Origin of the sequence: Cupriavidus agavae, assembly GCF_004217045.1 — a bacterium.
In the GTDB taxonomy this organism is placed as follows: Bacteria; Pseudomonadota; Gammaproteobacteria; order Burkholderiales; family Burkholderiaceae; genus Cupriavidus; species Cupriavidus agavae.
The window spans coordinates 1-56,401 of record NZ_SGXM01000002.1 but is presented as its reverse complement, the minus strand read 5'-3'; the positions used below and the strand labels follow the sequence as shown (position 1 = coordinate 56,401).

Below are 56,401 nucleotides of genomic sequence, written 5' to 3'. Positions count from 1 at the left end.
CTCGGCACGGGCCACGATGGTGCCCGAGATATTGCCGGGCGAAACCGGCTTCTCGGCCAATTCCGTCAGGACACGCACCCCGGCGCTCTCGAAGCGCCGCGCGGCACCGGCCAGCGCCTTGCGCCCCACCTCCATCAGGCCGCGCAGGATGTCCTGCGGATCGATGCACGCGGCGTCGAAGAAGAACTCGCTGTCGTCCACCACGAACAGGATCTTCACCTCCGACCCCAGTTCGCGCGCCAGCCCCACGGCCTGCGAGATCGCCAGTTCGGACGATGGACCCCCGTCTACCGCCACCAGAATGCGCTCGTACATGCTGCAACCTCCCTGCTCGATGTGGTTCGTGTGGAACACAGCATAGGCCCGGCCAGCCAGCGCCAATTGACATGAATCAACCGAATTGGCAATCGCAGAAACTTTATTTTTCAGTTACCGATTTGTCAGGAACGCGTCGCTTCATCGGATAGCATACGTGAGGGAGAAACTCTTTTCGACGCCATGCCGATGACTGTTGCACACCAAGCCAACGTTGCCCGAAAGACCTCCGGCACCCGTCCCGCGCGCCGTGCGGCAGGCGCATCCAAACCCGTGCTCGCCCTCGCGCTGCGCCGTCTGACCGGGACGCTGCTGCTGTGCGCCGCCGCCGGTGCCTGGGCCCAGGCCGGTGCGTCGATGCCCGTGGCGGCTTCGGCCCCGCCCGCGCCGCCGGCACCGCTGTGGCTGGTGGACGGGCGCCCCTCGCAGGCGGCGCAAGCCGCGGTGAAGACGCTGGCCGGCGCCAGTGCCGACGGCCTCGACCCTGCCGACTACAACGCCGCCGCGCTCCAGCGCACGCTGGCCCAGGCCATCGGCGGCCCCGCCCCGTCCGCCGAAGGCATGAAGACCTTCGACACCGCGCTGACCGCCGCGATGACGCGCTACCTCAGGGACCTGCACACCGGCCGGATCGACCCGCGCAAGGTCCAGTCGAACTTCGCCAGCCGCACGCCCACGCCGTTCGACGCCGAGGCCTATCTGCGCAACGCCATGGCCGCCAACCGGCTCGCCGAGGGCCTGCACGCGGCCGCGCCCACGTTCCCACTCTACGGCACGCTGCGCGAGGCGCTGGCGCGCTACCGCACATTGGCCGACCTGCCCTACTGGCAGACCGCGCTGCCGCCGCTGCCCGGCAGCAAACTTGTGGCGGGCCAGCCCTGGAAGGGGCTGCCGCAACTTGCCCAGCGCCTTGCAGCGCTCGGCGACCTGCCCGGGGGCACGCCGGTGCCGGCCCGCTACGAAGGCGCGCTGGTCGCGGCGGTCAAGGCATTCCAGGCCCGCCACGCGCTCGATGCCGATGGCGTGATTGGCGCCGGCACGCTCGCGCAGCTCAATGTGTCGCCCGCCGCGCGGGTCAAGCAGATCGAACTGACCATGGAACGCGCCCGCTGGACGCCACTGGCCGAGGGGCCGCGCATGATCGTGGTCAATGTTCCCGAATTCGTGCTGCGCGCCTATGAGTACCAACCCGAGAACGGCGGCAAGCTCGACATCAAGCTGGAAATGAAGGTGATCGTCGGCAAGGCGCTCGACACCCGCACGCCGCTGTTCGCCGGGGACATGCGCTACATCGAGTTCAGCCCGTACTGGAACGTGCCGTCATCGATCGCCAGGAAGGAAATCATCCCGAAGCTGCAGCGCGATCCGGCCTACCTGGGCCGCCAGGGTTTCGAGTTCGTCTCGGGCAACCAGGCCAGCGCATCGGTCAGCCAGGCCAACATCGACGCGGTGCTGAACGGCCAGGCGCGCATCCGCCAGCGTCCGGGCCCGCTCAATGCGCTGGGCGATATCAAGTTCGTGTTCCCGAACAACCAGGCCATCTACCTGCACCACACGCCGTCGCCGCAGTTGTTCAACCGGGGCCGGCGCGATTTCAGCCACGGCTGCATCCGCGTGGAGGAGCCTGTGCAACTGGCAAAGTTCGTCATGCAGGGGATGCCCGAATGGACCGAGCCGCGTATCCGTGAGGCAATGACGGCTGGCAAGTCGAAGACCGTCTCGCTGCAGCCGCCGATCCCGGTGGTGCTGGCGTACGGCACGGCCATCGCACGCGCCGACGGACGGGTATACTTCGTGCCTGATATTTACGGTCAGGACAAGCTGCTGGACCAGGCGCTGCGGCAACGCGCTGGCCCTCGCCCCGCCGACCGGCCTTCCTGAATGCCGCATCCGTTGTAAGAGTTTCCATGTCCGACACCAGCACCCTTCACCGTCGCCGTTTTTTGCATCGCGCCAGCGCCATCGCGCTGGGTGCAGGGCTCTCGGCGATGGCACCGCGTGCCGCCCTGGCAGCCATCGGCCCCGACGCCCGCTCGCTGTCCTTCGACCACACCCACACCGGCGAGCACCTGTCGCTGGTCTTCGCCCGCGGCGACGATGTCCTGCCGCAGGCCCAGCAATCGCTCAACCACTTCCTGCGTGACCATTACTCGGGCACGGTGGGCCAGATCGATCCGACGCTGTTCGGCGTGCTGTTCGCCCTGCGCCAGGAAGTGAAATCCGACCAGCCGTTCCAGGTGATTTCGGGCTATCGCTGCCCGGCCACCAACGACCGCCTGCGCCGCACCCGCGCCGGCGGCGTGGCCAGGCGCAGCCTGCACATGGACGGCATGGCCATCGACATCCGGCTGCCCGGCGTGGCACTGGCGGACCTGCGCGATGCGGCCGAGTCACTCCAGGCGGGCGGCGTCGGCTTCTACAAGTCTGACAACTTCATCCATATCGATACGGGTCGGGTGCGGCGCTGGGGGTGAGGCGCGGTCTATCGGGCTGATGTGCTGCCGCGCGCCGCGCGCCGTACCGCCTGAGGCGGCAGCCCGAAACCGCGCACAAAGGCTTCGCGCAGGTGCCGCCGGTCCCGGAAACCGGTCTCCTGCGCCACCACGTCGAGCGGATGCCGGCTCTGCTCGATCATCATGCGGGCGGCCTCCAGCCGGAGCCGTTCGATAGCCTTGGCTGGCGGCTGGCCAGTCTCGGCCGTAAAGACCCGGCTGAACTGGCGTGGACTCAGGTGCACGGCCGCCGCCAGATCCTCCACGCTCAGCGGCCCGCCCAGGTTCTTGCGCGCGTAGTCGAGCGCGCTCTGGATGCGGTCCGATTTCGGCGCCAGCGCCAGCAGCTCCGAATGCTGCGACTGTCCGCCCGCGCGGCGCTGCGGCATGACCAGCTTGTGCGCCACCGAGCGCGCCGTCTCGGCACCCAGATCCTTCTCCACCATCGCCAGCGCCAGGTCCAGCCCGGCCGTCATGCCCGCCGACGTCCACATCGGGCCGTCCACGATATGGATGCGGTCTTCCTCCACGCGAATCCCGGGGTGCAATCGCTGCATGGCCGGCGCGAAGGCCCAGTGCGTGGTGGCGCGCCGGCCGTCGAGCAGATCGGCCTCGGCCAGGACGAAGGCGCCGGTACAGATCGACGCCACCCGGCGTGCACGCGGCGCCGCATGGCGCACGAAGTCCAGGACCGGCGCCGGCGTTGGATTGGCGAGCGGGTCACCCACGCCACCCAGTACCCAAGTATCGATCGCCACGCGCGGGCTGGCGGCACGCGTCTCGACCGCCATGCCCAGCGATGAGCGCACCAGCCCGCCGCCTACCGAATAGCTGTCGATCCGGTACACGTCCTCGCCCACGGCCTTGTTGGTGTACTCGAAGACCGTCTGGGCCGCCAGCGCCATGACCTGGAAGCCGTCCATCAACAGAAATCCCACGCGGTGCATGCCGCCCCCCTTCCGTCACATTGAAACACCGATGTCCTGAAACATAACTATATACGTCATTTCGGTCATCGGCGCCGGGGCCTACCATGCCTGACATGGATGCGACGCATCCGAACCCCTCACCGCATGGAGCACACATCATGACGCAGCACACCAACGCGCAGCACCTGGGTACGGCACTGGTCACCGGTGCCTCGTCGGGCATCGGCGCCCTGTATGCCGAGCGCCTCGCCCGGCGCGGCCATGACCTGATTCTCGTGGCCCGCAACCGCGCCAAACTCGACACGCTGGCCGCCCGCCTCAGCGACGCCACCGGCCGCGCCGTCGAAGTACTGCCCGCCGACCTCAACGACCGCGCCTCGCTGGCCACCGTGGAGGCCAAGCTGCGCGACGATGCCAGCATCACGCTGCTGGTCAACAACGCCGGCGTCGGCACGCACACGCCGCTGCTAGACAGCGATGTGGAGCAGATGACACGCATGATCGAACTGAACGTCACCGCGCTGACGCGGCTGACCTATGCCGCCGTGCCGGGCTTCGTGGCACGCGGCACGGGCGCCATCATCAACATCGCGTCGATCGTCAGCATCGCGCCGGAAGTGCTCAACGGCGTCTACGGCGGCAGCAAGGCGTTCGTGCAGGCGTTCAGCCAGTCGCTGCACCACGAGCTGGCGGCCAAGGGCGTGCGCGTGCAGGCAGTGCTGCCCGGCGCCACCGCCACCGACTTCTGGGAAACCGGCGGGCTGGCCGTGGAACACCTGGACCCAGCCATCGTGATGCCGGCGGCCGATATGGTCGATGCGGCACTGGTGGGCTTCGACCGGGGCGAACTGATCACGATCCCGTCGCTGCACGCGGTGGAACACTGGCAGGCGTACGAGGCGGCCCGGCAGGCAATGGCCGGGGTGCTGTCCCGGAACACGCCGGCGCCGCGCTACCTCGGTCAGGGTGGCTGACAGACGCCGCCAGCTTCAGGAAGCTTCAGGAGTGGCAGACCAGCCCGTCCTGCAGCTGGCTGGCCTCGTATGCCACGTCGCCGGCGCGTTGGGCGCGGGCGCGGTCCAGCGCGCCGTGCCGGCGCCAGTCGGCCACGGCGCGGTCGAGCCACGCCGCTGACTGGCTGTCGGGCGAGGACAGGACGATCCGCGCCCCATCCGCGTCGGCCTCGATGGTTCCGGGCAGCGCACGATAGAAGCGCCACTCGGGGAGCGTGCCGAGACGGGCGATGACCGGTTCGTCGTCGGCCAGCGCCTGGCACTCGCCGGCCAGGAAGCCGCTGGCGGCACGGATCGACGACGCATAAACCTTCGGTACCGTGCCCGCCGCGCTCGCCAACCCGGCCGCGTAGGGGCTGCCCTGCGCCACGCACACTGGCTGCCCGCGCAGTTCTTCCGCGCGCCGATACCGGCTGCCGCGCAGCACCAGCAACGCCGCCCCGCCCGTGGCATAGGGCGACGGCACCGCCCTGGGCGCCGGGGATGCCGTGGCCCCGGCCACGACCAGATCCACGCCGCCGGCCGCCGCCTGCCATCGCGCCGACCCCGGCTCGCCGGGCAGCCCCACTACCCGCAGCCCCACGCCAAGCCGGTCCGCCAGGAACTGCGCCGCCGCCACGTCGAAATGGTCGGGCTCCGGCGCGCTCGGCGCCTTGGGCGGTGCCGGGCGCGCGTACTGCCGCACCCCCACCACGAGCGTGCCGCGCGCCTGCGCCGCCGCCAGCACCGGACCGGGCCCGGGCACGCGGGCCATGGCATAGGCGACGACCGATGCCAGCGCGCACGCGGCCAGCCACCCGCCCGCCAGCGCCGCATGGCGCGGTGACCACCGGCTAGGCATTGAGCGTCAGCCCCTTGCGCCAGCGCGTCAGGCGGCGCTCGATCCGCGCCAGCACGTAGTTCAGCGCCAGCCCCAGCAACGCCAGCAGCAGGATGCCCGCGTACATCGTGGGGATCTGGAACACCTCCTGCGAGTTCAGCGTCAGAAACCCGAGGCCCGAATGGGCGCCGATCATCTCGGCGGCCACCAGCGCCGTGATGCAGTACGTGCCGGCCAGCCGCACGCCCGTGAAGATCGACGGCGAGGCCGCCGGCAGCACCACCTTGCGGAACACGAACAGCCGGTTGGCGCCCATCGACCGGGCCGAATCGATCAGCAGCCGGTCCACCTGCTTGACGCCGCTGATCGTGCTCAGCAGCACCGGCCAGAACGACGCCCAGAAGATGATGGCCACCTTCGAGGTTTCGCCGATACCCAGGAACAGGATGAAGACCGGGAACAGCGCAAACGCCGAGGTCTGCCGGAACAGTTGCAGGATCGGATCGACGATGGCCTCGAAGCGCGTGAACCAGCCCATCAGCAGGCCCAGCACCACGCCCAGCCCGATGGCCGACAGCAGTCCGAACAGCGAACGCTGCAGGCTGGCGAACAGATGCCTGAACAGCGTGCCGCTGCTGACCAGATCCCAGATCGTCACGATGATCTGCGACGGCGGGCTCAGGTAGGCATCGCTGACGATGCCCAGGCGCGGCACCAGCTCCCACAGCAGCAGGAAGCCCACGATGCCGAGCAGGCCAAGCGCGCGGTCCCCAAGGCCGGACCAGGCCGACTGGTGGCGGCTCATGGCGCCACCCTGGCGATGTCACGCCCCGCCGGCTCGCCATGCAGTCGCTCGCCCGGATTGGCCGTGGCACCCAGCGGACGCGGCACGGCGGCCGGGTTGGCAAACTGCACCTCGTCCTTGAGGATGTCCCACGCCTGCTGGCGCAGCCGCACGAACGCCTCGCTGTTGCGCACTTCGGGGGCGCGCGGACGCGGCAGCCGCACGTCGATGATCTGCTTGATCGTGCCCGGCCGGCGCGTCATCACGGCGATGCGGTCCGACAGGAAGATCGCCTCGTCCAGGCTGTGCGTGATGAAGACGATGGTCTTGCGGCGCTGCTCCCAGATGCGCAGCAGCTCGCCCTGGAGGATTTCGCGCGTCTGGGCGTCGAGCGCGGCGAACGGCTCGTCCATCAGCAGCACCTCGGGCTGATACGCCAGCGAGCGGGCAATCGCCACGCGCTGCTTCATCCCGCCCGAGATCTCGTGCGGATACCGCTGGCCGAAGCCGTGCAGCCCCACCAGCTCCAGGTACTCCTGCGCGATCTCGCGCCGCCGGGCTTTCGCCACGCCGCGGATTTCCAGCCCGACCTCGATGTTTTCGAGCACCGTGCGCCACGGAAACAGCGCGTAGCCCTGGAACACCACGCCCTGCGCGGGGTGGATACCGCGCAACGGCTCGCCGTCGATGGCGATACTGCCGCCCGTGCGCTCGGTCAGCCCGGCCAGGATGCTCAGGAACGTCGACTTGCCGCAGCCGGACGGCCCCAGGATGGACAGGAACTCGCCCTCGCGGATATCGAGGTCGAACTCGCGCAGTACGGATACCGTATCGGCCCGCCCCGCCTCATTGCGCACCGCGTAGTCCATCGTCACGCCGCGCGCCGCGATCTTGTGGCTCATGCGCGGCTCGCCTGGGCAAACGGGTTGAACTCGTTCGTATAGATGTCGCGCGCGGCGACCTTCCCTTTGGCCAGCTTGCCCTCGGCTTCGAGCACATCGATGTAGTACTGGATCGGCGGCTCCGTCACCACGAGGTTGTCCACGTAGGCGTAGCGGTCCACGTAGTCCAGTTGCAGGTTGATCCGTTTGGACACCAGCTTGCGCGCTTCCTCGGGGTTCTGGTTGACCCAGTTGGCAGCCTTGGCCAGCGCGGTCACCACGTCGCGCACGTTCTCGGGATGCTGGCGCAGGAACTTGCCATGCACGCTGTACGGCTGCATGCCACCCAGCCCGCCGTCGAGGTCGAAATCGCTCCACAGGCGCGTCAGCTTCTCGGCATGGTCGGCGCGGCCCGAGAACGGCGCGTGGATGATCGCCAGGTCGGTGTTGCCCGTGGCCAGCGTCTGCTCGGCCTGGTCGTCCGGGATCACCACGAAGTTGATCTTGCTGACGTCCACGCCCTTCTGGCGCAGGAACGTCTTGGTCACGAACTCGGCGCACGCCCCGAAGCTGTTGATCCCGACCGTCTTGCCTTCCAGATCCTTCGCCCCCCGGATGCCCGAGTCCTTGCGCACGAAATACTTCATGTGCGGCGCGTCCTGCAGCGTCTTGTTGCCGGCCGCCACCACCTTCAGGTCTGCCCCGCTGGCCACCGCCGAAATCACCAGCGGCACCATCCGCGAGCCAAAATCGATCTCGCCCGTACCCGTCAGCGGAATGATCTGCGGCGCCGCCACCTTGCCGATGTAGCTCGGGCGGGTATTGGTACCCTCGAAATAGCCAAGCTGGTCAGCCAGATAGACCAGATCGAAGGTGGGATTGTCCGGATACTTGAAACTGACCTTGTCCCCCGCCTTGCCAATCACCGCCGGCGCCGCCGGCCCCTTGGCCGCAGCCGCCTCGTCACCGCGCGAGCAGGCGGCCAGCAACGGCCCCACACTGCCGGCCGCCGCCAGCCCGGCAATCCGCCGCAACGCGCCACGACGCCCGGGCGCAAGGGTTTCCCGGCGCAGCGCCGGCGTAAGGTCAGTCAGGGCCATGGTCAACAGTCTTCTGGTTGTGTGATGGATGCAATGCCAGCCCGCAGTATTACGAACGGCCGCATGAGGCAACAACGAAGACTTTTGACTATCGATATTGGGTGGATGGTGGGCCCTGTCCGCGCGCTTTCTTTGCGCGATCGCAAAGCAGGGGCGTTGTTCAGGGTTATCCGATGGGCATGCAGAGGGTTACTGCCTAGGGTTGAGGATTTTAGGTTGCGGCTGGTCGAACGCCGCTTTTACAACAAGGGCTATCAAGGTGGCGCGTCCGCTAACTGGTAAGACAATGGTGGTGGCACTGGTGAGCGTCGCCGCGCTTGCGCTGCTTGGTGCATGGGCCGCCGGACTTACGATCGACATCAGGGGACGGACAACGCTTGTTGCCGTCCCGCTGTATCCGACACCCCTGGACACCCTGAATGCTCACGGCGCTCCTTCAGCGGTAGTGAAGGCTGGCACGGGGTGCCGGCTCCTGCAGGTGGAGGCAGGGGGGACCGTGGCATTCCGGGTCAGATGCGCGGAGCTGGAAGGCTGGACCGACGAAGCGCAGTCTTTCTCGCGGCCGTTGCGAGTTGGGTTTTTCGGTTGAGGCGAACGCGGTTCGACGTGGCGTTATCCCTGCTCCTTTTCTCCCGCCCTCTCCAGCATCGCCTCCCCGATCTCCCGGTTGCCCAGCGCCACCAGCGCCTCGCCCGGTCCGCGGATATCGCGGGCCTCCTTGTGCTGGCCGAGTTTCGACTTGCCTTCGAGCCGGGTGATCTCGATTTCGATGCCGACGATGGACTGCAGCAGCGTGTCGAGGAAGTCGGCGGGGGCGTCCGACATGCGCCACGGGCGCGGTTGGGTGGCTTCGTGGGTGCGGGTGAGCCGGGCCACCACGCCGCGCACGTAGCGCTCGTCGTCGTGGATCGTGATCCGGCCGTGTGCATGCACCACCTGGTAGTTCCACGTCGGCACCTGCTTGTGCGCCTCGTGCTTGCTCGGGTACCAGTTGGGCGAAATATAGGCGTCGCCCGCGCGGAAGATGACCAGCACTTCGGCGCCGTTGGCCACGTCCTGCCAGACCGGATTGGCGCGCGCCACGTGGGCCTTGAGCAGGCCGTGGGGGCCATGCCCGGCTTCCAGTTCGAACGGGATATGGTTGGCGTCGAGGCCGGCTTTCCCACGGGTGACCAGCGTGCCGAACGGATGGCTGGCGATCAGGGCGTGCATGGCCTCGGGCGAGGCCATCTCGAAATGGGCGGGGATGTACATGGCGTGAGCGGCTTGTCGATTCTGGGGACAAGCCATTGTCGAGCCGAACTGGCTGGGCGGAAAGAGCCAGTTTGCGGCAGATTCACCAGATCACTTTCCCGCCGGATTGCCATGGCGCGTCCGTCCAGCACGTCCGATCTGCCAAGTGCCGGGCCCGGTCATCGCCTATCGTGAAGAACGCCCTAGCGATGGAGTCTCGCCATGCCAAGCCGCCGTCACCTGATCTGCGCCCTGCCCGCCGCGTGGCTGACCCTGGTGTTCAGGCCAGCCAGCGCGCAGACCGCCGCGCTAACGACGGCATTGCGGCGTCCGGACACCGTGCTGATGCTCCGGCACGCCCGCGCACCGGGCGTCGGCGACCCCGGCAACTTCAAGGCCGGTGACTGCGCCACGCAGCGCAACCTCGATGCGCAGGGCCGCAGCCAGGCGAAACTGCTGGGCCAGCGCCTGAAAGCAGCCGGCTTCCGGCCCACGCTCGTGGCCAGCAGCGCCTGGTGCCGCTGCCAGGACACCGCCCGCCTGATGGACCTTGGCCCCGTGCGCACCGAACCGCTGCTGAACTCGTTCTTCAACACGGATCGCGCGACGAAAGACGCCCAGACCGACAAGCTGTCGCGCTACATCGATGGCCTCGACCCGCGCGGCGGGCCCTACCTGCTCGTGACCCATCAGGTGGTCATCACGGCGCTGACCGGCCTTGGCGCGGAGAGCGCCGGCGGAGCCTTGATCGAACTGCCAGCCCGGGGCGGTACCCGGCGCGTGACGGAGTTTCCGGCGCTCGAATCCGGCGGTTGAGCGCCGATCCACTCAGGTCGACCCCCGCTCCACCACCCGGAACCCCACGTCCACCACCGGCGCGCTGACCGCCTCGCCCCGGCAGCGCGCCAGTACCAGATCCGCCGCCAGCCGGCCGATCCCGGCCCCGTCGATCTGCACGGTGGTCAGCGCGGGCGCCATGTCGGCCGCGAAGTCCGCGTCGCCGAAGCCGCAGATGGCAAGGTCCTGCGGCACGCGCAGGCCGCGCGCGCGGGCCTCTTCCATGACGCCCTGCGCCAGTTGGTCCGAGCTGCAGAACACGGCCTCGATGCCCGGGTCCAGCGCCAGCAGGTCGCGCAGCGCCTGCCGGCCCAGCCCCAGGCTGCTTGGCGACGGCACGCGCACCGTGGGCACCTCGTGCCCGAGCGTCGACAGGAACCCTTCGCGGCGCACCGCCGCCCGGTGATCGTCGCCGGTGGCGATGCCGAAACGCCGCCACCCCTTGCCCAGAAAGTACCCGGCCACTGCGCTGCCCACCTTGAGGTGCGAGAAGCCCACGGCCATGTCCACGGGCCGGTCGCTGAGATCCCAGGTTTCCACCACGGGAATGCCGGAGCGCCGCAGCCGGTCGCGCGACGCCTGCGCGTGGACCAGCCCCGTCACCACGATCCCGTCCGGGCGGCGGCTGATCATCGTGCCCAGCAGGGCCTCTTCCCGCGCGTGGTCGTAGCCGGTCTGGCCGAGGATCAGCTGGTAGCCGGCCGCGTCGAGCGCATCGGTCAGTGCCTTGACCGTGGGGATGAACTGCGCCACGGCGATGTTGGGCACCAGCGCCGCCACGGTCAGGCTGCGGCGCGACTTGAGCCCGCCCGCCAGCAGGTTCGGGATGTAGCCGGTGGTCTCCACGGCCTGCTGGACGCGGGCGATGGTCTTGGCCGACACCAGGCCGGGATTGCTGAGCGCGCGCGACGCGGTGATCAGCGAGACCCCGGCCTCGCGGGCCACATCGTGCAGCGTGACGGACTTGCCGCCGGAAGGTTCTGACATGTTGCGGGTAAACGATGAGGCCAAGTGCTGCGATAGCAGTTGACCGACCAAAATGACAACGTTAGCATTCTTCGCACCTGCTGTCTCGCCGGCTTGCACCCGGGGCGGCAGAGCACGGCGCGTTGCCGTGGCTTGTGCGCTGCAGCAGCCTCGGGGAGGCTGCAAGGGGCCGCATTATAGCAACGCCATTCCGGCCGGTCTCCGGCCATTTTTGACAACGATGTCATACGATGTCAGAAGTCTTCGGCATCGCCAAACGGAAGTATCGAATCCAATGACCCAGACGCCTGCCGCCGACGCCATCACCGCCATCCGCCTCTCGTCCTGCTACTTGCCGCTGGCCACGCCGATCAGCGACGCCAAGGTGCTGACCGGCCGCCAGAAGCCGATGACCGAGGTGGCGATCCTGTTCGCCGAGATCCGTACCGCGAACGGGCACGAAGGGCTGGGTTTCAGCTATTCCAAGCGCGCCGGCGGCCCCGGCCAGTTCGCCCACGCCCGCGAGATCGCCCCGACGCTGATCGGCGAGGACCCGAGCGATATTGCCAAGCTCTGGGACAAGCTCTGCTGGGCCGGCGCCTCGGTGGGCCGCAGCGGCCTGTCGACGCAGGCCATCGGCGCATTCGACGTGGCGCTGTGGGATCTCAAGGCCAAGCGCGCCGGTTTGTCCCTGTCCAAACTGCTGGGTTCGCACCGCGATTCCGTGCGCTGCTACAACACCTCGGGCGGCTTCCTGCACACGCCGCTCGATCAACTGCTGGTCAACGCCGCCGCCTCGGTGGAGCGCGGCATCGGCGGCATCAAGCTCAAGGTGGGCCAGCCGGACGGCAAGATCGATATCCAGCGCGTGTCCGCCGTGCGCGAGAAGCTTGGTGACGCCGTGCCGCTGATGGTCGATGCCAACCAGCAATGGGACCGCCCCACCGCGCAGCGCATGTGCCGCACCTTCGAGGCCTTCAACCTGGTCTGGATCGAGGAACCGCTCGACGCCTACGACCACGAGGGCCACGCCGCGCTGGCCCAGCAGTTCGACACCCCGATCGCCACCGGCGAGATGCTGACCAGCGCCGCCGAGCACTGGGACCTGATCCGCCACCGCGCCGCCGACTACCTGATGCCCGACGCGCCGCGCGTGGGCGGCATCACGCCGTTCCTGAAGGTCTGCGCGCTGGCCGACCATGCCGGACTGATGATCGCCCCCCATTTCGCCATGGAACTGCACGTCCATCTGGCCGCCGCCTACCCGCGCGAGCCCTGGGTCGAGCATTTCGACTGGCTCGAACCGTTGTTCAACGAACGCCTGGAGATCGGCAATGGCCGCATCAAGGTGCCCACCCGCCCCGGCCTGGGGCTGACCGTCAGCGAACAGGCGCGCGCCTGGACGCGCGAGCAGGCCGATTTCAACGCATAAGCCAACATCACAAGAGGAGACAACCCATGAAGAAACTTCTGGCAACGCTGCTGCTGGGCGCCACGATGGCCGGCGCCCATGCGGCCTGGCCCGACAAGCCGGTCACGATGATCGTGCCGTTCCCGCCGGGCGGCTCCACCGACAACGTGGCCCGCATCCTGAGCGCGAAGTTCCAGCAGACGTTTGGCGGCAGCTTCGTGGTGGACAACCGCCCGGGCGCGGCTGGCATGATCGGCGCGGCGGCGGCCAAGCGTGCGCCGGCCGACGGCTACACGCTGTTCGTCTCGTCGCTGGGCCCGTTCGTGATTGGCCCGCACCTGACCAAGACCGCCGGCTACGATCCGACCAAGGATTTCGACTACATCAGCGTGGCCGTGCAGGCGCCCAACGTGCTGGCCGTGCCCGTCGCGTCGCCGCACAAGTCGCTGCAGGATGTGATCAACTTCGAGAAGGCCAATCCGGGCAAGATGACGTTCGCCTCGGCCGGCAACGGCACCAGCGACCACCTGACCGCCGAACTGTTCTGGCAGCAGACCAGCACCACCGGCACCCACGTGCCCTACAAGGGCGGCGCCCCGGCGCTGAATGACCTGCTCGGCGGCCAGGTGGATGCCACCTTCATGAACATCAACACCGCCGTGCCGCACCTGAAGGCCGGCAAGCTGCGCGCGCTGGCCATCACCAGCAGCAAGCGCTCGCCGATCCTGCCGGACGTGCCGACCATGGAGGAACTGGGCTACAAGGGGGTGACGGTGTACTCGTGGCAAGCCATTGCCGCGCCCAAGGGGCTGCCGGCCGATATCAAGGCCAAGCTGCACAACGCCACCGTGGCCGCGATGAACGATCCGGCCGTCAAGCCCAAGCTGCTCGAACTGGGCTTCGAAGTGGTGGCCAATACGCCGGAGCAGTTCACGGCGTTCCAGGCCTCGGAGTTCGCACGCTGGAAGAAGGTGATCCAGACCGGCAACATCACGGCCGACTAAGCCGCGCTGGCCTGCGGCCAATGCAAGAAGCCCTCTCCCGGCCGGGAGAGGGCTTCTTTGCTTAGCGCAGCCGTCAGCGCTGCGCCGGCGGGAAGATCTGCGCCCAGTCCTTCTGCATGCTGATCACGGTCCAGCCTCGCGCGTTGGCAACGTCCAGCGCCTTGTCGAGCGTGCCGATCTTCGACTTGCGGTCGTAGGCCACCTCGCGCTGGGCGTCGTCGTGATGCACGAGCACGGCCATGCGCGGCCCGGCACCGGCCATCGTGTACTGGAGCATTTCCAGATCGCCATCGGAGTTGCCTACCGCCAGGATCGGCCGCCTGCCGATGTGCCGATAAATGCCCACGGGTTTGCCCGGGCCGTCATTGTTGAATTCGAGCCGGGGGCCGCGCACCAGTGTCATCTGGCCGTCGCGCAGCGCGTAGGTGATGCCGTAGGTCGAGCCCACCACCTGCTCTGGCGGAATGCCGTACACGCGCTCCGACCATGGCCGCATGAATTCGAGCGTGCCGCCGGACACGATGAAGGTCTTGAAGCCCTTCTCGCGCAGGTAGCGCATCAGCTCCAGCTGCGGCTGGTAGACCAGTTCGGTATAGGGACGTTTCAGCGTGGGATGGCGCGCCTGGTCCAGCCATGTGCGGATGATCTTGTCGTAGGCATCCACCGTCATGCCGCCGCTGACCTGCGCGATCAGCGCCATCAGCCGCTTCTCCTCGCGCAGCGCGCCGGGGATGTCGTTGGCCATCAGTGCCTTGAAGGCCGGATCGTTCTTCCACTCGGGATGCTGCGGCGCGGCAGCCTTCACCTGGTCGAGCAGGAAGAAGAACTGGAAGTACATCGGCTGCTCGCTCCAGAGCGTGCCGTCGTTGTCGAACACGGCGATGCGCTCGGCGGGCGGCACGAAGTCCGGCGAGCCGGGCTTCGACACCCGCTCGACAAAGCTCACGATGGCCTGCCGCGCCTTGCCGTCGCGCCACGAGGGCAAGGCGGCGCTGGCCTGCGCCGGCTGGTTCGCGCCGGCCGCAACACCGGGCGCCTGGGCATCTGCGTGGTGGGTGCCCGACGCGCAACCGCCCAGCGCCACGGCCAGCGACATGGCCGCTGCCGCCACGGCAACGCGCAGCCGGGCCGGTGCCTCTTCCCTTCGCGCCTCTTCCCTTCGGGCTGATTCCCTTCGTGCTGACAAAGCCATTCTCTCGACTCCAATCGTTGGAAACCGGGCACAAAGTATGGCCGCCGCGCCAGCGCCAGGGGAATGCAATGTTTTCGCGGGCGATCTGCACGATTTCGTGCGGGCCCGCCCTCAGTGCAGCGCGGGGTCCGCGTAGGCCGCCGTGGTGTCGATCGACGCATGGCCCAGTTGCCGCTGGACGGCCTGGCGGCTCATGCCGCGCGCCAGCGCATGCGCGCCGGCCGTGTGGCGCAGCCAGTGCGCGCTGGCGCGGGCCAGATGGGCGGCGCCGGCGGCATCGTCGGCAGCCAGTGCCAGGCCGGCCCGGGCGAAGCAGCGCTTCCAGATGGCCGAGATCTGCGCCACCGACAGCGTGCCGTCGCCCGTGGCGTCCCGCACGCGCCCGATCAGCGGCGTGGCGGGCGGCAGGCGCTCGATGTCGCGCCCCAGACCGCGCGCTTCCATATGGTCGCGCAGCGCGTCGACCACCGTTTCGGGCAAGGCCATCGAGCGCGGCCGCGCGCCTGGCACGTCGAGCACCCAGCCGCCGACCGGCCGCAGATCGCCCAACGTCGCGCGGACCTGTTCCGAAACCCGCAGCCCCGTGGCATGGAGTAGCCGGAACATGAACCGCAGGCGCACCGTACGGGGGTCTTCGGGCGGCAGCGTGGCCACGAAAGACTTCAGGTACTGCCACTGCGCGGCGCTGAAACTACGCGCGGCGTCGATGCGGGGCGCGGCGGCAGGCGCCGGCTGCGTGGCGGCATGGAACGGGTTGGCCGGTATCCGGCCGGTCGCCACAAGCCATCCGCATAGCATTCTGACGATTTTGGCCGCATGCCGAATACTTGATGCCGAGAGCGGCCCCTCGAATGGCCGCCACTCGGGCTGGTCGCGCGGGGTGCCGCGCTTGCCCACCCATTGCGCGGCCGGTTGCGGATCGGCGAGGAAATGCAGGTACGCGACGCCGTCCTCGGCGCCCAGGTCGGCCAGCGTCCTGCCTCGCGCATGCACGACCCACAGCAGGAAGCGCTCGGCCTGCGAGCGATAGGCGCGCCACGTATGGCTGGTCTCGGGGGCATGGCCGTTCAGCCATTCGGCGATGGCTGCCGCGTCGGCCGCTGCCGGGCCGTGGGCAAGCGCTTCGAGCGGCGCCACCGGCTCGTGCCCGGTCCCCGCCGTGTCGAAAGACTGGCCGCGCAGCCACGCCTCGATGGCCCGGGCCGTGGCGGCGCCAATGCCGTGCGCGCCCCGGAACCATTGGCGCGGCGCGGTGGCGATGGCCGCCTGCAGCACGCCCAGTGTTGGCCACCCGGCGGCGTCGAGCTTGCCGGCCACGGCCGGACTGAACCATCCCGCCACGGCATCACCGGGCTGGGGGCGCGCCAGCAGCAGCGGCTGGAGCGCGTCGAGCGCGCGCAGCAGCTTGCGCTGGCGAGCCTGGCGCGCGGCCGCCGTCTCCTGCGGCCGCCCGTGGATCAGTGCCAGCCAGGCCGGTGCGGTCAGCAAGGCCGCCTCGCCATCGTGCCGGGGCCGCGTGGCCAGCCGGCCGACGCCGCGTGCCAGTTCATCCTCGATCCAGACCAGCGTCGACCTGGCCTGGCGCAGGTCGAGGCCCGGCCCCAGATAGCGGCCCGAGAGCCGGCCCGGATCGAGACCTTGCAGGTAGCCGCGATAGAACGCGAAATGATGGGGACCGAGTTGGCGCGCCGGTGCAACAGGCGGGCGCTGGCGCCGGCGGAGGGGCGTCCCGGCGCGGGATACAGCTTCAGACAAGGCGGGACGGCAGCGAGGCGCGGAAAAACGAAAGGCGCGATGATACCCGACGCCGGCCCCCCGCCCTGCCCGTTACCGGGCCGGTGGCTTGTGGGCCTTGTCGAGTTCGTGGCCCCACGCGCTGATGGGTTTCAGGTCGCGGGCATCGTATTCCAGTTCGGCGATGGCGCCGGAGGGCAGCAGCAATTCGACCTCGTAAGTCCAGCGGCCGTGGTCACGGTCGAGCTTGACCTCGATCACGTCGCCGTTGTACTGGCGGTTGACGGCATCGAGCACCTTCGACAGCGGCACGATGTCGCCCGACCGCAGCGCCGCGCGGGCGCTGTAGCCATCCGTATCGGCCTGTGCCGGGCCGGCCAGCGTGACGAAGCCGAGCACGGCGGCAACCGACACCGTGCGGCCAAGCGCGGCAAGCTGTTTGTCCAGACGGGGAGAGAGGGAACGTTTCATGGCAGGTCATCCTTTCGGCAGTGAATGAGACACTGCGCCGATGATGGCACTGCGGCAAACCACGCCCTTGCGTCAGATCATCCCGCCTGCTCAGAACACCAGCGTAGCCGTGGCCATCACGGTCGCGGTGCTGTCCAGACGCTTGGTGCTCGTGACCGTCGGCACCCACCGCAGGCTGAACGACAGCGGCGCCTTGCCGCCGAGCTTGGTGTCGTAGGTGACGATGGGGCCCATGGCGAAGTCGTGGCCCCGGAAGCCGTTCAGCCGGTCGGCGGTCGGGCCGGTGTCGTCGCCCAGTTGCTGGACGGTACCCATCACCAGCCCGGCGCCCCACTTGCCGAACTTCTTCACCCCCATGAGATCGAGCGTGAACAGCGGTGCGTTCTGGTAGTCGGTAGCGGTGTTGCGGGTATAGAACTGGAACGCCGCCACGGCGTTGAATTCGAGGCCGTATTGCGGCATCAGGTGCGTGAAGGCCACCTGCGGCACGAAGGTCCACGTGTTCAGGCCGGGATTGGACAGCGCGTTCTTGTCGTAGTGGCCGGTTGGTGCCCAGACGTTGAAGCTCAGCGCCATGTGGCTGGTCTGGGAAAAATGGTAGCCCGCGATGATCGGGCTGAAGTAGAGATCATAGAGATTCGAGGCGCGGTCCGAGGTGCCCCGCGACGTCACAGACCCCGATGGGCCGCTCAGCGTGGCGCTGCTATGCGCCGTGGTCCAGATATAGGGCAGCGTGAAGCTGGACGCGAAGTTCCAGGCGCCGGGGCCGGTGTCCCAGACCTTCATCAGCGTGGCCAGCGTCAGGGCCAGCCTGGCATCGATGCCGGCCGTGACCCGGCCGCCCACCGGCACTTCGCGCGAGCCGTTGACCGAGCCGTCCAGGTAGAGCTGCTGCAGGTTGGCAATCCAGACCGGCTGGTTGGGCACCAGGCCGGCGTTCGGCGATACGCTCGTGCCCGACACCGGCCGCCCCAGCGCCCCTTCGGTGGCGTACACCGCCGATGGCAGACACAGTCCGCCGGCAACCAGCGCGCCGGCGAGGGCGGTACTCGCGCGTTTCATGCTTTGTCTCCTGAGGGGGTCCGGGCCGTCGCACGCCCTGGATGATGCGGATGGTGCATCCTCGCAGATTGGGCGGCGATTGGAATTCAGTTTTCTTCGCATGTGAATTAAAAGATTTCCAGAACCGCCCCCGGTCCCTCATGGCCTCTGCGCGCGCCGAATCAGACCGCGCCGCGTGTCTCCACGTACAGCGCGTAGACCGAATGGCTGCTGGCCATGTAGAGGCGGTTGCGCTTGGGGCCGCCGAAACACAGGTTCGGGCAACGCTCGGGCAGATGGATATGGCCGATCGCCTTGCCCTGCGGGTTGAAGACGCGCACGCCGTCGAGCCTGGCCGGATCGACGCCGGCCGCACCGTTGCTGCCCCAGCCAGCCCAGATATTGCCGTCCACGTCGACCTTGAAGCCGTCCAGCGCCCCGGGCCCGTTGGCGTCGAGCAGCCGCGTCTTGTTGCCAAGCCGGCCATCGGCGCCCACGTCGTAGGCCCACATCAGCCGGTTGGGCTGGGCGCGCGCCTCGATCACGTAGAGCTTCTTCTCGTCGGGCGAGAAGGCCAGCCCGTTCGGACCGTTCAGGTCGGCAATCACCTGCGTGACGCTGTTGTCGTTCGGATCGATCCGGTAGACCGCGTGCGGGAGTTCGGACGCGGCCTTGTCGCCCTCCCAGTCGCCCGAGATGCCGAATGGCGGATCGGTAAACCAGAGCGAGCCATCGGATTTGCAGACGATGTCGTTCGGCGAGTTGAAACGCTTGCCCTGGTAGCGTTCGGCCAGCACCGTGATCGACCCGTCGTATTCCGTGCGCGTGACGCGGCGCGTCAGGTGCTCGCAACTGACCAGGCGGCCCTGGCGGTCGCGGCAGTGCCCGTTGGCGAAGTTGGCCGGCGCGCGGAACACGCTCCACTGGTTCGACGTCTCATCGAACCTGATGATGCGGTTATTGGGGATGTCCGAGAACAGCAGGTAGCGCCCATCGGCAAAGTAGACCGGCCCTTCTACCCAGCGGAAGCCGGTGGCAACCTGCTCCACGGTCGAGCTGAACAGGCGGTACTTTGCGAAACTCGGATCGAGGATCTCGACGGCCGGGTCCGGGTAGCGCTGGGCCGGCTTGAACTCGAAACTCTGCGCCAGCGCGGCGCCGCTGGCGGCCAGCGCACCGAGCGCCGCGCCGGTCTTGAGCAGGCGCCGGCGGCCGGCGTCAATGCCGGGGATGCCGGGGATGCCGGGGATGCCGGGAATACCGGGAATGCCGTTGAATTCGTTCATCGTGTCTCCTCATGTTGAAGGGTCTTCGCCCCAGGATCTGCATCGCGCAGTTGTAGGACATCCTATGAGGAATGCGCAGGCTTGGCAAGCACTTGTATGACGACTTGGCCGGTGCCTGTGGCGCACGCGTCATGACCCCTTCAGCAGCGCGGATTTGGGCGGGTGCTATCGTCTGGCTTTGCGCGTCCGGCACAGGACGCCAACCGCTTTCTCAACTTCTGAAGCCCGCCCGACCACCCATGGCAAGCGCTCTCCTCCTCGAAAACATCCATGCCAGCGGCCAGCAACTGCTGGGCCGCCACCAGATCGACATTGCCACGCAGCCCAAGGCCCTGACCGGCGACCCGCTGCTGGCCGCCGTGCGCGACCATGAACTGCTCGGCATCCGCTCGGCCACGCACCTGACCGCCGAGACGTTCGCCAACGCGCAACGCCTGCTGACGGTGGGATGCTTCTGCATCGGCACGTCGCAGGTCGATCTTGGCGCGGCTGCCCACGCCGGGATTCCCGTCTTCAACGCCCCGTTCTCGAATACCCGCTCGGTTGCCGAACTGGTGATCGGCCAGGCCATCATGCTGATGCGCCGCGTGCCCGAGAAAAGCCGTGCCGCCCACGAGGGCGCCTGGCAGAAGACCGCCAAGGGCTCGTACGAAATCCGCGGCAAGACCATGGCCGTGATCGGCTACGGCAATATCGGGGCCCAGGTCGGCATCCTGGCCGAAGCCATGGGCATGCGCGTGGTGTTCTACGACATCCGCCCCCGTCTCTCGATCGGCGGCGCCGTGCCGATGCACTCGCTCGAAGACGCAGTGGCCAACGCCGACATCGTGACGCTGCACGTGCCCGCCACGCCGCAGACCAAGAACCTGATGAACGCCAAGGCGCTGGCCGGCATGCGTCGCGGCGGCATTCTGATCAACGCCTCGCGCGGCACCGTGGTCGATATCGACGCCCTGGCCAGACTGCTTGACGACGGCCACCTGGCCGGCGCCGCCATTGATGTCTTCCCCGAGGAACCGCGCAGCAACACCGACCCGTTTGTCTCGCCGCTGCAAGGCAAGCCAAACGTGATCCTGACGCCGCACGTGGGCGGCAGCACCGAGGAAGCCCAGGAGAACATCGGCGTGGAAGTGGCAACCAAACTCGCCAACTTCCTCGAAACCGGCGCCACCATCGGCGCCGTCAACCTGCCCCAGATCCAGCCCAACCCGCTCGACTCCCCGGCCCGCGTGCTCAACATCCATTACAACCGCCCCGGCACGCTGTCGCACTTCAACCAGGCGCTGGCCGAAATCGGCGCGAATATCGAGGCGCAGCAATTGCAGACCGAGGGCGATATTGGCTATGCCATCACCGACATCAGCCTCGTCCCGCCGGCGGGCTGGGCCGAAAAGCTGATGCAGCACGACGCCTTCATCCGGTCGCGGGTGATTGTTAACGGGTGAGTCCAGGTTTGCGAGGCGGGGCGCCGCGCGGCGTTCCGCCTTGACGCGCTGCCTGGCGCGATCCATGTAGCCGCGGGAGCAATTTGAAGATATGGCTATATGGCCGGATACGGACATGCGACATACTCGGCCCTCCAAGCGCCCGGGGAAGCAGGCCGAAACGGATATCAGCGGCTATTTGGCGAGTACTGTTCCCTCATTCCACTCGGGAGTATTTGAATGACGTGAATGGGGTTGCGCCATGCTTCTGCATTGGAAAGGGTTGTCGAAAGAACGAGTGGTTTTGTATGCCGCATTCGTCCTCTTGCAGATGAATGCATTTCCCGCGATGGCTTCCTGGTGCACTGCCCTCAGACCCGTCGCGGTCATGAATGTGGACCTCGGGACAGTCTCCGAAGGGACGGCAAACCCCGTTCCAGTGGGCACCGTGATTTATTCCGTGGAAGGCAGGTGGGATGCCCACGGCGGTCACAATGCAGGCTGGTGCAAAAGCTCTCAATCTGCAAATGACCGCGTGCAAACGCGCGTGAATTTCACGATGCCGGGTGCGCCGGTTACGGGTTTTGAGAATGTCTATCCCACAAATCTTGTGGGCGTGGGGGTGCGGATTTCGATATGGGCGAATCGAAGCTACTATGGCACGCCTACCGTGCCCACGTATATCCCCTTGACACTGAACGCCAATCTGCAAAACGACTGGGTCAGCGGCGGCCCGGCTTACGGTACGGGGTTTTTGCTGATCAGAGTCGAGGTTATCAAGACGGCGACAAACTGGCAGGCTGGCCCACTTCAGTTTGCCGGTGGCAACCTGAACGTATCGGCAGCAGATGGTGCGAGCAACACATCGACCTACACGCAGGTCAACATCCGGGGAACGATGAGTACGCGCTCTTGTTCCGTCAGCCTCGGGTCTCGGGACCTGCAAGTGGATATGGGGGAAATTCGATATCCTGCGGGGTTTAGCTCCCGCGAGGCGGGTGGATATGGACCGACAACGCGATTCCAGCTATCCACCAACTGCGTTTCGAGCCCCAGAACATCCATCCAGTTCGATCCCGTGACCGCCGCGTCCGGCTATCCGAATATTCTCGGCATTCCTGTCGGCCGGTCGAACACCCGCGGCATTGGCGTGCAACTGCTTGACGCCACAGGGACCCCGATACCGCTTGCTAACCCGGTCTTCCTGGTCAACCCGGCACATGACGGACTGAACACTTTTATCTTTGGCGCGCGCTATTTTCTCACCAACGATTTCAGTATGGTTCGACCGGGGCGTGCAAATGCGCTGGCCACCTATACGATGATCTACGAATAGGCATGCCGGTGTCCCGGACACCGGGAAACCGGGCGAAGCGCGGGGTGAGAGCGCGTTACGTATTACGCAACGGTTCCGGCCTCCCGCGGTTGTCATCTCTCTCCCATGCCCGGGCGGTTTTGTGTCACCATCGGCGCGTGATCCCGATCCGCCCCGTATGCAAGATCCCCCAGCAGACGAATCGCTCCTCGATATCGCCGACCGCTCCCTCCAGAGCGTGTTCCTGGTGGATGCCACCGGGAGGATCCAATACGTCAACCGCCATTGCGCGGCCACCCTTGGCTATGCCGCATCCGACCTCACAGGCACGCGGATCCTTGATCTCGTGGCGCCGGACGACCGGGAAAGAACGCTGCGCGAAGCGCGTCAGGTGCTTGCGGGCAATCGCCGGGAAGGATTCGAGAATCGCTACCAGCATCGCAGTGGCGCAAACGTCCACTTCCGCTGGTCGGCGCGCTGGCTCGAAACCAACCAACTGCGCCTCGGGATAGCCCGCGACGTCACTGCGTCGCGGAAGACCCCGGGTAGCTTCCTGCTGCCCCAGGCGGTGGTTGCCGCGCTGGCTGCCCCGGAGTGCGAGGTGTTGTTCCAGCTGCTGACTTCCGCCTCCGAAAGGCAGATCGCCACCCGGACTGGCATGACGCTCGCCGAGGTGCGCACGCATGTCGGCAGCATCTATCGCAGGCTCGGGGTATCAGGACGCCTGGGACTGTTCAGCCTTTGCCTGGGCAGCTCCGAGTGGATGGGTAGCGGCAGCCGGTAAGGAGCGATGCCCTGTCAGTGGTCCAATGCCGGGACTTTGCTACCGGACGGTGACGGTACAAGACGAATTATTGTGCTGTCCGCTTCGTCGTTGATCAAATATCAGAACCCCATCCGTGTCGCGAGAAAGCTCCTCTGGCCTTAGTTTCTGAGTCTCCGTTGATTTGGTTGCGGTTCCGTAAAGCTCCACCTTGCCGGCTGAATTCCAGATTTGCAAATCCATCCGGCCAGTTGCAAATGTCATCGGGGTCGACCACCAATGCTCCTTCTGAAGATTGACGGTTTCCGCCGATAACGAGGCCGTTATCAGTACGTTATTGGGCCGAGAAGCTGACGCGAGGGCATTTTCTATATTTTCGGATTTTTGATTTGCCGTGGGGCTTTGAGAGGAATAGTCAAGATCAGGGGAAAAAATATCGCGGATTGCCAGGCCGTTGGCCATTGCGATCAACGCGTCGGGTTTGCTGATCGCCGCATATGCGGCACTCCCATCCTGTAGTACCTGCTTGCTTGCCACCACATAAGAAGGTGGATTTTTGTTGTCGGAGTATGGAGCAAGTGCAGCAGAGAGATCATCAAGCTTCGCCCTGAGCTCGCTGACTGCAGCCTTGACTCTTTTGATTTGTGCCAGTCTTACCTTGTTGTCTCGTAGCGTGTCAATTGAGAGAATCTCGAAATTGCACTCGGATTGGAGGATGGCTTCTTTTGGAACTACTGCCGGCGTCGTTGAAATTCCGTAATCAGAGCGGAACATCTTTGCGATTTGCACCGAGAACGAGATCACAGCTTGTGCCGTAGCAATGGCGCCAAGTGCAGCAAGCGGGAAGGCGAATGGATGAAGATCTCCATCCGCGGTCTCCCGTGGCTTTTTCGGGGTTAGCGTCGAAATTGACTTTTTGACGCTATCTATGAGGCTGGTAACGTAACTGTCCAGCAATGCCGCTTTGTCGGCCGCATCAAGTGGACTCTCTATTGTCGACACCCACTGCGTCTGCGATCCGGCGTCATGACGATAACGCCGAAAAGGCTCGCTGTTGCAGAGACAGGCTGCGGCGTCAGCCGCAGCCGCCCAGGATGCTTTTTGGGTTGCAAGCAGCGGAGGAAAGGAAACATTACTAACTGTTCCCGCCCTGGACAGATCGGAAGACAGCTTTTGCGTGTCGGAAATGATTTTCAACTGGTCGTAGCGGTTTTGCAGATCCAGGTTTTCCAGTTGAAGTCGCGCCTTTTCCTGCGCCAGATCGGCAGCGGTGTCCGCGAGCGCGGCCTGAGAGGCAACCAGGATGGCTAGTGCGACAACTGAGCGAGTGCTCAACGCCTTGGTATCGACGCGCTTCATTTTTCGCTCCCCTCTTTGTTCTTCACCTTTTTCACTTCTGAATGATTCTGGGATACAGAATTGATTCGGAAACTACCCCTGAAGAAGGGCGATCAGCTGGACTTTCGGCGCTTCCTTCCTTTGCGGCGTAACACGAGCGCAAAACCCGCAGCCAGCCCGGGACGACAGATGACGAGAATCCACGTCATGATCGTGCGCGCCACCGTCCCATGCACCCCCCTCATACCCCCAATGAAATCCCCCAATAAGCCGCCGTTGGCTACCCGATATCGGTCAAAACCCCATATCCCCGCCGTCTTCCACTTGTCATACTGCGCAGACAACCTCGCAGACCGGGCCCCGACAGTCCGGCAGACACAACAGGAGACTACGCATGCAACGACGGAAAATTCTTGGCCTTGCCCTGGCCGCTTCGGGCCTCACCCTCGCTCCCGCCGTGTTCACGGCCGCCCACGCCGCTGACGAATTTCCCACCCGGCCAATCCGCCTGATCGTCCCGTATGGCGCCGGCGGCGTGACCGACCAGGTGGCGCGCGCGCTGGCTGATGCGGCCGGGCGCGAACTGGGGCAGACCATCGTGGTGGAGAACAAGCCGGGGGTGAGCGGCACGCTGGGCGCCACGCAGATGGTCACGACCGAGCCCGATGGCTATACGCTGAGCATGGCGCCGGTGGTGATCTTCCGGCTGCCGCACGTGCAGAAGATGCGTTACGACCCGCTCAAGGACCTGACGTACGTGTCGATGATCGCGGACTACAACTTCGCGGTGGCGGTCAAGAAGGACGCCAAGTGGCAGACGATGCAGGAGCTGATTGCCGACGCCAAGGCTGACAAGAAGGGCATCAGCTACGGCACGACCGGCATCTACGGCAGCCAGCACCTGACGATCTCGGAGCTGGCGCGCGTGTCGCAGTCGAACTGGACCCACGTGCCCTACAAGGGCGACGCCGAGGCCATCACCGCGCTGCTGAGCGGGTCGTCAGACGTGGCCGTGCTGTCGAACACGCTGCTGCCCTATGTCCAGAACGGCCAGATGCGGGTGCTGGCGACGCTGTCCGAGAAGCGCGCGGCCGATTTCCCGAACGCGCCGACGCTCAAGGAAGTGGGCTATCCGGTCTGGTCGAACTCGCCGTTCGGGATCGTGGGGCCGGCCAACATGAAGCCGGCCGTGGTCAAGCGGCTCGACGACGCCTTCCGCAACGCGCTCAAGGACCCGAAATTCCTGAACGTGACGCGGCAGTTCGGCATGGACACCAACTACATGACGTCCGAGCAGTACGCGGCCTACGCCCAGAAGGCGTTCAAGTCCGAAGGCGAAATCATCGCGCGGCTGGCGGCGGCGATGAAGAACCAGTAACGCTATTTTTTTGGTGTTTCGACGATGGCGCCGGGGCAGGCGCCCTCGCCCACATGGGCGCCCGGCCCCTGCCCTGCCATCACGTCCTGCGGATTGCGCAGCGGACACGCCTTCAGCGACAGGCAGCCGCACCCGATGCAGCCGTCGAGCTGGTCGCGCAGCATGGTCAGCGCGCGGATGCGGGCATCGAGGTCGGTGCGCCACGAGGCCGACAGCCGCCGCCAGTCGGCGACCGTAGGCGCCTTGCCGGCCGGCAGCCGCGCGAAGGCGTCGGCAATCACGGCCAGCGGCACGCCCATGCGCTGGGCGATGCGCAGCACGGCCAGCCGGCGCAGGATGCCGCGCGGATAGCGGCGCTGGTTGCCGGCGCTGCGCGTGCTTGAAATCAATCCCTTTGATTCATAGAAATGGAGCGCCGACGCGGCCACGCCGCTGCGCTCCACCACCTCGCCGATGGTCAGGGGATCGCGGGCGCGCATCGGCCGGATGGGGGCAGGCTTGGTGGGGCGGCTCATGGCGGGATGATGTAGCGCAAGGAAAGCCCTTGCACCGCGCATGGTATCGCAACAAGACTTGACCTCAACCAAACTTGAGGTTTGACACTGGCGTCCTTCTTCCGATCGAAGTTCACCAAGGACCCTGCCATGTTGCTTGAGTCGCCGCGCGCGCCCTACCTGCAGTTCATGAATCCGCCCGATCTCTATGACCCCCGGCTCAACGGCTATTCGCACGTGTCGCTGGTCACGCGCCCGGCGAAGTTCATCTTCGCGGCCGGTCAGGGCGGCGAAGACATGTGCGGCGGCCTGCTGGCCGATTTCTCCTCACAGGTGAACCGGGCGCTGGCCAACCTGCGCGTGGCGCTGCAGGCCGGCGGCGCTGACATCCCCGACGTGGCCAAGATCACGGTGCTGATCGTCGACCATTCGATGGAACGGCTGGCAATCTTCACGCGGGCCTGGCAGGCACTGCTGGGCGACTGGCCGGCGCCGCCCTGCACGCTGATCCCGGTGCCACGGCTCGCGCTCGACGGCATGCTGTTCGAGATCGAGGCCGTGGCCGTGCTGCCCGACTGACGGCCGGGCGGCCGGGCGGCCGGGCGGCCGGGCGGCCGGGCAGACTCAGGGACGCTTGGCCGGGGCGGTCTTGGGCGCGGAGGCCGGATAGTCGTAGGTCTGGGCCGCCGAGGCGCCCTGGTTGACCGCCGGCTTGCTCTCGCGCCGCTGGCGGCTGCCGTCCTTGTAGACGCCAGTGGCCGGGGCGCCCGGCGCGACGTCCGATGCCGGGGTGCCCGGCGCACGGTTGTCCACCTTGGGTGTCGGGCCAGCCTGGGCCCACGCGGCCGCGCCGGCCAGCATCGACACCACGACAAAGGCGCTGCGGATGATCGGTTGTCGCATGGTTTTCTCCTCTCTGTCTGTCCTTCTGTCAGCGGAAACGGCGGTCAGGACCGGTTGTCGACCGGCGGTGCGTCGGGGTCGCGGTTGCCGGGATCGAGCAGGTCCTGGCTGCCGATGCCGGGCACGACCTCGCCGCGCTCCACGTCGCCGCGCGGTGTTTCCTGGCGTGCCGGACGGTCCACGTCCGAGGTATCGCGGCGCTCCGGCTGGCCGCTCCCTTCGTTGCGGGCCAGCGGCGACTCCGCACGCGGGTCGGGGCTGGCCTCGGCGCGATCCGGGTCCGACGGCTTGGCGTCGTTGGCGTCATGCGCGCGCCGGCGGTCTCGGTTGCGACGGCGGCGGGTTCCGGCGTAGGCGAATGGCATGGCATCTCCTTTCTCTTCAGACTTATGGTCGGACCTGGATATCGTTCTGCACGTCGTTGACGCCGAAGATGTCGTCGGCGATGTCCTCGATGCGGCGCTTCTGCTCACGGTTGCGCACGGTACCGGCCAGCGTGACGATGCCGCCGGTGACCGACACCTCCACCTCGCGCACGTCGAGGCTGCGGTACAGCGAGAGCCGCTCGCAGAGATCCTCCCGGATGCGGGTATCGGAGCGCTGGTAGCCCTTCGGACCCTTGCGTCTTTCGGCTTCCCGGCTGTGGCCGGTACCCTCGCCCAGATGCCGCGCCATGGCTGATCCGCCCGCCCCGCCATAGCCGCGGTTGAGGCTGGAGCGTTCCTCGGCCCCGGTGAAATGTTCGTAGGCGCGTCGCTCGGGATCGCCGGGGCCGGCCTGCCGCTCGTCGTCTTCGAGCCATTCGGTGGCGGCGGCGCGCTGCCAGGTCTGGTAGCTCTGCCAGGGCGGCGGCTCGAAGTCGGCCACGCCATATTCGCCCCGGTAATGCGTGCGCATGTCGGGCCGCTGGCTGCCCCGGCCATCGCCCGGTTCGTCCCAGGGCGGCCGGCCCTGGCCCAGTTCGTCGTCCTGGCTGCCGCGCTGCGAGGTCCACTCGCTGCCGCTGCCGCTGCCGCTGACGCGGTAGCCACCGGTGTAGCGACGGGGCAGCTCTTCGTACCCGCCATAGCCTGCGCCGCTCGAAACGGGACTTTCTTCACGACGGTCCCGGCTGTCTCGACTTCGAAAACGTGGGTCATCGTTTCGCATGGGTCTCTCCATGAGTCCGTGGAAGCTTCGCCCTCGGCCGCTGCAAGTTCCGTACCGCGCACCGCCACGCGTGGCAAGCGACACAGGAGACCGCCATGGTGTGAACTCCGGGATACCGATTTACACGGCGATATAAAAAGGTGCATCCGGCCGCCGCGCCGCTCCGGCAGCCCGCCAAGCGACCTGTAGTCAACGTCCTACATGCGTTTCAGGCATCGCCCCCGTGAGGCGCACGGAGGCTGCGCATATCGTGGAGACACCAATCACCCATTCCGGAGACGTACGATGAAACGCCTACTTGCCACGACCGCCATCGCCCTCGGTGCCGCGCTCACGCTGCCCGTGATGGCCCAGCAGACCCCGACCTCGCCGCAGTCGGCCACGCCGGGCACCCCGCCGACCCCTGAAGGCCCGAAGAACGCCAAGAGCGGCAGCATGTCCGGCTCGGCGGTGACGAACGACACCACGCATTCGGGCGCCACGGGCAGCGGCACGATGAACAAGGACAAGACCACGGGCGCGCGCCACAAGAAGCCGCGTGAGCAGGGTGCCGCCGCCACCGCGTCGCCGACCGCACCGTCGGGCCCGAAGGGCGACTCGCCGGATCCGGCGCCGGGCACCACCAAGTAACCGAAGCCCCCTGGCGGAGCTTCCCCCTCCAGCCGCGAATCCGTCTTTCCCTGGGGCCTTCCGGCCCTTGAGATTCGCGACGGCGCGCCGTACCCGGCCCTTGTGGCCGTGTGCGGCGCGTTTTTTGCGTGTGTTTTGCGTGTCTGGTCCGCAGCGGCACCAGCGAAGCGCGGCAAATTAACCACGCGCGCATATCGCTGCCTCGGATCGGCAATCTGCGTCGCCTAAAGTTAGGGTATGAACCGGAGGTGGAAATGAATGCGGAAAGGGATGCGGACATGGATGCGGAGCGGGATGCGCTGAATTCCACCCTCGCCAGGCTCAGCCTGCACGCCACGCAGTGCGCTGAAGCGCTGGTCGCCGTGGCCGCCGCCGCATCGGACCCGCAGATCCGCGCCGTGCTGGCGCACCGGGCCAACCTGCAGCGCTGCGCGGCCGCCGAACTGGCCGCGCGGGCGGGACCGCTCGATGGCACCACGCCCGCCGCTGGTCAGGCGCGGCGTCGCGACACGTTGCCGCCACCGGCCGAATCGGGCGAGTTGCCACTGCTGCGCTACGCGGCCCAGCACGCGGCGCGAGCCGCTGCCGCCTACGGCGAGGTGCTGCGCCAGCCGATGCGCGAGCCCGAACTGCGGCTGCTGCTGGCCCATTACTACCGGGGTGCCACGGAACTGCAGCGCCTGCTGGAACAGCGCGCCATGGAGTTCACGCCCTCGCGCATTGCCGGCATGGCGGCTCGGCGTCCGGCCCGGCCGATGCACTGACCAACTGCCGGGCCTACGCCTGGCGCTGGGCCGTCAACGCTTCCTGGGGCTTGTAGGGCCGGATCACGAGCGCCACGTAATCCTCGTCTTTTGGCGAAATTACGACGTAGACGAGCCCCGACATCACCAGCGCCACCTCGCCGATCTGCGAGGCCACGCGCGCCGCGATGAAGTATTGGAGCAGATGCGGGTCCACGTCGGCGTCGATGGCCTTGGCCACAGTAAAGATCGTCAGCAGGCATTGCTCGGCCGAGCGGCACACCACCACCACCTCGTCGAGCGCGTGTCCCGTGGGCGCGGCGCGGACCAGCACGGAGACCCCGGCACCCGGATGCGCGCGGTGCCAGCCCCCCTTGGCGCCGAACACCGGCAGGGCCAGCGTGGCGCCGCCCTCCTGGGCCACCGCGTTGAATTGCTGTGCGAATTCGCCGGGGCTGATGCCCAGCAGTTTTTTCTCGACCGGCGTGGAAGATACGGCCACCGATGACGCCAGGCTCAGGGTGACCAGAATGCTTGTCAGGTTCATCGCTTCCTCCCTCCGCACGATGCAGCCATGCCTCAGCAATTGCCGTTCCAGCCTCGCGCGGGCGCGGATACGGCCGTTGTGCCACGATGGTCCCCACCACCACTATAGGCGTGGCGCCCGGCCAGCGCAGGCTCCGGCGCCCACTGGCATGCAACTTGCCGCTCCGGTACCAACGCACCTCGCCACGAAAGGAGCCACCATGAGCAAGACCACCCGCACCACCCCGCCCGAAACCCCCGACGACACCGGCGCCAGCGATCCGCGCAGCATCCCGAGCACGCTCGACCCGAACCTCGACACCGAGAATCTCGACCTCGAACTCGACGATGACCTGAGCGACGTCGAACGCGAAGGCCGCGGCGGCACCGAAGACGTACTGCCGGAGGAAGAAATTTCCGAGGAAGTGCAGCGCGCGGCCGAGGAACTGCCGGCCGACACGCCGGTGGACCGCGCCGACCAGACCGACAAGCGCATGGAAAATCCGCCGAACGGCAGCGACCTGTAGATCACGGACCGCCCACCCCAAAAGACAACGCCCCGGAACATGCCGGGGCGTTGTCGTTTTCGACACAGGTGCCGCGCGATCTGGCGTTATTCCGATGCCAGCACGCCGTACGGACGCACCTGGATCTGGTTGATCACGTCGGTCACGCCATACGTGTCGTCCGCGATGTCCTCCACCGCATACTTGGTGCGCCGATTGTCAACGCTACCGGTCAACGTGACCACGCTGCCGCTGACCGACACGGTGACCTCGCTGACGTCGATGGCGGGCGCGTGCGCCAGCCGCTCGCAGACCTCCTCCTGCAACCGCGCATCGGAACGCTGGTAGTTCTTGGGCCCCGTGGGGCGGGCATAGCCATAGGCGCCGCGCGCCGGCGAATCTTTCTCGTGCACATGCGGGCGTTGCCGGAAGTTGCGGCCTGCCTCCACGCCGTAATCCTCATAGCCCGTACCCGAGCGAGCGCCGCGCGGGTCGCTGCGCAGGTACTCGCCGCCGCCCTGGCTGCCGAAGCGGCCACCGTTGCCGCGCCAGCCCTGATCGGCCGCTGATGTGCCCTCCTGCGCCGCGCGCAGTCCGGCCTGATAGCCATCTTCGTAACCGTTGCTGTAGGCGCTGACGTAACCCTGGCTGTGCGGCGAGCTTTCATCGAGTCGCTCTTCCTGCACGGACCGGCCCGGGTAGTAGACCGTGTTGCCCCCGGGGGCGCGCCTTCCGTAACCTTCCTCGAAGCCTCCGTAGCGCTGGTCCGGGCGGCGGCGGCGACCGTAGTCGTCTGATCGATTCATTGTCTTGCCTCCATCAACAGGGGCACGGCGGCCCCGACAAGACACGAGCGGCAAGTTTCATACCGATGCAAGAAGGCAGTCGATAACGGGCACTTCGCAGACGATGCCGTGCAGTTTCTACAAACCGTGCGCGCAGGTCTTGCGAGTGACGCCGGCTCCACCCATGAACGACACCGCCTCACGGCGACTTGCGCGCCCCCTGCATCGCGGCACTGTCCTCGCTCTGGGCAGTGACCAGGCGCAGGCCGCTCGCCACGGCAGCCGCGGCGGCAAAGCCGGCGCCCAGGCCAAGCGCCAGCGTCGGGCCGTGCTCGCCGGCCAGGCCGAAGCACAGTGCCACCAGCGCCGCGCCGGTGGCCTGGCCCAGCAGCCGTGCCGTGGCCACCACGCCACTGGCGCCGCCGGCCCGCTCGCGCGGCGCGCTGGCCATCAGCGCCTTGAGGTTTGGCGACTGGAAGAAGCCGAAGCCCGCGCCGCAGATCGCCATGCGGATGCCGATGTTCAGCGCGCTCGCGTCAGCCGGCATCATCGCCAGAGACGCCATGCCCACGGCCATGATCGCCAGCCCCACCCCGCCCAGCAGGCCGGGCGGATAGCGGTCGGACAGCCGACCCGCGAGCGGTGCCATCAGCGCCACCACGGCCGACCACGGCGTGAGCAGGAAGCCGGTCTCGATGGGGTCGCGCCCCAGCACATGCTCGAAATAGAACGGCAGCGAAACGAACGCCAGCCCCTGCGCCGCGAACGAGCACACGGCGGTGGCCGTGGACAGCGCGAACATGGGCCGCTTGAGCAGATCCACCGGCAGCATCGGTGCCGGATGGCCGCGCTCGCGCCGCAGCAGCAGCGTGAAGGCAATTGCAAACACGATCACGGCGCCAATCACGTACTCGGCCGGCTCACGCTGCACGCCCTCGCCCAGCGCGAAAATCAGCGCGGCAAAGGTGATGGCGTTGAGCACTGCCGCTACAGGATCGAACGGATGGGGGCTGCGCCTGGTCTGCGGCAGCGACGGCCAGGCAATGACCAGCGCCAGCAGGCCGATCGGCAGGTTGACCGCAAACAGCCACGGCCAGGGCCCGAAAGACAGGATCACCGACGCCACGGTGGGGCCCACGGCAAACGACACCCCGACGATCAGCGCATTGAGCCCCACCCCGCGCCCGAGCCGGTGAATCGGAAAAATCGCACTGATCAACGCCGTGTTCACACTCATGATGGCCGCCGCGCCCACGCCCTGCACCAGCCGCGCCACGGCCAGCGAGGGCAGCGACCACGCCATGGCGCAGATCACCGACGACACGATGAAGACCACCACCCCACCCAGATAGATGCGCCGATGCCCGACGATGCCGCCCAGCGCCGCGAACGGCAGCAACGTGGCCACCATGGCCAGTTGGTAGGCATTGATGATCCAGACCGAGGCGGCCGGGGTGCTGTTCAGGTCGGCGGCAATGTTTGGCAGCGCCGTGTTGGCAATGGCGGTGTCCAGCGTGGCCAGCGACACGGCAATCATGATGGCCGCCATCGCGCGCTTCTCGCGCGGCGTCATCGGCGCATCAGGGCCTTCGGGCGTGCTGGCGGGAACGGGGGCGGGCGTGGAACTGCTGGACGGCGGCGTGGCGGGGGTCTGCACGGTGTTCGATCCGGGGGCGGACGCGGCCCCGACAGGCCGGCACCGGCCCAGATCGTTGCAACGTCAATTAATCGTCAGATCGAGACAATACGACAAAACGCCGGAGCGCGCTGGCGCCCCGGCGAACCCGTGCGGCGTCAGTACCGCATCTGCACGTCGTCCACGCGCATGGTGCGCAGGTTGTACAGGCAGGTATAGCGGAACGCCATGGCCTGCTCGCTGGCATCGGGCTCGAACACGCCCTCGCCTGCCACCGAGGTCTGGTTGGCCGTCTGCTGCATGATGCGCTCGCGGTCCGGCATCATCATCACGCTGCCGGGCTGCGGATAGCGCGTCTTCACGGCATTGGCCACCACCTTCTCGCAGGCATTGCCGGCCGCTTCAAGTTGCGCGCGGCTCACGCCCGACTGCGGCGTGGAAAGGGTCGTGCCGGGCATGGTGGCCGGCGGCGGCGGCGGCACGCGCTGCGGTTGCGGCGGCGGCATCGGGGTACTGGCGCAGCCAGCGAGTACGGCGGCCAACAAGGCCAGCGCGGACGTACGGAAAGGGAGGAAACGTGGCATCGGGTCGTATCCGGAGTCGGTGGGAACCGTCGGAGGACGGGGGCGCGATCCCATCGACTCTATGCCAGAAATGCCTTTGGAGCAACCTGGCTGGCCGGCCCGCTGGGGCTCCGGAACGCAAAAAAGGCGCCGCAACCGCCAGGCTGCGACGCCATCAATGCCTGCGCGCGGAGTGGAGCACCGCGCCGGCCCCTCGCTTGTCGTTCTCCCCCCTGCTTTGTCAGAAAATGTGCCGCATACCCAGCGAGATACCGAGCTGGCCCTTTGCATCGGGCGTCTTGTAGTACACCTGCGATGTCGCCGGCAGGTAGCCCACCGACTGGCCGTTCGGCAGATAGGCGATGTTGTCCCAGTTCAGCGACGCGTTGCGCGCGTAATTGACCGCGAAGAACACATCGGTGCGCTTGGACAGGTTGTAGTCCGCCAGCGCCAGGAACTGCTGCGGATTCTTCGGGTTGGTGGTCACGCCAGCAATGCGCGCCGCCTTGATGTCGTCGTAGTACCACGCCAGCGACAGGCGCAGCGCGGCCGTGGCATCCCAGTTCACGCCGAGCCAGTACATGTCGTCGCGGTGCGGCAGCAGCGTGGGCGTGCCGGTGGCGGGCGCCACCGAATTGCCCCAGCGGTAGCCGGCCACCAGCTTGACCGGGCCCACGCGGTAGCTCGCGCCGGCCATCGCACGCATGTCGCGCCCGTAGTCGTTCGATCCCGAGGTGCCGGCGGCCTGCGCCGTGTTCAGCGTCTTGACCTCGTCGTAGGCGGCCGCCAGCCCCAGCGGGCCGCTGTTGTACGCCACGCCCACGCCGTAGGCCGAGCCCGCCGCGAAGGTGCCGGTCCGCTCGCCGAAGGACCAGTGCGCCATCGTCGTCACGGGGCCGAAGGTGCCCTGGTACTGCACCATGTTGTTCTCGCGGAAGTTCGGCCCGGCAATACCGACCACGGGCTCGAACTCGGGGGCGTACGCCACCGGCGTGAAGCTGCCCATCGTCAGGAACGCCGAGGTGTACTGGCGGCCGAACGTCAGCCTGCCGTAGCGGTGCTGCACGCCCACGAACGCCTGGCGGCCGAACAGCAGGCCGCCATTGCCCATCTTGCCGTCATCGGTGTTGAACTGGTTTTCGAGCGTGAAGATGGCCTTGAGCCCACCGCCCAGGTCTTCCACGCCGCGCAGGCCGAAACGCGACTGCGCGATGCCCGCCGAGGTCATCAGCGTGGCCGACCCGCTGCCCGGAGCCAGCACCCCGTTGCTGGTGTTCTGCACGTTGTTCACGTACTGGATGCTCGTGGTGACAACCCCGTAGAGCGTCACGGACGATTGCGCCCACGCGGCCGGCACAAGCAATGCGCCGGCAATGGCGGCGAACAGCGTCTTCTTCATGTGTTGGTTTCCGTGTTCTGGTGTGATGGCCCACGGCGCCAGCTGTCTCTCCTCCACCAGCGCCTGACATGCCGGAATTAATCTCTCGTATTAATTCGGCACGAAACGAAGGCTAACGGCATCCGCCAGTTCAGATAGTTAGGATTTTCCCCGAGATACACCGGAATTGGAGGTAATACGACATCGCCCCGATGTCTGACATCGGATTTTTCCGTATCCTTGCGAGGCTTTGCATTTTCGACAACGACAGGCTCACAGACAGGCTCACGAAGCCGGCCCCCAGACGCCCATGAAGCTCAAGCAAGCACGCGCCCTGATTGCGGATGCGCCACAGCCGTCGGCCCCAGCCAGGCCCCGCCGGGCCACCCCCGCCGCGCGGCCCGCGTCGCCGGCCGATGCCGCCGCCCCCGCCCCCGATGCCGGCGAAGCCCTGACCGACACCGCCCAGCGCATCCTCGAAATAGCCGAACGGCTATTTGCCGAGCAGGGTGTCGAGCAGGTGCCGCTGCGCCAGATCGTGGTGGAAAGCGGCCAGCGCAACCGCTCGGCGCTGCACTATCACTTTGGCTCGCGCGAGGCGCTGGTCAGCCACCTGCTGAACCGGCGGCTGCACGAGGTGAACCGCGTGCGCCATCGCTACCTCGACGAACTCGAAGCCAGCGGCCGCCCCATCGACATCCACGCCGTGGTGCAGGCCACCGTCTATCCATTGGTCGAAGTCGTCCTGCAGACCAGCTGGGGCACCAACTACCTGCAGGTGCTGGCGCAGACCACGTTCAGCCCGGCGCTGCTCAACAAGGGACTCGTCGACAAGACTGCCATGAGCGCGCTCTACCGCGTGCGCGACCATATCCACGCCCTGCTCCCCGGCATGCCGCGCGACGTGCTGCGACTGCGGATGATCTGGTTCATGGACACCGTGGTCTACTCGCTGGCCCACTGGGTACGGGAGCGCGGCAAGCGCAACCGCGCCGCGCCGCCGGTGGAGGAACTGGTCGATTTCTGTGCGGCAGCGCTGGAGGGGCCGCGGAAGCCCGGATGACCGCTGGTTTGCTCCCCTCTCCCGCCACGCGGGAGACGGGCCGGGAGTGAGGGCGGGCGGTACGAATTGCCGACCATCTCGCATGGCAACCGCCCGCCCTCACCCTAACCCTCTCCCGCAAGCCGGAGAGCGGACTGGTCCGTGGTCACCGCCGCCGTCCGCGCCAACACCGGCACCAGCGCCGCCCCCGTATGGCTTGCCGCGATCCGCGACAGTGCCTCCGGGTCGGCCGCGCCAACGATCGTGCCGCCCTGGGAGCCGCCTTCCGGTCCCAGGTCGATGATCCAGTCCGCCTCGGCGATCACGTCGAGGTCGTGTTCGATCACCACCACGCTATGGCCGCCGTCCGTCAGCCGGTGCAGCACGCGGATCAGCCGCGCCACGTCGGCCATGTGCAGGCCGACGGTCGGCTCGTCGAGCACGTAGAGCGTATGCGGCGCCTTCTGGCCCCGGCGCGTGATGTCGTCGCGCACCTTCGACAGTTCGGTCACCAGCTTGATCCGCTGCGCCTCGCCGCCCGACAGCGTCGGCGACGGCTGCCCCAGCGTCAGGTAGCCCAGTCCCACGTCCTTCATCAACTGCAGCGGATGGCCGATCTGCGTGATGGCCGAGAAGAACTCCACGGCCTCGTCGATCTCCATCGTCAGCACGTCGCCGATGTTCTTGCCGCGCCATGTCACTGCCAGCGTTTCCGGGTTGAAGCGCTGGCCATGGCAGACGTCGCACGGCACCTTCACATCGGGCAGGAAGCTCATGCCGATGGTCCGCACGCCCTGCCCTTCGCAGGCCGGGCAGCGGCCATCGCTGGTATTGAACGAGAACCGCGACGCCGTATAGCCGCGCGCCTTGGCCTCCAGCGTATCGGCAAACAGCTTGCGGATCGCGTCCCAGACGCCGATATAGGTCGCCGGGCACGAGCGCGGCGTCTTGCCGATCGGCGTCTGGTCCACTTCCAGCACGCGGTCGATGGTCTCCCAGCCCGTGATCCCCTCGCAGCCGTGCCAGGCGTGTTCCACGCTCAGCGCCCTGGTCGCGGTGGGCTTGCCGGCCTTCTCGGCGGCCGCCCGCGCCCGGCGCGTGGCCGGCGACGACATCACCGAGCGGCCCACCGCGTCGAGCAGGTTGGCCATCAGCACATCACGCGCCAGCGTCGACTTGCCCGACCCCGACACCCCGGTGATCGCCACCAGCCGCGCCAGCGGAATCCGTGCCGTGACATGGCGCAGGTTGTGCAGGTGCGCGCCCTGCACCGTCAGCCACTGTTCCGGCTCGGCCGCCTTGCCGGCCCGCGCCGGCCGTACCGGGCGGCGTTCCTGCAACGGATGGACGATCGGATTGGCCAGGAAGCGGCCGGTCGTCGAATCCGCCGCCGCGGCCAGCGTATCGACGCCGCCCTCGGCCACCAGCCGCCCCCCGCGCTTGCCCGCCCCGGGGCCGATGTCGATGATGTGGTCGGCGCGCCGGATCGTGTCCTCGTCGTGCTCCACCACCACCAGCGTGTTGCCCTTGTCGCCGAGCTTGCGCAGCGCGTCGAGCAGAATCTGGTTGTCGCGCGGATGCAGGCCGATGGTCGGCTCGTCCAGTACGTAGCAGACGCCCTGCAGGTTGCTGCCAAGCTGCGCGGCCAGCCGGATACGCTGTGCCTCGCCCCCCGACAGGCTCGGCGCGGCACGATCCAGGCTCAGGTAGCCCAGCCCCACCTCCTCCAGGAATTGCAGGCGGCTGGCGATCTCGGTCACCACGTCGCGGGCAATGTCGGCCTCGCGGCCAGCCAGCGTCAGGCCGTCCACCCACCGCCGCGTGTCCGATACGGTCCACTGGGCCACATCGGAAATCGCGTGCGCATCGAACGTGACGGCCCGCGCCGCCGGATTCAGCCGCGTGCCATGGCAGTCCGGGCACGGCGTATCGCCCACGCCCTCGGGCTCCTGTTCCTCGGAAGGCAGGCTCTGTTCGCGGCCCCGGTCGTCGCCGCCCAGCACCGTGTCGTCATAGACCGCGCGCTGTTCGCCGGTCAGCGCCAGCCCCGTGCCCACGCAGGTGCCGCACCAGCCGTGCTTGCTGTTGTACGAGAACATGCGCGGGTCGAGTTCCGGGTAGCTCGTGCCGCACACCGGGCAGGCGCGCTTGGTGGAAAACACCACTGTCTCGCACTCATGCGTCTCGCCGCACTGCATCGCGTCGCGCAGCCCATCGAGCGGCGCCAGCAGGTGCATCACGCCCTTGCCGGCTTCGAGCGTCTGGTCGAGCAGCGCACGCAGCGCCGCCTCGTTATCTGGAGAAACTACGATGTCGCCCACCGGCAATTCGATCGTGTGCTCGCGGAAACGGTCCAGGCGCGGCCACGGATCGACCAGCAGGAACTCGCCATCCACGCGCAGATGAGTATTGCCGCGCGCCTTGGCCCATTTCGCCAGATCGGTGTAGACGCCCTTGCGGTTCACCACCAGCGGCGCGAGCAATCCCACGTGCTGGCCGCGATAGTCGCGCAGCAACTGCGCGGCAATCGACGCCGGGCTCTGCGAGGTCACCGGCGCGCCGTCGTGGACGCAATGCTGGATACCAAGCTTGACGTAGAGCAGGCGCAGGAAATGCCAGACCTCGGAGGTCGTCGCCACGGTACTCTTGCGTCCGCCGCGCGACAGCCGCTGCTCGATCGCCACGGTCGGCGGAATGCCGTACACGGCGTCCACTTCGGGCCGCCCCGCCGGCTGCACGATCGACCGGGCATAGGCGTTCAGCGATTCCAGATAACGGCGCTGCCCCTCGTGGAACAGGATGTCGAACGCCAGCGTCGACTTGCCCGAGCCTGACACCCCCGTGATCACGTTGAACTTGCCGTGCGGAATATCGACGTTGAGCGCCTTCAGGTTGTGTTCGTGGGCATTGACGATGCGCACCACGCCTTCGCCCTCGACCGCCCGGCGCGCCCGCGCCGCCTGGATGGCGGTCTGCAGCGGCTTGCCCTCGGCGTCGGCCGCCTGCTCCGCGGCCAGCGTGCCGTCCCCGAGCGCCTTGTCGTAGGCGATCAACGCGTGGCCGGTATACGAGTTCGCGCAGCCCTTGACGTCTTCGGGCGTGCCCTCGCACAGCAGTTCGCCGCCCCCATCGCCGCCTTCCGGCCCGAGGTCGATGATCCAGTCCGAGGCCCGGATCACATCGAGGTTGTGCTCGATCACGATCAGCGAATGCCCGCCGTCGAGCAGCTTGCCGAACGCGCGCATGAGCTTGGCGATGTCATCGAAATGCAGGCCGGTAGTCGGCTCGTCGAACATGAACAGCCGCTTGGGCAGCACCACCGCCTTGCGGTTCTTCACCGGCTGCGCCGCCGCCGTCTCGGCCAGGAAGCCGGCCAGCTTCAGGCGCTGCGCCTCGCCACCCGACAGCGTCGGCACGGGCTGGCCCAGTTTCACGTATTCCAGACCCACATCGGCGATCGGGGCCAGCACGCGCAGCACCGGACCATCGCCCTCGAACAGCGCCGTGGCCTCGCTGACCGTCAGTTCCAGCACATCGGCCACGCTGAGCTGGCGCGGGGCCTGGCCGCGTGCGGCCCGCTCGATCCTGACCTCCAGCACTTCGGCGCGATACCGGGTGCCGTCGCAGTCGGGGCAGCGCAGGTAGACGTCCGACAGGAACTGCATTTCCACGTGCTCGAACCCCGAGCCGCCGCAGGTGGGGCAGCGCCCGTCGCCAGAGTTGAAGCTGAAGGTCCCCGCCGTATAGCCGCGTTGCAGTGCCAGCGGCGCCTTGGCGAACAGCTTGCGGATCTCGTCGAAGGCCCCGACATAGCTGGCCGGATTCGACCGCGCGGTCTTGCCGATCGGCGACTGGTCCACGAAGACCACGTCATCCACCTGCTCGGCGCCGATCAGGTCGCGGAACGCGCCCGGCGATTCGGTCGCCTTGCCAAAATGGCGCGCCAGCGCCGGATAGAGCACATCCTGCAGCAGCGTGGACTTGCCCGAACCGGACACGCCTGTCACGCAGACCAGCCGGTTCAGGGGGATGCCGACCGTCACGTCCTTGAGGTTATGCTCGCTCGCGCCTTCCAGCGTCAGGCGCGGCGTGGCCGCGTCCACCGGCCGGGATTGCCAGTCGGACGCGTCGGTCACGCGGCGGCGCCCGCCAAGGTAGTCGCCGGTCAGCGTGCGTTCCTTGCGGATCGCGTCCGGCGAGCCGTCGAAAATGATCTCCCCGCCACGCTCGCCCGGCCCCGGGCCCATGTCGATCAGGCGGTCTGCCGCCAGCATCACCGACGGATCGTGTTCCACCACCACCAGCGTATTGCCGGCATCGCGCAGCCGGTGCATCGCCTCGACGATCCGGTTCAGGTCGCGCGGATGCAACCCGATGCTGGGCTCGTCCAGCACGAACAGCGTGTTGACCAGCGACGTGCCGAGCGCGGTGGTGAGGTTGATCCGCTGCACCTCGCCACCGGACAGCGTGCGGCTCTGGCGGTCCAGGGTCAGGTAGCCCAGACCCACGTCGCACAAATACTTCAGTCTCGTGCGCACTTCGGCCAGCAGCAGCTTGAGCGCGTCATCGAGCAGCGCGCTCGACAGCGTCAGGTCGTCGAAGAAGCGGCGGATGCGCGCAATCGGCATCAGCATCAGGTCGTGGACGGTCAGGCCCGGCAGGGCTTCGAGCTGGCTGCGGTCCCAGTCCACGCCACGCGGCAGGAAGCGGGCGGCCGGTGCCAGCACCGTATCGGCGTTGTCCTTGCTGCCCAGGCGCCACAGCAGCGCCTCTGTCTTCAGCCGCGCGCCGCCACAGGTTTCGCACGGCGTGTAGCTGCGGTACTTCGACAGCAGCACGCGGATGTGCATCTTGTATGCCTTGGACTCCAGATAGCTGAAGAACCGCATCACGCCGTACCACTGCTTGTTCCACTGGCCGGTCCAGTCCGGCGAGCCGTGGATCACCCAGTGCTGCTCAGCCTCGCTGAGCTGGTTCCACGCCAGATCGCGTGGAATGCCGGCCTTGGCCGCGTAGCGCATCAGGTCGTCCTGGCACTCTTTCCACGCCGGCGTCTGCATCGGCTTGATCGCGCCATCGCGCAGCGACTTGCGGCCATCGGGAATCACCAGCCCGAGGTCGACGCCGATCACGCGTCCGAAACCCCGGCATGTCTCGCACGCGCCGTAGGCCGAGTTGAACGAGAACAGCGCCGGCTGCGGATCGGCGTAGCGGATATCGCTTTCCGGGCTGTGCAGGCCGGTCGAGAACTTCCAGACCGGGCCGTCGCCCTCGTCCGTCACCACCTGCACGCTGACGCGGCCGCTGCCACGCTTGAGTGACGCTTCGATCGCTTCCAGCGCCCGTGCTTTCTCGACGTTGCCGACGCGGAACCGGTCTGCCACCACGTCGAGCACCTTTCGCCGGCCCGTGGCCGATTCCACGATCCGCTGGCCGTGCACCCGCGTGTAGCCGCTGACCGACAGCCACTGCTCGACCTCGGCTTCCGTGGCGGATTCGGGCAATTCGACCGGAAACGTCACCACCAGCCGCGCGTCGGCAAACGGCTGCCCGGCCGCCGTGCGGGCCAGCAGCTCGGTATAGATCGTCTCGGGGGAATCGTGCCGCACCGGCAGCGCGGTCTGGCGGTCGAACAGCTCGGCCGCGCGCGCGTAGAGCAGCTTCAGGTGATCGTTCAGCTCGGTCATCGTGCCGACCGTCGACCGCGAGCTGCGCACCGGATTGGTCTGGTCGATGGCAATCGCCGGCGGCACGCCATCCACCTTGTCGACCTGCGGCCGGTCCATGCGGTCCAGGAACTGGCGCGCATAGGCACTGAACGTCTCGACATAGCGCCGCTGCCCCTCGGCGTACAGCGTGTCGAACACCAGACTCGACTTGCCCGATCCCGACGGACCAGTGACCACGGTCATCTGCCCCGTGTGCAGGTCCAGGTCAACGTTCTTGAGATTGTGCTGACGGGCACCGCGAATGCGGATCGTGCCGGAATCTGACAATTTCTTGCCTCGAATCAATAGGTTGAAATCGATTGCTGAAGTGGTTTCACACGACAGCGGAGGCGCGCCGGGCGCCGATGATCACGTAACTATACTGTATAAACGTACAGTCATCCTATCCCCATGGGTGACGAGGTCACTCGCCATGGACTTTCCGGATTCCGTCGATATCAGCGGAATCTCAAAGTGCTGAAACTGCCATGAGACGTTGTGGCGCCTCAAAGCCACTGACCGCCGCCTCTCCTACTCTGCCGACGCCCACCGAGCCCGCGTACGGCATCTGAATGCGATGGCTCGATGGCAGGAAGCCGCCCCTGTGTCGATCGCGCAACGATGCCTGCAACTTTTGTTTGCATATCGTTAGCGATAAGCTAACATCCGCATGTACCAAATCGAATTCACCAGGCAGGCTGCGCAACAACTTGTCTCGATGCCGCGCAATGTCGCTTCAAACATCCGCGCCAGGATCGACCTGCTTGCACAGGATCCTTACGCGGCAAATGCCAATGTCCGCAAGCTTGCGGGCCGTGAAGGGTTCCGGCTGCGGGTCGGCGACTGGCGGGTGCTGTATCACATCCAGTCAGGCCGGCTCGTCATTGTCGTCCTGAACATCAAACCCCGTGGGAGCGCATACCAATGACCACTACTACCATCCAGTTCATCGAGCACGAAGGCCGGCGCGAGTACGCCGTGGTGCCCATCGATATCTGGGAGCGCGTCAAGCATCTCATCGAGGATGCCGAGGACGCGCTGCTTTATGACGCCACCATCGCGGCCGACGATGGCGTTCGGGTGCCGGCCGCGGTCCTCGACGCGCAGCTGGCCGGCGATCACCCCATCAAGGCGTGGCGCGACTACCGGCGGCTGACCCAGGACGCGCTGGCCACCGCCGCCGGGCTCAGCAAGCCGTACCTGAGCCAGATCGAGAACCGCAAGCGCGAGGGCAGCCTGGAGATCGTGCGCGCCCTGGCCGCCGCGCTGGCGGTGCCGCTGGACATGCTCGTCGAGCGCCCTGCGGCCTGATGCTCAGCCGCGCCGCGGCAGCTTCCAGTCCGGGCGGATGAAGTGGCAGGTGTAGCCGTTCGGCAGGCGTTCCAGATAGTCCTGGTGTTCGGGCTCGGCCTCCCAGAACGGGCCGGCGGGGGCCAGTTCGGTCACGACCTTGCCGGGCCACAGGCCAGACGCGTCCACATCGGCGATGGTCTCCCCGGCCACGCGCTTCTGTTCGTCGTCGCGGTAGAAGATGGCCGAGCGGTAGCTGGTGCCGATATCGTTGCCCTGGCGGTTTTTGGTGCTCGGGTCGTGGATCTGGAAGAAGAATTCGAGGATCTGGCGGAAGCTGATCTGCTTCGGATCGAACACGATCTCGATGCCCTCGGCGTGGGTGCCGTGGTTGCGGTAGGTGGCGTTCGGGACGTCGCCGCCGGTGTAGCCCACGCGCGTGGTCAGCACGCCGGGGTAGCGGCGCAGCAGGTCCTGCATGCCCCAGAAGCAGCCTCCGGCCAGGATTGCGGTTTCGGTTTGCGTCGTCATGGATGAGCCCTGTCTGGTTCGATAAGCGAGCCCACTAATATACGCAAACCCTGCGAAACTCGCTGAACGGCCATGGGCCTCAGCCCTCGCGCAGCCGCAGTGCCGCCAGCGTGAACGGCTTGGCCAGCACCGTCGTGGCCAGCGCCATCAGCAGCAGCCCCGAAAATGCCGCCGTGCCGATCAGCTGGTTTTCGAGCAGGATGGCCAGCACTACCACTTCCATCAGGCCCTTGGTCTGGGCCAGCGCGCCCACCGTCCAGGCATCGCGGCGGCCCAGCCCGGCCCAGCGCGCGGGCAGTGCCGTACCGGCCATCTTGCCGCCCACGGCCACCAGCGTGGTGACGGCGAACACCACCAGCGCGTCGCCGCTGGCCGTACTGAGGTCAGTGCGCAGGCCGGTCATCAGGAAGAAGAACGGCATCAGCACCACCACGGTGGTCGGCTCCAGTTGCCGGCCGATCTCGGCCGCGGCCTGCCGGGGCAGGACCACGCCGGCCAGGAATCCGCCCAGGATGTAGTGGAGCCCGACCAGTTCCGAGGCACACGCCGACGCGAAAACCAGCACCACCACCGTCGCCAGGCGGGCGTCATTGCCTTGCAGGCCGGGCAGCACGCGGGCCAGCAGCGGACGCACCACGCCCAGCATGATCGCCACATAGATGGCCCCGCCGAGCACGAGCCGCAGCGGATCGTGGGCGGCCTGCCCCGTGCTGGCCAGGATGCACGACAGCACGATCCAGATCGCCGCGTCGCTGAACGCCGAGCAGGTCAGCGCGAGCCGGCCGGCCGTGGTGTCGGTCAGTTTCATCTCGCGCAGGATGGCGCCGAGCACCGGCAGCGCGGTCACGGCCATCGACACGCCCACGGCAATCGCAAACTGCCATGGCGTGGCCGCCGTGCCGGCCAGGCTGGGCCGCCATGCCACCAGCAGGTAGCCCGCCCCGGCGCCCAGCAGGAACGGCACCACCACACAGCCCACGGCGGCGCCGATGGCGATGCGCCGCATGCCCCGGCTTTCCGGCCCGCCCAGATGCAGCCCGGACAGGAATGCAAACAGCACCACCGCCAGCCATTGCAGGCCGGACAGCGCCGTCAGCTTCTGCGCGCCGAACAGCGCCTGCCAGTTTTCGGGCCAGATGGCGCCAAGCAGCGACGGCCCCAGCACGATGCCACCGGCGATCTGCATCACCACGAGCGGCACCACGCCGCGCATCCGCAGCACGTTCCACAGCACCAGCGGTGTCCCCACCACCAGGCAGGCCTGTACGAAAAAGATGGCGATCGGGTTCAGCGCGGTCGGATTCATCGGAAAACAGCCAAAAAGAGAGGGGCGGCGCCGTGCGCCGAGCGCGATGATACCCGCCCGCAATGACCGCGCCTCGCCTTACGGGTTACGGCTCCACCGACAGCTCGCGCTTGAGCGTGCGCAGCACGAAGGTGGAGTGGCTGTGCCGCAGCCCCGGCAGCTTGTAGAGCTTGTGGCGCAGGAATTCCTCGTACCCCTCGGTCCCCGCCACGGCCACCTTGATCAGGTAGTCGTATTCCCCGGTCAGCAGATGGGCCTCGATGACCTCGGGCAACAGTGCCAGGGCCTCGCCAAACTTGTGCAGCATGTCGTCGTCGTGCCGGTCGAGCGTCACTTCGATCAGCACTGTATCGGGCAGCCCCAGCGCCTTCTGGTTCAGCAACGCCGCATAGCCGCTGATGACGCCCGCATCCTCCAGCGCCTTGACCCGGTTCCAGCAGGGCGTGGCTGACAGCCCTACCCGCTCGGCAAGCCGGGCATTGGACAGGCGCCCGTCCCGGCGCAGTTCGCGCAGGATGCGGCGGTCGGTTTCATCGAGTTTGGGCGAATTCATCACGGAGAATATCAATCAGAGAAAGATCTATCCGCGAATATACCCAAATATTCTCGATTCGTTCTCCAGAAACCCCAAAACAGGAGAATATTCAGAAGCCCATTCCTGGCCATCGCTGGTAAATTAACCGGGCGTCTTCGCCATCACATCCGGATCCGCCATGTCGCTTCCCTCCCTCCAGCTTGCTCTCCAACTTGACCGCGCCGATGTCTTCGGCAGCCTGGAATGGGTGCTCGCCAACGCCCGGCGAACCGGGCTGTCGCTCCAGACCATGCAGTTCGACGCCAGCCGTGCCAACGCCGTGCGGCTGGTCTGCGAGGCGCCTATGGTCGAGCTGCTGCAACTGTTTGTGCGGCGCGTGGCGCATGGCGTGGACCTCGAAATCGTCGACGCGGAGTTCTCCGAGGATGTGGACACGCTCGACGACGCCGCGCAGGAGGCCGCCGCGCTGGCCGCCTGAGCCTCAGTGCTCGGGCAGCAGTTCGATGCCATCGAGCTGCATCGCACATATATCGCGGACGATCGCCACGAATTCGCGGACGTAAGGGCGCTCGGCCAGCGGCGTTGGCATCACCGCGTACAACTCGCTCCACAGCCCCTTGGCGCCGATGCGCTTGGCCAGTACGTAGTCGTGGTCGACATAGTTCTTCACGCCCCAGTTCGGCAGCGCCGCCACGCCGCGCCGGCTGGCCACCAGTTGCAGCACCGCCACGGTCAACTCCGCCGTGCGCCGCGGCAGGCGGATGCCGGCCGGCTCCAGTACCTCGCGGATCAGGTCGATGCGCGCCTCGGGCACCGGGTAGGTAATCAGCGTCTCCCCCACCAGATCGGCCGCTTCCAGGCGCCGCTTGTTGCGCAGCCGGTGTTCGTTGGCCATGACCGCGAGGATCTCGAAGCGGAACAGCGGCGCCACGTGCAGGCGGCGCCTGGGCGGCGGCTTCGAGCCGATGACGAGGTCCGCCTTGCCCTCGCCGATCAGGCCCAGCGGGTCGGCATGGAAGCCCGCCACCAGATCGATTTCCACCTCGGGCCAGCGGCGTCGGAATTCGTCCATGACGGGCATCAGCCAGTCGAAGCAGGTGTGGCATTCGAGCACCACGCGCAGTTCGCCATGGCTTTCGCCCTTGAGCCGGGCCAGGTCGCGCTCGGTATCGCCGATGGCCGCGAGCACGTGGAGCGCCAGTGACAGCAGGTGGTTCCCGGCCGGGGTGAACACCAGCCCCTGGCGCGTGCGTTCGAACAGCGGCAGCCCGAAGTGGGCTTCGAGCGCCTTGATCTGGTGCGACAGCGCCGATTGCGTCAGGTGCACGCGCTGGGCAGCGGTGGCCAGCTTGCCCGATTCGGAAATGGCAACCAGCGAGCGGAGGTGGCGAACTTCGATCATGCCGGACCGCCGCGCCAGAACTGTCCGCAAGTGAGATGAATCCAATTCATATAATGTTTAAAACTTGTCGCTTGATTCATTCTAGCCGTGACTCGACACTGTGCGCCACATCGAACTTACGGAGCACAGCATGGCCCGCCCCCACCTCCTCGGCTTTCCGCGCATCGGCGCGCGCCGTGAACTGAAATTCGCGCAGGAAGCGTTCTGGCGCGGCGAAACCTCGGAAGCCGCCCTGCGCGAAACGGGCAGCACGCTGCGCCGCCGCCACTGGCAACTGCAGGCCAATGCCGGCCTGCCGACCGTGGCCGCCGGCGATTTTGCGTGGTACGACCAGATGCTCGGCCTGACCACGCTGCTGGGCGCCCTGCCGAGCCGTTTCGGCTTCGATCCGGCGGCGCTGACGCTGGCCCAGTATTTCGAACTGGCGCGCGGCAATGCCGCCCAGCCAGCCATGGAAATGACCAAGTGGTTCGATACCAACTACCACTACCTGGTGCCGGAACTGGACGCCGACAGCACCTTCGACGGCGGCGCTAACTGGTATTTCGACGAGATCGACGAGGCGCTGGCGCAGGGCCTCACGCCGCGGCCGGTACTGATCGGGCCCGTGACCTACCTGTGGCTGTCCAAGTCGCACGTGCCCGGCTTCAACCGCCTGAGCCTGCTGCCGAAGGTGACCGCCGCCTTCCAGCGCATCCTGTCGCAACTGCGTGCGCGCGGCATCGAGTGGGTGCAGATCGATGAGCCGGCACTGTGCCTCGACCTGCCGCCGGCCTGGCTCGATGCCTTCGACCACGCCTACCCACCGCTGGCCGAAACCGGGGTCCGGCTGCTGCTGGCCACCTATTTCGATACCGCCGCCCCGCACGCGGCCCGCGCCGCCGCGCTGCCGGTGCACGGCTTCCATATCGATCTGGTACGCGCACCGCAGCAACTGGCTGACTGGCTCGCCGTGCTGCCCGAAGCCGCCGTGCTGTCCGCCGGCGTGATCGACGGCCGCAATATCTGGCGCGCCGACCTGCGCCGCCTGCTGCAGACGCTGCAGCCGTTGCACGCAAGACTCGGCGATCGGCTATGGCTGGCGCCGTCGTGCTCGCTGCTCCATGTGCCGGTCTCGCTCGACGCCGAAACCCGCCTCGACCCCGAACTGAGATCCTGGCTCGCCTTCGCCACAGAAAAACTGGACGAATTACGAACCCTGGCGACCGCGCTGAACGAAGGCGAAGCCGCCGTGGCGGCCCGCCTTGCCGCCTCCGACGAGGCCCAGGCAGCCCGCCGCAGTTCGCGCCGCGTGGTCAACCAGCAGGTGCAGAAGCGGCTGGCCGCGCTCGATCCGGCCATGGCCGGGCGAAACAGCCCGTTCGACATCCGCATCGCCCGCCAGCGCGAGGCCCTGCAACTGCCGGCATTGCCCACCACGACGATCGGCTCGTTCCCGCAGACCCCCGCCATTCGCCAGACCCGCGCCGCCTACAAGCGCGGCGATATCGGCGCGCTGGAGTATCTGGAACGCATTCGCGGCGAGATCGCGCTGGCGGTGCGCAAGCAGGAGGAACTGGGGCTCGACGTGCTGGTACATGGCGAGGCCGAGCGCAACGACATGGTCGAATATTTCGGCGAACAGCTATGCGGTTATGCGTTCACCGAGAACGGCTGGGTGCAGAGCTACGGCTCGCGCTGCGTCAAGCCCCCGGTGATCTATGGCGACGTCTACCGGCCCGAGCCGATGACCGTGGATACCGCGCGTTACGCGCAGTCCCTGACCACCCGGCCGATGAAGGGCATGCTGACCGGCCCCGTGACGATGCTGCAATGGTCGTTCGTGCGCGACGACCAGCCGCGCGCCGACACCACGCGCCAGCTCGCCCTGGCAATCCGTGACGAAGTGGTGGACCTGGAGGCCGCCGGCATCCGCGTAATCCAGATCGACGAGCCCGCGCTGCGCGAGGGCCTGCCGCTGCGCCGGGCAGACTGGGACGCCTACCTCGGCTGGGCAGTCCAGGCGTTCCGGCTCTCGGCCAGCGGTGTCCGGGACGAGACGCAGATCCACACCCATATGTGCTACGCCGAGTTCAACGACATCCTGCCGGCCATCGCCGCGATGGACGCCGACGTGATCACGATCGAGACCTCGCGCTCGGCCATGGAACTGCTGGAAGGATTCGGGGAATTCGATTATCCGAACGAGATCGGGCCCGGTGTCTACGACATCCATTCGCCGCGCGTGCCGGGCGTGGATGCGATGACGCGCCTGCTCGAACGCGCCTGCCAGGTGATTCCGCCCGAGCGGCTGTGGGTCAACCCGGACTGCGGCCTCAAGACCCGGGGCTGGCCCGAGACGGAGGCCGCGCTGGCCAACATGGTCAGTGCCACCCGGCAACTGCGGGCACGGCTGGCGCACGAGGCACCGGCGCAGTGGAAGCGGGCCACGGCCGTCCCCGGCCGTACCGCCACCACCCACGCGCACGGCGCAGGCTGCGGCGTGGACTGCGCCGGCCAGGCCGTGGCTTGACCGGCGCACGGGTCAGACCTTGCCGTCGTGGACCACCACCATCAAGGTGGTGCGCGGCGGCACGGACACTTCCTCGCTGAAGGTACCGGTCACGCCGGACCGCACGACCGGCAGCATCGAGTACGCGCTCATCACGTCATCGGGTTCCGGCAGGGTACGCTCGCTGACCAGCGTCTGCAGGTCGATGGCAGGCAGGCCGTAGCCTGTTTCGGTGCGGGCCGGATACCCGTACCCGGGCGGCGCGCCGGCGGCGGGCATCATCGATCCGACCGACGCGGCCCAGCGCCGCAGTTCCGGCACCGTACCGGAACCGGGCCGCACCGAGCGAATGGCCGCGTCGAGCACGGCTTTCGATGAGCGGTTCGTCCGGTCGTTGAGCAGGTTCCGGTAGAACGGGATGCCGAATTGACGGTTCAGGTAGCCGCCCCACGCGCCCCATACGGCGTAACCGTCACACATCTCGTCATAGGCAGGCCAGCGCAGCACGCCGCAGCCATAGAGCGGCGCCGACACATAGCGCGGCAGTTGCCGATCCCGGATCTCGTTGTCTTCCAGCATCAGCCGCTGGCTGATGAAATCCTCCGCCATCACGGCGGTGCCTTCGTCGAGCCACTGTTCCATCGCATAGGCCGGCCCCAGCCGCACGCCCCGCCGGTAGAAGTTCTGCATGTGCATGGACTCATGCGCCAGCGTCACCAACGTCATCGACAGGCCGTGCGATGCGTCCGTATACATCATCGAACTGTCCACGAACAAGACAACCGCCTCGTTGCTGAACTGGGTGCGTGGATCCAGGCGGGTTCGCCGGATCGTGTTGAGCGCCCAGAAGTAGCCCGCCAACCCGTACTCCTGCAGCCTCACGAGGACCACGTTGACCGGCTGGCCGGTGCCCGCGATCAGGCCGGGCACGACGTGCCTGCCCCACAGCGGCCCGCCGACCTCCCTCAGGAATTCGTAGATGCCATCGGCCTGCACATAGGTAGCCGATAGCGTGTCGAGCATGGCGTCGGTCACCTTGCCCTCCGCCTGCTCGCCGTCCTCCAGCCAGAAGTTGACCGCCACGCCCTCGCGCGTGGAGACCTGCCGCACAAGCGTGGTGTCGCGAACGTCCCCGGCGGTGTTCTGATACCACTGGCGTGCGTCCCCGAGACGGGCGCCCGCCGGGGGCTCCGGCTCGCCGGTCTGGTCCTGCGCCGCCTGCGGCAGCTTCGCCCGCGCCCTCTGCAGCGCCTCGACCTGCTCCGCCCAGCCCGTATGGTTGAACGCGCGCACCTGGTCGGCGAACGACGCCGCCGCGCCGGGCACCGCGTGCCGTGCCGCGCGGGGCTGGGCCGGCTGCCTGGCGAGGACCGCCAGCGGCTGGGCCTTGTCGCTGTCGTTGCTGAACACCAGCGAGACGTTCTGGCCGCTGAGACCGTGCAGCGAGACCGGCACCGCATAGGGCTGGTCGGTGTCATTGACGAAGGTCCAGATTCCGGTGCCCGAGCCGGCGTACTGCGTGGCCGAGATGGCTGCGCAGTCGGAGCAGGCCGGGTCGATGGTCGAGACGGGCGTGACCGGGGTTTCAGGAGGTACGGGTGTGTCGGGATTTCCGGGGGTTGCGGGGGTTTGGGGCGTTGGCGCCGGGGGCTGCGGGGGCGTCAGCGGCACTGGCGCTGCCGGAGGCGATCCGGGCGAGGGGTCGGATGAACATCCGACGACCAGTATGGCAGCAGCCAGCATTGCGCCGGACGCGAGGCGACACGTTTGCATCATGGAGTTTCCTGTCGAGAGCCAGACCCCGGCCGGGGCCGGAGTCAATCGAACAGGATGCGTTCGCGCCGCGCGCCATCCATTGATTGCCGGCAAAGTCAGAAACGGTTTCGTAAAACGGCTACGATTCGCTGATGCAGCCCCACGACACCGCCGGCGGGCAGGCCCCCACGTGCGGGGCCGGGTCAGACCTCGCCGTCGTGGATCACCACCATCAACGTGCTCTGCGGCGGCACCAGCACCTGCTCGCCAAAGGTCCCGGTGACGTTGCGCCGGACCACTGGCAGCATCGCGCGGGCCGGTAGCAGGCCAACCGGCTCCGGCAAGGTGCGCTGCCCGACCATCGTCTGCAGGTCGATGGCCGGCAGGCCATAGCCCGGTTCGGTGCGCTCGGGATATCCGTATCCAGGCGGTGCATGGTCGGCAGGCATCATCGATCCGACCGACGCGGACCAGCGCCGCAGCTCCGGGTCCGTACCCGAACCAGGACGCACCGCGCGGATTGCCGTATCCAGGATCGCTCTCGACGCGGTATTCGTGTTGTAGAGCAGATTCCGGTAGAAGGGCATGCCAAGCTGGCGGTTCAGATAGCCGCCCCAGGTGCTCCAGATCGTATAGCCGTCGCACACCTCTCCCGCCCTCGGCCAACGGAATACGCTGCAGGCGTAGTCTGGCGCCGACACGTAGTCCGGCAGCCGCTCGTCCCGAACCTCGTTGTAGTCCCGCAGCACCAACTGGCTCACGAAATCCTCCACGATGACCGCGGAGCCCTCTTCCAGCCAATCTTCCATCGAATGGGCGGCCCCCATGCGCACGCCGCGACGGTAGAAATTCTGAAGGTGTACCGACTCGTGCGCCATCGTGAGGGCAGCTTTGGCCACGCCGCTGTCGGCGTTCGCATACAACGGCTCGCTGTTGATGAATATCACCACCGCCGCGTTGCTGTGCTGGGCGTCGGTTCCCGCCGGGGTCCGGCGGAACGCGTTGTCACTGTAAAAGTAACCCTCAAGGCCCTGCTCGACCATCTTCATGAAAACGATATTGACCGGCTGCCCGGTTCCCGCGATCAGGCGGGGATGCGCGTGCGGCCCCCACATCGGCCCGCCGATCCCGGTCAGGAAGTCGTAGATGCCATCCGGCTGCCCGTAGGCAGCCGATAGCAGATCGACCATTTCATCGGTCACCTTCCCGTCTTCGTTCTCGCTGTCTTCCAGCCAGAAGTTGAGCGTGACGCCATCGCCCGCCACCGCCTGCCGCACCAGTGTGGTGTCACGCAGGTTCTCTTCCTCTGCGTCATACCACTGCCGGGCATCCCCCACCTCCGCGTTCGGCGCCGGCGCCGGCGCGCCGGCCCGGTCTTCGGCGGACTGCGGCGTCCTGCCCTGCGCCTTGCCCTGCATCCCGATGCGCTCCGCCCAGCCCGTCCGGTTGAAGGCACGCACGCGCTCGGCGAACGATGGCGTGTGGCCGCCCGTGGCATGCGGCGTCGAACGGACCATTGCCGGCCCGGCCTGTTTCGGGCGTTCGGACATCGGCTGCGCGCTGTCGCTGTCGTTGACGAACACCAGCGACACGTTCTGGCCGGTCAGGCCGCCCAGCGAGACCGGCACGGCGTAGGGGGCGTCGGTGTCGTTGACGAACGTCCAGACGCCCGTACCCTGGCCGGCGTACTGCGTGGCCGATATCGCGGCGCAGTCCGAGCACGCCGGGTCCACGGTCGCAACCGGCACGGGCGGCACGGGCGGCCCGGGCGGCACTGGCGGCCCGGGCGGTGGCACTGGGGCAGGCGGTGCCGGGGGCATGCCGGGCGACGGATTCGATGGACACCCGGCAACCAGCAACGCGGCGGCCAGCCATGCGCCGGACTTGAGGAGCAACGTAGGCATGATGGAGTTTCCTGTCTGAAGCCAGGCCCCGCCCCGGGGCCCGATCCTTCAGGCAGGATGCAAGCGCGCCGCTCCCCCTCGATTGACAACTGACAAGACGCAAAACAGATTCGTAGAACGGCCATGAAAGCCGATGCGAATCCGCGACGCCATGAAAAAAGGCCCTTCCTCGCCGGAAGGGCCTTCTCGCGGCGCCATGCGCCAGATCAGTTCACGCGCTGGACCGGAGGCGGCATCCATTTGCCGTCGAGCAAGACCTGGTCGGGCCAGTACGCCCGCATCATCAGGTTGAAGCTGTCCGGCGGCGCGGGCAGCCAGTTGGCCATCTGGTTGGCCGGGGGACGCTCGTACTGGATATAGATGTCGAGCGAGCCGTCGCGGTTGTAGCGCAGCCGGTCGCGGCTGCCGATGGTGTAGCGCTGCAGGTCGTTGCCGACAAATGCCTGCTTGTCGTTGTACATCGTCAGCGACCAGAATGCCTTCACCGGCGGCAGCTGGCCCTTCTCGAAATGCATCACATAGCGCCCGTTGCCCTCGAACGGCCGGCCGGTGGCGTCGGCGCGGGCGGTCGGGTAGATCGCGTCCTCGGGCAGGTTGGCGCCGAGCCCGAACATTGCCACGGCCGCGCGGCGCGCGTAGTCCATGCCGTAGGCGCCGCCGTCGCGCGACACGCGCCAGCCCGTGCTGCCCGCCACGCTCTTGCGCGAGTTGGCGGCGATGGCTGCCAATGCTGCCGTGGCGCCCTCCTGCACCGCGCGGGCCGTCGAGGGTTCGAGCACCGTAGTCTTGAACGGCTCGCCGGGGCGGATGCCCATGCGCAGCATCCTGTCGACCATTGCGTCGTCATCGGGCGAAGGCGGGTTGCCCTGCAGCAGCGCGGCCAGGCGGCTGAAATAAGCCTGCGCGTCCATGGCGGCCACCTGCTCGACGGGCGGCGTTTCGGTATCGACCAGCGTGGCGCGCGGCGCCGCCGGCGGCAGGCTGCGCGTGCCCTTGCGCCAGGCCGACAGCGGCACCAGCCGGAACTGGTCCTGCAGGCGATGCACATTGCCGTAGTCGGGCTTGCCATTGGTCTGGATGCGGCCGATCACCCAGACCATGTCGGTAGGCGCGCGGATTTCCCTGACGCCCTTGGGCAGCGTGCCCTCCCAGTCCGGGCCGACGATCGCGAACGCGCCGCGCTTCGTGCCGGTGGTGCGTTTGCCCGGCGCGGCAAACACGTTGCTCCAGGCGTCGAGCATCTGCATCACGTAATAGCGTCCGGCGGTGTCCGGCACCGACATGACCACCGGTTCCTTCGAGAGGTCCAGCCACGCGGTGGAGTACAGCGTATCGGCGTTGGGGCTGACCACGTCGGCGAACGAGGCGTCCGGGAAGACGCGCTTGTGCGAGAACGTGTTGGCTGGCACCCGCGCGGTCATGACCTCGCGCGTGACATCCATCAGGACAAGCGGATAGCCGAAGGTGAACACTTCGGCGGAGAGCGCCTTCATGGCCTGATCGGACGGCGGCTGCTCCACGGGCGGCGTGGCAGCGACGGGTTCCGGCGCGGACGCGCAGGCTGAAAGCAAGGCGGCAAGCGCGACCACGCTTGCCAGTTGGCGGACTGATCGGATCATGACCCCGTTTCCCTTTGGAGTGGCAGCCTTCCGGGCAGACGTGTCACGACGTCGGGGGCACGTGTAGCTCCGGAGGCGCATCTATTCCGGACGAATGATGTGCCGCGGGTTTCCCCCTGTCAATGACCCCACGCGGCGGTTCCGGGCGAAAGCGAACACTGGTGCGGGAGCCGGGCCGGACGAGGGTCCGGCTGCTGTGCCTGAAACTGCACGCAGGAGGGAAGGCCGGGGAAAAATGCGCAAGGACGCGGACAAGACGGACAACGACGGACAAAGAAAAAGGGCTTCCGTTTCCGGAAGCCCTTCCTCACTGCATAGGTGGCGCGGCTGGCAGGATTCGAACCCACGACCCCTTGGTTCGTAGCCAAGTACTCTATCCAACTGAGCTACAGCCGCACGCGAGGCCCGAATTATATAGAAACTGATTTGGCGCGCAAGTGTTTTTTGACTGATTTGAAAAGCCGCGCCTCACCATCGGTAACGCGCCCCCACCGTCGCGCCCGCATTCCGCCCGCCCCGCGCCTTGAACCAGACCTTCATGCCCGTGTTCGAGCGGCTCTGCGCACCCACGTTGAACGAGAACAGTCCGCGCAGCAGGTCGGTGTCGATCCGCGTGCCGTTGATGTTGATGGTCCGGGCCCGGTTGTCCTGCCACCAGTCGGCCTCGACGAACGGATAGACGCCGTTCAGCCGCGTGGGCTTGGAGCTGTACAGCCGCACCGCCAGGCCGGTGGCGCTGGCCTCGCCGGGCGCGGCATCCCAGTTGCCGGGCACGGGCGCCATGCCGGGCCGGTAGGCCATTTCCACGCGCGACTGCAGTGTCAGGCCGCTGCGCGCGAGCGGCGCGTCAAGGGCCAGCGCCATGCTGCGCACGCGGCTGTCCACGAAATTGGAGCCGGATGAGCCGTCGTCCACGTGCAGCAGCGGCTCGCGCGGCGCGCTGCGATAGCGCTCGACCACCCGGTCGATCGACGCCAGGTTGATGACCACCGGCTCGGCCTCCACCGGCATCTGCCGGTCCGGCATGCGCGAGGCATGCACGGGGATCGGCAGGTCCGGCTCGTCGTTCTCGACAACCAGGCGCGGCGGCAACAGGCTCATGGCGGGGTCCGGAGCCGCACTGGGCGCCATGGCGGGTGGCGCGGCCGCTTCGATCAGCGGCGGCTCCTCGCCAAACGGCGGCCCGTCCGCGAACGCCCGGGCCTGCGCGGCCGCACAGGCAAGCAGCATGAACACGAGGCACAGGGGGAGACCAGGATGATGCACGGGATGCGCCGGCATGCGGCACCCCCGCCCGGACTCGCGCCCGGTGCTCTCCTCTCTCCCGCACAGCAACAGTACGGACATGTTGACCACCCTCGCCGGACGTTGTTCGAACCATGCCCGGTCAGTTTGAGCATAGGTCAAAGGCTTGCGCTTGGTTAGCGCCGAATGTGGGATCGGACGCCGGACAGGAGGATGAGAAACTGGTTGCGGTGGAAGTGGTGGTTTGGGTGTTTGTGGTGATTCAAGGCGGTTTGGCTTTGGCGGTTTTCCGCCTGGCCCACGCCGGCCCTCACCCCCAGCCCCTCTCCCGCAGGCGGGAGAGGGAGCAAACCATCAGGGCTTGATGTAACGCCCAGCAACTCCCCTTTCGGAACCGTAAACGAAAAAACCCCCGCTCTTGCGAGCGAGGGTTTCGAATTTGGTGCCCAGAAGAGGACTCGGTCACCCATGCGCGACCCCGGGATTGCGCTGGCAAGCGCAATCCGTTCGAGTCCCCCGGGCAGTCCGCAGGGA

The 56,401-nt window shown here is 67.2% G+C and carries 51 protein-coding genes and 1 tRNA gene (1 of these 52 cut by a window edge); 19 read left to right on the top strand and 33 right to left on the bottom strand.

Annotation, left to right across the window (positions count from 1 at the left end):
• On the bottom strand, window positions 1–315 hold the 5' portion of the coding sequence (locus EV147_RS11415; protein WP_130391310.1) for a universal stress protein. The gene continues 141 nt to the left of window position 1, outside the view; 315 of the gene's 456 nt are visible here — the first part of the coding sequence; the start codon lies at window positions 313–315; its stop codon lies off the left edge, out of view.
• Between the two features lie 357 nt (window positions 316–672).
• On the opposite strand from EV147_RS11415, the gene EV147_RS11410 reads away from it, so the two are divergent.
• Together EV147_RS11410 and EV147_RS11405 are read left to right on the top strand one after the other, a co-directional pair.
• Window positions 673–2,196 carry a L,D-transpeptidase family protein gene (locus tag EV147_RS11410; RefSeq protein WP_235844735.1) on the top strand — a complete coding sequence of 508 codons (1,524 nt, stop codon included), beginning with the start codon at window positions 673–675 and terminating at the stop codon, window positions 2,194–2,196.
• Window positions 2,197–2,222: 26 nt separating this feature from the next.
• The gene (locus EV147_RS11405) at window positions 2,223–2,789 is read left to right on the top strand and encodes a YcbK family protein (protein ID WP_130391308.1); all 567 of its coding nucleotides are present in this window, start codon (window positions 2,223–2,225) and stop codon (window positions 2,787–2,789) included.
• Between the two features lie 8 nt (window positions 2,790–2,797).
• On the opposite strand, the gene EV147_RS11400 is transcribed toward EV147_RS11405, so the two are convergent.
• Window positions 2,798–3,754, bottom strand: coding sequence for a GlxA family transcriptional regulator (locus tag EV147_RS11400; protein ID WP_130391307.1), 957 nt, complete (start codon window positions 3,752–3,754; stop codon window positions 2,798–2,800).
• Between the two features lie 140 nt (window positions 3,755–3,894).
• On the opposite strand from EV147_RS11400, the gene EV147_RS11395 reads away from it, so the two are divergent.
• On the top strand, window positions 3,895–4,710 hold the full coding sequence (locus EV147_RS11395) for an SDR family NAD(P)-dependent oxidoreductase (RefSeq protein WP_130391306.1): 816 nt from the start codon (window positions 3,895–3,897) through the stop codon (window positions 4,708–4,710).
• Window positions 4,711–4,735: 25 nt separating this feature from the next.
• On the opposite strand, the gene EV147_RS11390 is transcribed toward EV147_RS11395, so the two are convergent.
• The 5 genes from EV147_RS11390 to EV147_RS11370 all read right to left on the bottom strand — a co-directional run bounded on the left by EV147_RS11390 (window position 4,736) and on the right by EV147_RS11370 (window position 9,588).
• Complete coding sequence (locus EV147_RS11390) at window positions 4,736–5,590, bottom strand: type 2 periplasmic-binding domain-containing protein (RefSeq protein ID WP_130391305.1); 855 nt, start codon at window positions 5,588–5,590, stop codon at window positions 4,736–4,738.
• The gene (locus EV147_RS11385) at window positions 5,583–6,374 is read right to left on the bottom strand and encodes an ABC transporter permease (RefSeq protein ID WP_130391304.1); all 792 of its coding nucleotides are present in this window, start codon (window positions 6,372–6,374) and stop codon (window positions 5,583–5,585) included. The genes EV147_RS11390 and EV147_RS11385 overlap by 8 nt, the downstream gene beginning before the upstream one ends.
• The gene (locus EV147_RS11380; RefSeq protein ID WP_130391303.1) at window positions 6,371–7,255 is read right to left on the bottom strand and encodes an ABC transporter ATP-binding protein; all 885 of its coding nucleotides are present in this window, start codon (window positions 7,253–7,255) and stop codon (window positions 6,371–6,373) included. Before EV147_RS11380 ends, EV147_RS11385 begins: the two co-directional genes overlap by 4 nt.
• Entirely contained in the window at window positions 7,252–8,334 is a 1,083-nt protein-coding gene (locus EV147_RS11375; protein ID WP_130391302.1) for an ABC transporter substrate-binding protein, read from the bottom strand. The genes EV147_RS11380 and EV147_RS11375 overlap by 4 nt, the downstream gene beginning before the upstream one ends.
• Window positions 8,335–8,946: 612 nt before the next feature.
• Window positions 8,947–9,588 (bottom strand): FMN-binding negative transcriptional regulator, encoded by a 642-nt coding sequence (locus tag EV147_RS11370; RefSeq protein WP_130391301.1) that lies wholly within the window; start codon window positions 9,586–9,588, stop codon window positions 8,947–8,949.
• A gap of 201 nt (window positions 9,589–9,789) precedes the next feature.
• Here EV147_RS11370 and EV147_RS11365 point away from each other — a divergent pair, with 201 nt between their 5' ends.
• Window positions 9,790–10,383, top strand: coding sequence for a histidine phosphatase family protein (locus EV147_RS11365; protein ID WP_130391300.1), 594 nt, complete (start codon window positions 9,790–9,792; stop codon window positions 10,381–10,383).
• A gap of 12 nt (window positions 10,384–10,395) precedes the next feature.
• Here EV147_RS11365 and EV147_RS11360 read toward each other — a convergent pair whose 3' ends face one another.
• Complete coding sequence (locus tag EV147_RS11360; RefSeq protein ID WP_130391299.1) at window positions 10,396–11,391, bottom strand: LacI family DNA-binding transcriptional regulator; 996 nt, start codon at window positions 11,389–11,391, stop codon at window positions 10,396–10,398.
• A 274-nt stretch (window positions 11,392–11,665) separates the two neighbouring features.
• On the opposite strand from EV147_RS11360, the gene EV147_RS11355 reads away from it, so the two are divergent.
• Complete coding sequence (locus EV147_RS11355) at window positions 11,666–12,802, top strand: L-talarate/galactarate dehydratase (RefSeq protein ID WP_130391298.1); 1,137 nt, start codon at window positions 11,666–11,668, stop codon at window positions 12,800–12,802.
• Between the two features lie 26 nt (window positions 12,803–12,828).
• Window positions 12,829–13,785, top strand: a complete 957-nt coding sequence (locus tag EV147_RS11350) for a Bug family tripartite tricarboxylate transporter substrate binding protein (RefSeq protein WP_130391297.1) — start codon at window positions 12,829–12,831, stop codon at window positions 13,783–13,785.
• Between the two features lie 73 nt (window positions 13,786–13,858).
• On the opposite strand, the gene EV147_RS11345 is transcribed toward EV147_RS11350, so the two are convergent.
• The 5 genes from EV147_RS11345 to EV147_RS11325 all read right to left on the bottom strand — a co-directional run bounded on the left by EV147_RS11345 (window position 13,859) and on the right by EV147_RS11325 (window position 19,509).
• A complete protein-coding gene (locus tag EV147_RS11345) occupies window positions 13,859–14,881 on the bottom strand; it encodes an HAD family hydrolase (RefSeq protein ID WP_235844689.1) in 1,023 nt (340 codons plus the stop codon).
• Between the two features lie 207 nt (window positions 14,882–15,088).
• The gene (locus tag EV147_RS11340; protein WP_130391295.1) at window positions 15,089–16,732 is read right to left on the bottom strand and encodes a tyrosine-type recombinase/integrase; all 1,644 of its coding nucleotides are present in this window, start codon (window positions 16,730–16,732) and stop codon (window positions 15,089–15,091) included.
• Window positions 16,733–16,804: 72 nt separating this feature from the next.
• A complete protein-coding gene (locus EV147_RS11335) occupies window positions 16,805–17,182 on the bottom strand; it encodes a PepSY domain-containing protein (protein ID WP_130391294.1) in 378 nt (125 codons plus the stop codon).
• A gap of 90 nt (window positions 17,183–17,272) precedes the next feature.
• The gene (locus EV147_RS11330) at window positions 17,273–18,244 is read right to left on the bottom strand and encodes a SphA family protein (protein WP_130391293.1); all 972 of its coding nucleotides are present in this window, start codon (window positions 18,242–18,244) and stop codon (window positions 17,273–17,275) included.
• A 161-nt stretch (window positions 18,245–18,405) separates the two neighbouring features.
• Window positions 18,406–19,509: an SMP-30/gluconolactonase/LRE family protein gene (locus EV147_RS11325; RefSeq protein ID WP_130391292.1), complete on the bottom strand. Its 1,104-nt coding sequence runs from the start codon at window positions 19,507–19,509 to the stop codon at window positions 18,406–18,408.
• A gap of 239 nt (window positions 19,510–19,748) precedes the next feature.
• Between EV147_RS11325 and serA the strand changes: the two genes are divergently transcribed.
• From serA to EV147_RS11310, 3 genes are all read left to right on the top strand, one after another.
• Window positions 19,749–20,954 (top strand): phosphoglycerate dehydrogenase, encoded by a 1,206-nt coding sequence (gene serA, locus EV147_RS11320; protein WP_130391291.1) that lies wholly within the window; start codon window positions 19,749–19,751, stop codon window positions 20,952–20,954.
• Window positions 20,955–21,195: 241 nt separating this feature from the next.
• Entirely contained in the window at window positions 21,196–22,269 is a 1,074-nt protein-coding gene (locus EV147_RS11315) for a fimbrial protein (RefSeq protein ID WP_235844688.1), read from the top strand.
• A 157-nt stretch (window positions 22,270–22,426) separates the two neighbouring features.
• Window positions 22,427–23,032 (top strand): PAS domain S-box protein, encoded by a 606-nt coding sequence (locus EV147_RS11310; RefSeq protein ID WP_130391290.1) that lies wholly within the window; start codon window positions 22,427–22,429, stop codon window positions 23,030–23,032.
• Between the two features lie 39 nt (window positions 23,033–23,071).
• Here the strand turns inward: EV147_RS11310 and EV147_RS11305 are convergent, their stop codons facing one another.
• Window positions 23,072–24,370, bottom strand: coding sequence for a hypothetical protein (locus tag EV147_RS11305; protein ID WP_130391289.1), 1,299 nt, complete (start codon window positions 24,368–24,370; stop codon window positions 23,072–23,074).
• Between the two features lie 373 nt (window positions 24,371–24,743).
• Here EV147_RS11305 and EV147_RS11300 point away from each other — a divergent pair, with 373 nt between their 5' ends.
• Window positions 24,744–25,727, top strand: coding sequence for a tripartite tricarboxylate transporter substrate binding protein (locus EV147_RS11300; protein ID WP_130391288.1), 984 nt, complete (start codon window positions 24,744–24,746; stop codon window positions 25,725–25,727).
• 2 nt (window positions 25,728–25,729) lie between these two features.
• Here the strand turns inward: EV147_RS11300 and soxR are convergent, their stop codons facing one another.
• A complete protein-coding gene (gene soxR, locus EV147_RS11295) occupies window positions 25,730–26,242 on the bottom strand; it encodes a redox-sensitive transcriptional activator SoxR (protein WP_130391287.1) in 513 nt (170 codons plus the stop codon).
• Window positions 26,243–26,371: 129 nt separating this feature from the next.
• Here soxR and EV147_RS11290 point away from each other — a divergent pair, with 129 nt between their 5' ends.
• Entirely contained in the window at window positions 26,372–26,800 is a 429-nt protein-coding gene (locus tag EV147_RS11290; RefSeq protein WP_130391286.1) for a RidA family protein, read from the top strand.
• 45 nt (window positions 26,801–26,845) lie between these two features.
• Here the strand turns inward: EV147_RS11290 and EV147_RS11285 are convergent, their stop codons facing one another.
• The 3 genes from EV147_RS11285 to EV147_RS11275 are packed head-to-tail and all read right to left on the bottom strand — an operon-like array spanning window position 26,846 to window position 28,273.
• Entirely contained in the window at window positions 26,846–27,124 is a 279-nt protein-coding gene (locus EV147_RS11285) for a hypothetical protein (protein WP_235844687.1), read from the bottom strand.
• 44 nt (window positions 27,125–27,168) lie between these two features.
• Window positions 27,169–27,489 carry a hypothetical protein gene (locus tag EV147_RS11280; protein ID WP_130391285.1) on the bottom strand — a complete coding sequence of 107 codons (321 nt, stop codon included), beginning with the start codon at window positions 27,487–27,489 and terminating at the stop codon, window positions 27,169–27,171.
• A 22-nt stretch (window positions 27,490–27,511) separates the two neighbouring features.
• A complete protein-coding gene (locus EV147_RS11275) occupies window positions 27,512–28,273 on the bottom strand; it encodes a BON domain-containing protein (protein WP_235844686.1) in 762 nt (253 codons plus the stop codon).
• Window positions 28,274–28,558: 285 nt separating this feature from the next.
• Here EV147_RS11275 and EV147_RS11270 point away from each other — a divergent pair, with 285 nt between their 5' ends.
• A complete protein-coding gene (locus EV147_RS11270; protein ID WP_130391283.1) occupies window positions 28,559–28,903 on the top strand; it encodes a hypothetical protein in 345 nt (114 codons plus the stop codon).
• A gap of 254 nt (window positions 28,904–29,157) precedes the next feature.
• Complete coding sequence (locus tag EV147_RS11265) at window positions 29,158–29,667, top strand: hypothetical protein (protein WP_235844685.1); 510 nt, start codon at window positions 29,158–29,160, stop codon at window positions 29,665–29,667.
• 13 nt (window positions 29,668–29,680) lie between these two features.
• On the opposite strand, the gene EV147_RS11260 is transcribed toward EV147_RS11265, so the two are convergent.
• Window positions 29,681–30,193, bottom strand: a complete 513-nt coding sequence (locus EV147_RS11260; protein ID WP_130391282.1) for a malto-oligosyltrehalose synthase — start codon at window positions 30,191–30,193, stop codon at window positions 29,681–29,683.
• 199 nt (window positions 30,194–30,392) lie between these two features.
• Between EV147_RS11260 and EV147_RS11255 the strand changes: the two genes are divergently transcribed.
• A complete protein-coding gene (locus tag EV147_RS11255; protein ID WP_130391281.1) occupies window positions 30,393–30,698 on the top strand; it encodes a hypothetical protein in 306 nt (101 codons plus the stop codon).
• Between the two features lie 86 nt (window positions 30,699–30,784).
• On the opposite strand, the gene EV147_RS11250 is transcribed toward EV147_RS11255, so the two are convergent.
• From EV147_RS11250 to EV147_RS11235, 4 genes are all read right to left on the bottom strand, one after another.
• A complete protein-coding gene (locus EV147_RS11250; protein ID WP_130391280.1) occupies window positions 30,785–31,483 on the bottom strand; it encodes a BON domain-containing protein in 699 nt (232 codons plus the stop codon).
• 178 nt (window positions 31,484–31,661) lie between these two features.
• A complete protein-coding gene (locus EV147_RS11245) occupies window positions 31,662–33,035 on the bottom strand; it encodes an MFS transporter (protein ID WP_130391750.1) in 1,374 nt (457 codons plus the stop codon).
• Window positions 33,036–33,256: 221 nt separating this feature from the next.
• The gene (locus tag EV147_RS11240) at window positions 33,257–33,682 is read right to left on the bottom strand and encodes a short-chain fatty acid transporter (RefSeq protein WP_130391279.1); all 426 of its coding nucleotides are present in this window, start codon (window positions 33,680–33,682) and stop codon (window positions 33,257–33,259) included.
• Window positions 33,683–33,902: 220 nt separating this feature from the next.
• Window positions 33,903–35,060: a porin gene (locus EV147_RS11235; protein WP_130391278.1), complete on the bottom strand. Its 1,158-nt coding sequence runs from the start codon at window positions 35,058–35,060 to the stop codon at window positions 33,903–33,905.
• Window positions 35,061–35,349: 289 nt separating this feature from the next.
• On the opposite strand from EV147_RS11235, the gene EV147_RS11230 reads away from it, so the two are divergent.
• Window positions 35,350–36,102, top strand: a complete 753-nt coding sequence (locus EV147_RS11230; RefSeq protein ID WP_130391277.1) for a TetR/AcrR family transcriptional regulator — start codon at window positions 35,350–35,352, stop codon at window positions 36,100–36,102.
• 104 nt (window positions 36,103–36,206) lie between these two features.
• Here EV147_RS11230 and uvrA read toward each other — a convergent pair whose 3' ends face one another.
• The gene (gene uvrA, locus EV147_RS11225) at window positions 36,207–42,077 is read right to left on the bottom strand and encodes an excinuclease ABC subunit UvrA (RefSeq protein WP_130391276.1); all 5,871 of its coding nucleotides are present in this window, start codon (window positions 42,075–42,077) and stop codon (window positions 36,207–36,209) included.
• A gap of 382 nt (window positions 42,078–42,459) precedes the next feature.
• Between uvrA and EV147_RS11220 the strand changes: the two genes are divergently transcribed.
• The gene (locus EV147_RS11220) at window positions 42,460–42,717 is read left to right on the top strand and encodes a type II toxin-antitoxin system RelE family toxin (RefSeq protein ID WP_130391275.1); all 258 of its coding nucleotides are present in this window, start codon (window positions 42,460–42,462) and stop codon (window positions 42,715–42,717) included.
• On the top strand, window positions 42,714–43,100 hold the full coding sequence (locus EV147_RS11215) for a helix-turn-helix domain-containing protein (protein WP_130391274.1): 387 nt from the start codon (window positions 42,714–42,716) through the stop codon (window positions 43,098–43,100). Before EV147_RS11220 ends, EV147_RS11215 begins: the two co-directional genes overlap by 4 nt.
• A 3-nt stretch (window positions 43,101–43,103) precedes the next feature.
• Here EV147_RS11215 and msrA read toward each other — a convergent pair whose 3' ends face one another.
• From msrA to EV147_RS11200, 3 genes are all read right to left on the bottom strand, one after another.
• Window positions 43,104–43,610, bottom strand: coding sequence for a peptide-methionine (S)-S-oxide reductase MsrA (msrA, locus tag EV147_RS11210; protein WP_130391273.1), 507 nt, complete (start codon window positions 43,608–43,610; stop codon window positions 43,104–43,106).
• Between the two features lie 79 nt (window positions 43,611–43,689).
• Window positions 43,690–44,916, bottom strand: coding sequence for a cation:proton antiporter (locus EV147_RS11205; protein WP_235844683.1), 1,227 nt, complete (start codon window positions 44,914–44,916; stop codon window positions 43,690–43,692).
• Between the two features lie 85 nt (window positions 44,917–45,001).
• On the bottom strand, window positions 45,002–45,469 hold the full coding sequence (locus EV147_RS11200; protein WP_130391272.1) for an Lrp/AsnC family transcriptional regulator: 468 nt from the start codon (window positions 45,467–45,469) through the stop codon (window positions 45,002–45,004).
• A gap of 160 nt (window positions 45,470–45,629) precedes the next feature.
• Between EV147_RS11200 and EV147_RS11195 the strand changes: the two genes are divergently transcribed.
• Window positions 45,630–45,929, top strand: coding sequence for an AsnC family transcriptional regulator (locus tag EV147_RS11195; RefSeq protein ID WP_130391271.1), 300 nt, complete (start codon window positions 45,630–45,632; stop codon window positions 45,927–45,929).
• 3 nt (window positions 45,930–45,932) lie between these two features.
• On the opposite strand, the gene EV147_RS11190 is transcribed toward EV147_RS11195, so the two are convergent.
• The gene (locus EV147_RS11190; RefSeq protein ID WP_130391270.1) at window positions 45,933–46,853 is read right to left on the bottom strand and encodes a LysR family transcriptional regulator; all 921 of its coding nucleotides are present in this window, start codon (window positions 46,851–46,853) and stop codon (window positions 45,933–45,935) included.
• Between the two features lie 130 nt (window positions 46,854–46,983).
• Here EV147_RS11190 and metE point away from each other — a divergent pair, with 130 nt between their 5' ends.
• Window positions 46,984–49,365: a 5-methyltetrahydropteroyltriglutamate--homocysteine S-methyltransferase gene (metE, locus tag EV147_RS11185; RefSeq protein WP_130391269.1), complete on the top strand. Its 2,382-nt coding sequence runs from the start codon at window positions 46,984–46,986 to the stop codon at window positions 49,363–49,365.
• A 12-nt stretch (window positions 49,366–49,377) separates the two neighbouring features.
• On the opposite strand, the gene EV147_RS11180 is transcribed toward metE, so the two are convergent.
• The 5 genes from EV147_RS11180 to EV147_RS11160 form a co-directional block, all read right to left on the bottom strand.
• Entirely contained in the window at window positions 49,378–51,015 is a 1,638-nt protein-coding gene (locus tag EV147_RS11180) for a M30 family zinc metallopeptidase (protein ID WP_130391268.1), read from the bottom strand.
• A 287-nt stretch (window positions 51,016–51,302) separates the two neighbouring features.
• Window positions 51,303–53,003: a M30 family zinc metallopeptidase gene (locus EV147_RS11175; RefSeq protein ID WP_157994677.1), complete on the bottom strand. Its 1,701-nt coding sequence runs from the start codon at window positions 53,001–53,003 to the stop codon at window positions 51,303–51,305.
• Window positions 53,004–53,209: 206 nt separating this feature from the next.
• Complete coding sequence (locus EV147_RS11170; RefSeq protein WP_130391266.1) at window positions 53,210–54,622, bottom strand: DUF1254 domain-containing protein; 1,413 nt, start codon at window positions 54,620–54,622, stop codon at window positions 53,210–53,212.
• A gap of 319 nt (window positions 54,623–54,941) precedes the next feature.
• Window positions 54,942–55,018: transfer RNA gene (locus tag EV147_RS11165), tRNA-Arg, on the bottom strand.
• 72 nt (window positions 55,019–55,090) lie between these two features.
• Entirely contained in the window at window positions 55,091–55,852 is a 762-nt protein-coding gene (locus EV147_RS11160) for a hypothetical protein (protein ID WP_130391265.1), read from the bottom strand.
• Between the last annotated feature and the right edge of the window lie 549 nt (window positions 55,853–56,401).

Bases quoted from the DNA above. Each gene is read 5' to 3' on its own strand.
- EV147_RS11410 (WP_235844735.1), top strand. From the start codon at position 673: ATGCCCGTGGCGGCTTCGGCCCCGCCCGCGCCGCCGGCACCGCTGTGG.
- EV147_RS11405 (WP_130391308.1), top strand. From the start codon at position 2,223: ATGTCCGACACCAGCACCCTTCACCGTCGCCGTTTTTTGCATCGCGCC.
- EV147_RS11400 (WP_130391307.1), bottom strand. From the start codon at position 3,754: ATGCACCGCGTGGGATTTCTGTTGATGGACGGCTTCCAGGTCATGGCG.
- EV147_RS11395 (WP_130391306.1), top strand. From the start codon at position 3,895: ATGACGCAGCACACCAACGCGCAGCACCTGGGTACGGCACTGGTCACC.
- EV147_RS11390 (WP_130391305.1), bottom strand. From the start codon at position 5,590: ATGCCTAGCCGGTGGTCACCGCGCCATGCGGCGCTGGCGGGCGGGTGG.
- EV147_RS11385 (WP_130391304.1), bottom strand. From the start codon at position 6,374: ATGAGCCGCCACCAGTCGGCCTGGTCCGGCCTTGGGGACCGCGCGCTT.
- EV147_RS11380 (WP_130391303.1), bottom strand. From the start codon at position 7,255: ATGAGCCACAAGATCGCGGCGCGCGGCGTGACGATGGACTACGCGGTG.
- EV147_RS11375 (WP_130391302.1), bottom strand. From the start codon at position 8,334: ATGGCCCTGACTGACCTTACGCCGGCGCTGCGCCGGGAAACCCTTGCG.
- EV147_RS11370 (WP_130391301.1), bottom strand. From the start codon at position 9,588: ATGTACATCCCCGCCCATTTCGAGATGGCCTCGCCCGAGGCCATGCAC.
- EV147_RS11365 (WP_130391300.1), top strand. From the start codon at position 9,790: ATGCCAAGCCGCCGTCACCTGATCTGCGCCCTGCCCGCCGCGTGGCTG.
- EV147_RS11360 (WP_130391299.1), bottom strand. From the start codon at position 11,391: ATGTCAGAACCTTCCGGCGGCAAGTCCGTCACGCTGCACGATGTGGCC.
- EV147_RS11355 (WP_130391298.1), top strand. From the start codon at position 11,666: ATGACCCAGACGCCTGCCGCCGACGCCATCACCGCCATCCGCCTCTCG.
- EV147_RS11350 (WP_130391297.1), top strand. From the start codon at position 12,829: ATGAAGAAACTTCTGGCAACGCTGCTGCTGGGCGCCACGATGGCCGGC.
- EV147_RS11345 (WP_235844689.1), bottom strand. From the start codon at position 14,881: ATGTCGCTGGCCGTGGCGCTGGGCGGTTGCGCGTCGGGCACCCACCAC.
- EV147_RS11335 (WP_130391294.1), bottom strand. From the start codon at position 17,182: ATGAAACGTTCCCTCTCTCCCCGTCTGGACAAACAGCTTGCCGCGCTT.
- EV147_RS11330 (WP_130391293.1), bottom strand. From the start codon at position 18,244: ATGAAACGCGCGAGTACCGCCCTCGCCGGCGCGCTGGTTGCCGGCGGA.
- EV147_RS11325 (WP_130391292.1), bottom strand. From the start codon at position 19,509: ATGAACGAATTCAACGGCATTCCCGGTATTCCCGGCATCCCCGGCATC.
- serA (WP_130391291.1), top strand. From the start codon at position 19,749: ATGGCAAGCGCTCTCCTCCTCGAAAACATCCATGCCAGCGGCCAGCAA.
- EV147_RS11315 (WP_235844688.1), top strand. From the start codon at position 21,196: ATGCTTCTGCATTGGAAAGGGTTGTCGAAAGAACGAGTGGTTTTGTAT.
- EV147_RS11310 (WP_130391290.1), top strand. From the start codon at position 22,427: ATGCAAGATCCCCCAGCAGACGAATCGCTCCTCGATATCGCCGACCGC.
- EV147_RS11305 (WP_130391289.1), bottom strand. From the start codon at position 24,370: ATGAAGCGCGTCGATACCAAGGCGTTGAGCACTCGCTCAGTTGTCGCA.
- EV147_RS11300 (WP_130391288.1), top strand. From the start codon at position 24,744: ATGCAACGACGGAAAATTCTTGGCCTTGCCCTGGCCGCTTCGGGCCTC.
- soxR (WP_130391287.1), bottom strand. From the start codon at position 26,242: ATGAGCCGCCCCACCAAGCCTGCCCCCATCCGGCCGATGCGCGCCCGC.
- EV147_RS11290 (WP_130391286.1), top strand. From the start codon at position 26,372: ATGTTGCTTGAGTCGCCGCGCGCGCCCTACCTGCAGTTCATGAATCCG.
- EV147_RS11285 (WP_235844687.1), bottom strand. From the start codon at position 27,124: ATGCGACAACCGATCATCCGCAGCGCCTTTGTCGTGGTGTCGATGCTG.
- EV147_RS11280 (WP_130391285.1), bottom strand. From the start codon at position 27,489: ATGCCATTCGCCTACGCCGGAACCCGCCGCCGTCGCAACCGAGACCGC.
- EV147_RS11275 (WP_235844686.1), bottom strand. From the start codon at position 28,273: ATGCGAAACGATGACCCACGTTTTCGAAGTCGAGACAGCCGGGACCGT.
- EV147_RS11270 (WP_130391283.1), top strand. From the start codon at position 28,559: ATGAAACGCCTACTTGCCACGACCGCCATCGCCCTCGGTGCCGCGCTC.
- EV147_RS11265 (WP_235844685.1), top strand. From the start codon at position 29,158: ATGAATGCGGAAAGGGATGCGGACATGGATGCGGAGCGGGATGCGCTG.
- EV147_RS11260 (WP_130391282.1), bottom strand. From the start codon at position 30,193: ATGAACCTGACAAGCATTCTGGTCACCCTGAGCCTGGCGTCATCGGTG.
- EV147_RS11255 (WP_130391281.1), top strand. From the start codon at position 30,393: ATGAGCAAGACCACCCGCACCACCCCGCCCGAAACCCCCGACGACACC.
- EV147_RS11250 (WP_130391280.1), bottom strand. From the start codon at position 31,483: ATGAATCGATCAGACGACTACGGTCGCCGCCGCCGCCCGGACCAGCGC.
- EV147_RS11245 (WP_130391750.1), bottom strand. From the start codon at position 33,035: ATGACGCCGCGCGAGAAGCGCGCGATGGCGGCCATCATGATTGCCGTG.
- EV147_RS11240 (WP_130391279.1), bottom strand. From the start codon at position 33,682: ATGCCACGTTTCCTCCCTTTCCGTACGTCCGCGCTGGCCTTGTTGGCC.
- EV147_RS11235 (WP_130391278.1), bottom strand. From the start codon at position 35,060: ATGAAGAAGACGCTGTTCGCCGCCATTGCCGGCGCATTGCTTGTGCCG.
- EV147_RS11230 (WP_130391277.1), top strand. From the start codon at position 35,350: ATGAAGCTCAAGCAAGCACGCGCCCTGATTGCGGATGCGCCACAGCCG.
- EV147_RS11220 (WP_130391275.1), top strand. From the start codon at position 42,460: ATGTACCAAATCGAATTCACCAGGCAGGCTGCGCAACAACTTGTCTCG.
- EV147_RS11215 (WP_130391274.1), top strand. From the start codon at position 42,714: ATGACCACTACTACCATCCAGTTCATCGAGCACGAAGGCCGGCGCGAG.
- msrA (WP_130391273.1), bottom strand. From the start codon at position 43,610: ATGACGACGCAAACCGAAACCGCAATCCTGGCCGGAGGCTGCTTCTGG.
- EV147_RS11205 (WP_235844683.1), bottom strand. From the start codon at position 44,916: ATGAATCCGACCGCGCTGAACCCGATCGCCATCTTTTTCGTACAGGCC.
- EV147_RS11200 (WP_130391272.1), bottom strand. From the start codon at position 45,469: ATGAATTCGCCCAAACTCGATGAAACCGACCGCCGCATCCTGCGCGAA.
- EV147_RS11195 (WP_130391271.1), top strand. From the start codon at position 45,630: ATGTCGCTTCCCTCCCTCCAGCTTGCTCTCCAACTTGACCGCGCCGAT.
- EV147_RS11190 (WP_130391270.1), bottom strand. From the start codon at position 46,853: ATGATCGAAGTTCGCCACCTCCGCTCGCTGGTTGCCATTTCCGAATCG.
- metE (WP_130391269.1), top strand. From the start codon at position 46,984: ATGGCCCGCCCCCACCTCCTCGGCTTTCCGCGCATCGGCGCGCGCCGT.
- EV147_RS11175 (WP_157994677.1), bottom strand. From the start codon at position 53,003: ATGCCTACGTTGCTCCTCAAGTCCGGCGCATGGCTGGCCGCCGCGTTG.
- EV147_RS11170 (WP_130391266.1), bottom strand. From the start codon at position 54,622: ATGATCCGATCAGTCCGCCAACTGGCAAGCGTGGTCGCGCTTGCCGCC.
- EV147_RS11160 (WP_130391265.1), bottom strand. From the start codon at position 55,852: ATGCTGCTTGCCTGTGCGGCCGCGCAGGCCCGGGCGTTCGCGGACGGG.